This is a genomic window from Sphingomonas sp. 1185, from assembly GCF_040544655.1.
Lineage (GTDB): Bacteria > Pseudomonadota > Alphaproteobacteria > Sphingomonadales > Sphingomonadaceae > Sphingomonas.
Window position 1 is genome coordinate 55,764 of the sequence record NZ_JBEPKL010000012.1, and the last position, 50,314, is coordinate 106,077.

Here is a 50,314-nt window from a genome sequence, read left to right on the forward strand (position 1 = left end):
CGTCGCCCCGGTTGCGGACCCAGCCGGTCAGCCCCAGCGCTTCGGCACGACCGAGGAACCAGTAACGATATCCGACGCCCTGCACGCGTCCGGTGATGCGAAGATGACGGCCGATCATGGCGGCGAGTGTCGCGCGGAAGACGGTGAAAGGGAACCGTAATTCCTCCCCTGCAAGGGGAGGTGGCAGGCCGTCAGGCCTGACGGAGGGGTGTCACCCTCTCGAGAGCGGGACACCCCTCCACCATGCTACGCATGGTCCCCCTCCCCTTACAGGGGAGGAATGATGGTTGGCGCAGAGAGCGGGGGGAAGACGTTTCCCTCTCCGCGTCCTCCGCGCGAACTGTTTTCAGACCTTGTCGGTCAGCTCCGGCACGATGGTGAACAGATCGCCGACCAGGCCGATATCGGCGACCTGGAAGATCGGCGCATCCTCGTCCTTGTTGATCGCGACGATGACCTTGGAGTCCTTCATCCCCGCCAGATGCTGGATCGCACCCGAGATGCCAACCGCGACATAGACTTCCGGTGCCACGATCTTGCCGGTCTGGCCGACCTGATAGTCATTGGGGGCATAGCCCGCATCGACCGCCGCGCGGCTCGCCCCGACGGCCGCGCCCAGCTTGTCGGCGAGCGGATCGATCAGCGCGTGGAATTGCTCCTCCGAGCCCAGCGCGCGGCCGCCCGAGACGATGACCTTGGCGCTGGTGAGTTCCGGCCGGGCATTCTCGGCCTTCTCCGCGCTCACGAAGCGGGACTTGGCCGCATCGCCGGTCGAGCCGACCGCCTCGATGATGCCCGAGCCGCCCTCGGCCGCCGCCTTTTCAAAGGCGGTGGTGCGGACGGTCAGGACCAGCTTGGCGTCGCTGGTCTTGACGGTCGCGATCGCGTTGCCCGCGTAGATCGGCCGGGTGAAGCTGTCCGGACCCTCGACCGACAGGATGTCCGAAATCTGCATCACGTCGATGAGGGCGGCGACGCGGGGCGCGATATTCTTGCCCGTCGTGGTCGAAGGGGCGAGGAAGGCGTCGTGATGGCCCATCAGCTCTGCGATCAGCGGCGCGACATTCTCGGCGAGCGCGTTCGCATAGGCCGCATCGTCGGCGACATGGACCTTGCCGACGCCTGCGATCTTCGCTGCCGCCTGCGCCACGCCGTCCACGCCCTGCCCGGCGACGATCAGATGCACCTCGCCCAGCTTGGCGGCCGCCGTGACGGTCGCCAGCGTGGCATCCTTGACGGTCCCGCCGTCATGCTCGACCCAAACCAGCGTCTTCACTTGGCCACTCCCAGTGCTTTGAGTTTCTCGACCAGTTCGTCGACCGAGCCGACCTTGACGCCCGCCTGGCGCTTGCCGGGTTCGGCGACATGGGTGATCGTCAGCCGGGGCGCGATGTCGACGCCGTAATCGGCCGCCGTCTTGGTCGCCATCGGCTTGGACTTGGCCTTCATGATGTTGGGCAGCGAGGCATAGCGCGGCTCGTTGAGGCGCAGGTCAGTCGTCACGATCGCGGGCAGCGTCAGCGCCACCGTCTCGAGACCACCATCGACCTCGCGGGTGACGTTGGCGGTGTCACCGTCGATCTCGACCTTGGACGCGAAGGTCCCTTGCGCCCAGCCGAGCAACCCGGCCAGCATCTGCCCGGTCTGGTTGTTGTCGCCGTCGATGGCCTGCTTGCCCAGGATCACGAGGCCGGGCTGTTCCTCCTCGACCACCTTGGCGAGCAGCTTGGCGACGCCCAGCGGCTCAGGCGCCTGGTCGGCGGTGATCAGGATCGCCCGGTCCGCGCCCATGGCGAGCGCGGTGCGGAGCGTGTCCGCCGCCTTGGGTTCGCCGATCGAGACGACGACCACTTCCGTGGCCGCCCCCTTCTCCTTCAGCCGGATCGCCTCTTCCACCGCGATCTCGTCGAACGGGTTCATGCTCATCTTCACGTTCGCCAGATCGACGCCCGTCCCGTCCGCCTTCACACGCGGCTTCACGTTATAGTCCAACACCCGCTTCACGGGCACGACGATCTTCATCGCGATTCCTTCCCGGCTGGATAGCCCATCATGCCGCCGTCTTTGGCGGGCTTGCGACCGCATCGCAAGAGTTCAGCCCGACCAACGAGAAAGGGGCCCGGACGTTTCCGCCCGAGCCCCCCTTTATCGGTCCGTCAGGGCCGAAGGTGCGGTTTAGGCGACCTTCTGAACCTCGGCGACGATCTTCTTGGCGGCGTCGCCCAGATCGTTGGCGGGGACGATGGCGAGACCCGAATTGGCGAGGATTTCCTTGCCCTTCTCGACATTCGTACCCTCGAGGCGGACGACCAGCGGGACCTGCAGGTTCACTTCCTTCGCCGCCGCGACGATGCCGTCGGCGATGATGTCGCAGCGCATGATGCCGCCGAAGATGTTGACCAGGATGCCCTTCACGGCGGGATCGCTCAGGATGATCTTGAACGCCGCGGTGACCTTCTCCTTGTTCGCGCCGCCGCCGACGTCGAGGAAGTTGGCCGGGAACATGCCGTTCAGCTTGATGATGTCCATCGTCGCCATGGCGAGGCCGGCGCCGTTGACCATGCAGCCAATGTCACCGTCGAGCTTGATGTAGGCCAGGTCGTACTTCGACGCCTCCAGCTCCATCGCGTCTTCCTCGGTGGTGTCGCGCAGTTCCATCAGGTCCTTGTGACGGAACATGGCGTTGCCGTCGAAGCCGACCTTGGCGTCGAGCACCATCAGCTTGCCGTCCTCGGTGACGGCGAGCGGGTTGATCTCGATCTGCTCGGCATCGGTGCCCAGGAACGCGGCGTACAGCTTCGACGCGACATTGGCGGCCTGCTTGGCGAGGTCGCCGGTCAGCTCCAGCGCGGCGGCGACGGCGCGGCCGTGATGCGGCATGAAGCCGGTCGCGGTGTCGATGTCGATCGAGTGGATCTTCTCGGGCGTGTCATGCGCCACGGTCTCGATGTCCATGCCGCCCTCGGTCGAGGCGACCATCGAGACGCGGCCGGTCGCGCGATTGACGAGCAGCGCGAGGTAGAATTCCTTGGCGATGTCGACGCCGTCGGTCACGTACAGGCGGTTGACCTGCTTGCCCGCTTCGCCGGTCTGGATGGTGACCAGCGTGTTGCCCAGCATGTCGGTGGCGTGCGCACGGACTTCCTCGGCGGTCTTGGCCAGGCGGACACCGCCCTTGGCGTCGGGGCCGAGTTCCTTGAACTTGCCCTTGCCGCGGCCGCCCGCATGGATCTGCGCCTTGACGACGTAGAGCGGTCCGGGGAGCTTGGACGACGCCTCGACGGCCTCCTCGACGGTCATCGCGGCGAAGCCGGCGGGGACGGGCACGCCGAACTTGGCGAGCAATTCCTTGGCCTGATATTCGTGGATGTTCATGCGCTAGCCTTCCGCCTCTCGGGTGGTTCTAGGGAAATTGCTTCGCGCTAAAGCACAGGCCGGGCCACAAATCCACCCCGAAAGCGTTCTATTGCAATTGCATCGCAAGTGCGAAATGCGGTGCGTCATGCCGTTCGATCCGTGCGATGTATGGAAATACGAGCAAATTCCGTGCGGCTGTTCTATATCGGTCCAATGCACTGGGCTCTCGGCATTCTCCTGTTCCTCGGCACCGTGATCTTCATGGAGGGATTCGCCTATGCGGCGCATCGCTGGATCATGCATGGGCCGGGCTGGTTCCTGCACGAGAGCCATCATCGCCCGCGCACCGGCAATTGGGAGCTGAACGACCTGTACGCGGCGATCTTCGCGGTGCCGTCCTTCGTGATGATCCTGGGCGGCGCGCAGCTGGGCTGGTGGAGCGGTTTCACCTGGATCGGGGCGGGGATCGCGGCCTATGGTGCGATCTATTTCGGGTTTCACGACGTGATCGTGCACAAGCGGCTGCCCACCCGCTATCTGCCCAAGTCCGATTACATGAAGCGGATCATCCAGGCGCACCGGCTGCACCATGTCGTGGAAACCAAGCAGGGCACGGTCAGTTTCGGTTTCTTGGTCGCGCCGCGCCCCGAAGCGTTGAAGGCGGAGTTGAAGCGCCGGGCGCATGCCGGGGTGCGGCGACCGGCCGGCGCGGCGGACGCCCGGGATGCCGCGTTGACGGAAAAGTAACCTTGTTTGGCCATAGCGGGAGCGTCATGGAAAAACCGGTCTTCACACCGCCCTTCGAGCCCGTCCAAGGCCAGGAACTTCGCCGCTCGCTTCGGCAGGCGGTGCGGATGCGGGCCCATCTGCGCGACAAGGGGCAGACCCGGTTCGAGATCGACGTGGTCGACCTGTCGCAAGAGGGTTTCCGAGCCGAGACCAGCTTCACCCTGTGGCCGGGCACGATCGTCTGGCTGACCCTGCCCGGGCTCGCCCCGCTGGAGGCGGTGATCGCCTGGCGCGACCGGTTCAACTATGGCTGCGCCTTTTCCAAGCCGCTCCACCCGGCGGTGTTCGATCATATCGTCGCGCTGGGCAATCGCTGACTTTTTCTAGAGCGAGCGCCGTGATCGTCTCGCCTAGACCCGACCCTCCCCCATCCCCTCCCGCCTGCGGGAGGGGCGTGCCTGGTTCGACCGGCTTGCGCGTATTCTAAGCCCCTCCTCCCGGTAGGGGGGAGGGGTTTGGGGTGGGGGCCAGCCGCGCACCAAACGCATGCGACTTGCGCCCGTCAAAGACTCAATCGAACAGGCTCGACACGCTCGTCTCGTCCGCGATGCGCTTGATCGCCTCGCCCAGCAGCGGGGCGATGGGCAGGTGCCGGATCTTGGCGGTGGTGCCGATCGAGTCGTGGTTGCCGATCGAGTCGGTGATGACCAGCTCGCGTAGTTCCGAACCATCGACCCGCGCCACCGCGCCGCCCGACAGCACGCCGTGGGTGACATAGGCGACGACGTCCTGCGCCCCCGCCTGGCGCAAAGCGGCCGCCGCGTTGCACAGCGTGCCCGCCGAGTCGACGATATCGTCGATCAGGATGCAGAAGCGCCCTTCGACGTCGCCGATGATGTTCATCACCTCCGACTCGCCCGCGCGCTCGCGACGCTTGTCGACGATGGCGAGGGGGGCGTTGTTGAGGCGCTTGGCGAGCTGGCGCGCGCGGACCACGCCGCCGACGTCGGGCGACACGACCATGAGGTTGTCGTTCTTGAACCGCGCCAGGATGTCCGCCGACATGACCGGTGCAGCATAGAGATTGTCGGTCGGGATATCGAAGAATCCCTGGATCTGACCGGCGTGCAGGTCGACCGACAGGACGCGGTCGGCGCCCGCTACGGTGATGAGGTTCGCCACCAGCTTGGCCGAGATCGGCGTGCGGGGCCCAGGCTTCCGGTCCTGGCGGGCATAGCCGAAATAGGGGATCACCGCCGTGATGCGGCTGGCCGACGCGCGCTTCAGCGCGTCGATCATGATAAGGAGTTCCATGAGGTTGTCGTTGACCGGATAGCCGGTCGACTGGATCACGAACACGTCCTCGCCGCGCACATTCTCCTGGATCTCGACGAAGATCTCCTCATCGGCGAAGCGGCGCACCAGCGCCTCGGTCAGCGGCACCTCCAGATAGGAGGAGATCGCCTTCGCCAGCGGCAGGTTCGAATTGCCGGTCATCAATTTCATGGTGTCACCCGTCCCCGCAGACAGCCCGTTACTCGCGGCCCCTTTAATCGCGCTGTCACAATAGCGCAAAGGCGATTCCCGGATTATGGCGCGAGGCATGACCGTGACCCGTTTCGCTCCCTCGCCCACCGGGCGGCTGCATGTCGGCAATATCCGCACCGCGCTGCACAACTGGATATATGCGCGAAAGGCCGGCGGGCGTTTCCTGCTGCGCATCGACGACACCGATGCCGAGCGGAGCGAGGAACGCTATGTCGATGCGATCCGGGCGGATTTGCAGTGGCTGGGGCTGAACCCCGATGCGGAGGTCCGCCAGTCGCAACGTTTCGCGCTGTACGAGGCGCGCTTCGCCGAGCTGGTCGCGAGCGGCCATGTGTACCCCGCCTATGAAAGCGCGCAGGAACTCGACCTGAAGCGCAAGATTCAGCTCGGGCGCGGCCTGCCCCCGGTGTACGACCGCGCCGCGCTGGCCCTGACCGACGAGGATCGGGCGAAGCTGGAAGGCGAGGGCGTTCGCCCGCACTGGCGGTTCAAGCTCGATCACGGCGCGGCGATCGAATGGGACGATGCGGTGCGCGGGGCCCAGCGTTTCGACCCCGCGACGATGAGCGATCCGGTGATCCGCCGCGCCGACGGCAGCTGGCTCTACATGCTCCCCTCGGTCATCGACGATATCGACATGGGCGTGACCCAGGTGGTGCGCGGCGAGGATCACGTCTCCAACACCGCGCTCCAGATCCAGATGTTCCAGGCGCTGGGGGCGGAATTGCCGCGCTTCGCCCATGCCGCGCTGCTGACCGGCAACGAGGGCAAGCTGTCCAAGCGACTCGGCTCGCTGGGCGTCGATCATTTCCGGGAGATCGGCATCGAGCCGCAGGCGGTGCGCGCGCTCCTCGCACGGATCGGGACCAGCGATCCGGTCGAGCCGGTCGCCGACATGGCGCCGCTGATCGCCGGGTTCGATTTCACGCGCTTCGGCCGGGCGCCCGCGCGGTTCGACGAGGGTGAACTGGCGCAGCTGAATGCGCGTATCCTGCACCAGACGCCTTACGAAGGGGTCGCCGAGCGGCTGCCTACCGGCATGGGCGAGGCGGAATGGGAGGCTGTGCGCCCGAACCTCGCCACCGTCGCCGAGGCGGCGGACTGGTGGCAGGTGATCGAGGGGCCGGTCGATGCGCCGGAGCCCGCCGGGGACGACCGCGCCTATCTGGCGCAGGCGGCGGAGGTCGCCGCACGGATCGACTGGGCGAACGACCCCTGGCACGCGCTGACCGCCGCGCTGAAGGACGCCACGGGGCGCAAGGGCAAGACGCTGTTCCTGCCGCTGCGCCTCGCGCTGACCGGCCGCGCGCAGGGGCCGGACATGGCCGCGCTCCTGCCGCTGATCGGGCGCGACCGGACGATCGCACGGCTGAACGGCTGATTGCGGCTTCGGCCTTTCATTACCGACCGCCCTCGCCCACATAGGGCGGGCAACACGTAAAGGAGCGTCTTTTGGCCACGTTGGGAATGTCGCCTGCCGAGAAGGAGGCCGTCACCGCCTTCCGCCGCGATGTCGTAGAGCCGTCGATGACCAAGCTGGTCATCCTCGATTTCTGGGCCGAATGGTGCGGGCCGTGCAAGGCGCTGGGCCCGACGTTGGAAAAGGTCGCCGCCGACTATGCAGACAAGGGCGTGGTGCTGGCCAAGATCGACACCGACAAGAACCAGTTCATCGCCAACCAATTCCAGATCCGATCGATCCCCACCGTCTATGCGATGTTCCAGGGCCAGCTGGTCGCCGACCTGACCAGCGCGCGCACCGAAAGCGCGTTGCGCGCGACGCTGGACCAGCTGCTCAAGCAGTTGCCGATCCAGTCGGAGGCGGCGGACGCGGCGGCCGAACTGGAACCGCTGATCGCGATGGGCGAGGAAGTGCTGGAGGCCGGTGACGCCGAGCGCGCGGTGTCGATCTTCCAGCAGCTGCTCGACATGGCGCCCGACCATCCCGCCGTGCTGTCGGGGCATATCCGCGCGCTGCTCGGCGCGGGCCGGGTCGAGGAGGCCGAGGCCGCGACCGAGGCGCTGCCGCAGGAACTCGCCAAAGACCCCGCCATCCACCGCGCGATGGCCGCCGTCGCGCTGGCGCGTTCGGCCCCGCCGGCGGCGGACTATGCCGGTCTGGCGGCCGAGGTCGCCGCTGATCCCGACGATCACGAGAAGCGGTTCGCGCTGGCGAACGCGCAGATGGCGGCGGGCGACCGTGACGGCGCGGCGGACAATCTGCTCCACATCGTCGCCGCCGACCGCAGCTGGAACGAGGATGCCGCGCGCCAGCAGCTGCTCAAGCTGTTCGAGGTGGTCGGCATGACCGACCCCTGGGTGTCACAGCAGCGGCGGCGGCTGTCCGCCATCCTGTTCGGATAACGCCCCATGGCGCGGCTCTCGATCTTTCCGCTGGCGGGTGCGATCCTCTTTCCGGGGATGCCGCTGCCGCTGCACATCTTCGAGCCGCGCTACCGGGCGCTCGTCTCCGACGCGATGGCGCGCGACCGGCGGATCGGCATGGTCCAGCCCTCGGGCGACGGCGACACGCCCAGCCTCTACCAGATGGGCTGTGTCGGCCGCATCGCCGAGGTCGAGGCGATGGAGGATGGCCGCTACAACCTCGTGCTGGAGGGGGTGTCGCTGTTCCGCATCGTCCGCGAGCTGACGGTGACGACGCCCTTCCGCCAGGTCGAGGCGGAGTTGCTGCCGGTGTTGGACGAGGATTTGTTGTCGCTGGGCCGCCGCGCCTCGCTGGAGCAGGAATCGCGCCGCTTTGCCGAGCTTCAGGGCTATGCGGTCGACTGGGACGCGGTCGGGCGGCTGGATGACGAAAGCCTGGTCAACGGCATCGCGCAGATCGCGCCCTTCGACATCGCCGCCAAGCAGGCACTGCTCGAGGCGCCCGACCTGGAGCAGCGCGCCGAGCTGATCATCCAGTTGATGCAATTTTTCGGTCGCCATGACGGCGAGGATCGGGTGACGCTGCAATGAGCCTGGACCCCTGGCTGCTCGAACGGCTGGTCTGCCCGGTGACGCGGACGCCGCTGCGCTATGACGAAGCCGCGCGCGAACTGGTGTCGGAGGCGGCGGGGCTGGCCTATCCGATCCGCGACGGCGTGCCGGTGATGCTGGTCGAGGAAGCGCGGGAAATCTGATCCCCAATCTGCACCGCACCTCCGTTCGCACTGAGCGAAGTCGAAGTGCACGTTCCGCGCTCATTGCGAAGGTTTCCCTTAGCCTTCGACTTCGCTCAGGCTGAACGGAGGGTGGGGGTGGTCAGATCAGCCTGCCCACCAACGCCACCAGCACGATAACCAGCGCCGCCACGCTCGAATAGAAAGTGAGCGCGAACCCGAACGCCCGCGCCGCCGCACCGCGCGCGTAACTCGCCCAGAACAGCGTCCGCCCCACCGAAAACAGCGCCGCCAGCATCGGCACCATCGCGCCCGACCCCTCGACCACCCAGGCGAGCGCTAAATAGGCCGGGATCGCCAGCATCACCTGTTCGAGGGTGTTGCGCAGCACGGCATTGGCGATCGCGACTCGCGGCGAATCCCCGCTCCCGCTGGCTGCCGCATCGATGTCGGCGGGCGATTCGAAGCGGAGCGCCGCGACATGTCCGATCGCCGCCGCCAGCCAGAGCGCCGCCACCGTGGCCGCCGCTACCGCGCGGAGCACCCGGTCCGCGGGCGACAGGACGGGTGCGATACTCCAGCCAATCGCCAGTGTCAGGACCACGACGGCCAGGGCCGCCCCCATGCCGCGCGCCACGCCGGATTGGCGGCGGTCGTGAATCGGAGCCCGAACGGGGCGGGTGGGGCGACCAGGATAATCAGGCCCAGGGATCATAACTGCCGAAACTCCAGACATGGCCTTCCGGGTCCCGCACGACATAGCCGCGCCCGCCATAGGGCTTGTCCTCGGGTTCGGCGATGATCGTCGCACCGGCGGCGCGTGCCCGCTCGGCATGGGTGTCGACATCGGCGACGACCAGATACAGGTCCATCGTCACCCCGCCCGCCTGGGTCGGCGTCTTCGATCCCGCCACGACGGCATGAGGCGTGAACAGCGCGCTCGCCACCATCACCATGCGGTCCTGCCACACCAGTTGGGCATGATGGATAATGGTCGGATCGTCGGGATCGGCAAAGACCGCCTGCCGCACGAAGCCGAAGGCGGTGCAGAGAAATTCGATGGCGCGCGGGGCATCCTCGTACCGGAGGCAGGGAATGATCTCGTGCCGCATCGAATCGCTCCCGATCGGTTACACCATCACGCCTTGCAGCAATCGGGGAAGCTGCCCGGTCTCGCCACGCGCCTCGGCCATGAAGCGGTTCTTGAGCGGCGGGATATGGTTGATCGCGGTGATGCCCAGCCGCCGGACCGCGCTGGCGGTCTTGCCGGGCACGCTGAATATTCGGTTGAAGCTGTCGGTCGCCACCGAGACCATCAGCGTGTCGAGCCCGCGCCACTGCTGATAACGCTGAAGCAGCGCGGCATCGCCCAGGTCCATGCCGGTCCGCTTGCCCTCGACCAGCACCTCGACCAGCGCGGCGACGTCGCGATAGCCCAGATTCACGCCTTGGCCCGCGATCGGGTGGATGCCATGCGCCGAGTCGCCGACCAGCACCAGCCGCTCGCCGGTCATCGTCGCGGCGCGGTGGAAGCCCAGCGGATAGGCCGAACGCGGGGACGCATGGCTGAGCTTGCCGAGGAATCCGCCCATGCTCTTCTCCGCCTCGGCCAGGAAGGCGCGGTCGGACAGTTTCAGCATCGCGTCGCCGTCGCGCCCCGGCACCGACCAGACGATCGCCGAGCGATGCCCGATCTCGTCATCGGGCAGGGGCAGCAGCGCGAACGGGCCGCTGGGATAGAAGATCTCGAACGCGATATTCTCGTGCGCCACCTCGTGGTGGAAGGCGCTGATGATCGCCTTATGGTCATAGGACCAGCGCGCGACCTTGATCCCCGCCGCCTCGCGCGTCGGCGACTGGCGACCCTCGGCGGCGACCAGCAGCGGCGCGCGGACGGTGGTGCCGTCGCTGAGAATCGCGGTGACGCCCGCCGGGCCACGCTCGACCGACACCGCGCGGGTCTGCATCCGCAGGTCGACCCGTTCGGCTTCGTTCGCGGCCTCGTGGATCGCGCGGCGGAGCAGCTTGTTCTCGAACATCGTGCCCAGCGCGCCGTCATCGGCGTCGGGAATGAAGTCGAGCGCGCCCGGCTCCAGCCCGTCGCTGACCCGGATGTGCCGGATCTCGCAACCCTTGCCCGCCAGCTTCGCGCCGATCCCGATCGCATCGAGCATCCGCCAGCTGGCCGAGGCGACCGCCGAGGCGCGCCCGTCGAAACCGGGGGCCAGCACGACCGCCGGATCGGCCGGATCGACGATGATCGAAGACAGGCCATGCGCGGCCAGACCGACACCCAGAGTCGCGCCGACCAGGCCGCCGCCGAGGATGATGACGTCGCTATCCATGCGCATGCTCCTAGACCTTCATGCGGCGGCAAACAATGTGCAGACCGTCCCGCGCCTTGACGTAGGAACCGTCAGGGGCGATGAATTTTCCCGCATTTTCGGACATTCCTGAAGGATTACATCCCATGGCCAGCCGCGCGCAGCCGGTTTTATGGCGCGAGACGGTGAAGGCGGGCGCGGTGCGCAGCGGCGCGCTGGTCGCCGCGATCGCGCTGTTCGCCGTCACGCTGATGCTGGTGCTGGCGCTGGCCAGCTACCGCGCCAGCGATCCCGCGCTCAACACCGCGTCGGGCGCGGCCCCCGCCAACTGGATGGGGCTGCCCGGCGCGTGGATCGCCGATATCGCGCTGACCCTGTTCGGGCCCGCCGTCGCGCTGATCCTGCCGGTCGGCCCGATCGTCGCGACCCGGCTGTGGCGCGACCGCCCGGCGGGGCGCTGGGTGCGGATGCTGCGCCAGGCGGTGATCGGCACCGCGATGATGGCGTGCGCGCTGTCCTTCGTCTCCGACTCGGCGGTGCTGGCGCTGCCCGCCGGATGGGGCGGGGTGATCGGCCTGTCGGTGGCCAGCCTGGTGCGCTGGGCGCTGGCGTTCAGTGGACAGGCGGCGGTCGTCACTTGGGGATCGGCGGCGATCGGGCTGGCGCTGGGCGTCGGCGGCGCGCTGATCTGGGGACGCAGCCTGGAACTCGACATCGCCGAGCGCGGACTGGCGCGCCTGCGCCGCCGTCGCGCCCTGAGCGAGGATGGCGAGGGCGTGGCCTGGGACGATGAGGATGCGGCGCTCTATGACGACGAGGAGGACGAAGAGGAGCCGCTGACCCTGGCGCGCAAGGCGGTGCCGGTGCGCGAGGATCGTCCCGCCCCCGTCATCGCCGACCGGCAGGTCGCCCCTGCGCCCGCGCGACCCAAGGCGGCGGCGGATCGCGACGCGCCCTATCAGCTGCCCGGCCTCGACCTGCTGACCCCCGCGCCGCCCTCTCCGGCGGGGACGATCGACAAGGCGGCGCTGGAGCGCAATGCGCGGCTGCTGGAAAACGTCCTCGACGATTTTCGCGTCCAGGGCTCGATCGTCGAGGTACGCCCCGGCCCGGTCGTCACCATGTACGAGCTGGAGCCCGCGCCCGGCATCAAGGCCAATCGCGTCATCGCGCTGGCCGACGACATCGCGCGCAACATGTCGGCGATCTCGGCGCGCGTCGCGGTGATTCCGGGGCGCAACGTCATCGGTATCGAGCTGCCCAATGCCAAGCGCGAGATGGTGTCGCTGCACGAACTCGTCGCGTCGCAGAGCTTCGCCGACCAGGCCGCGCAGCTTCCTATCATCCTGGGCAAGAATATCGCGGGCGACTCGGTGGTCGCCGACCTCGCGCCGATGCCCCATCTGCTGGTCGCGGGTACGACGGGTTCGGGCAAGTCGGTCGGCCTCAACGGCATGATCCTGTCGCTGCTCTACCGCCTGACGCCCGAGCAGTGCCGGATGATCATGATCGATCCCAAGATGCTCGAACTGTCGATGTATGACGACATTCCGCATCTGCTGTCGCCGGTCGTCACCGATCCGGCCAAGGCGGTCCGCGCGCTGAAATGGGCGGTCGAGACGATGGAGGACCGCTATCGGCAAATGTCCTCGGTCGGCGTGCGCAGCCTGGCCAGCTTCAACGACAAGGTGCGCGCGGCCAAGGCCAAGGGCCAGCCGCTGGGGCGCAAGGTCCAGACCGGCTATCACCCCGAGACCGGCCAGCCGGTCTATGAGGAGGAAAAGCTCGAATACGAACCGCTGCCGCAGATCGTGGTGATCGTCGACGAGCTGGCCGACCTGATGATGACGGCGGGCAAGGAAGTCGAATTCCTGATCCAGCGGCTGGCGCAAAAGGCGCGCGCGGCGGGCATCCACCTGATCATGGCGACGCAGCGGCCGTCGGTGGACGTCATCACCGGCGTCATCAAGGCGAACCTGCCGACCCGGATCAGCTTCCACGTCACCTCCAAGATCGACTCGCGCACCATCCTGGGCGAGCAGGGCGCCGAGCAGCTGCTGGGGCGCGGCGACATGCTCTACATGCCCGGCGGCAAGGGCATCGTGCGCGTCCACGGCCCCTTCGTCTCGGACGACGAGGTGCACCGGGTCGCGGACCATTGGCGCGCGCAGGGCCAGCCCGACTATATCTCCTCGGTCACCGAGGAACCGGCGGAGAGCTTCGCGCTCGACGGCGCACCCACGGGCGAGGATTCGGCCGAGGACCAGCAATATCGCGCGGCGATCCAGCTGGTGTGCGAAAGCCAGAAGGCTTCGACCTCCTGGCTCCAGCGGCAGTTGCGCATCGGCTACAACTCGGCGGCGCGGCTGATCGAGCGGATGGAGACCGACGGCATCGTCGGCCGACCGGACCATGTCGGTCGCCGCGAAGTGCTGCGCGATACCGAGGGGCATCCGATCTAGAGCCCGATCGCCGTTCAGAATTGCTTCTTCCCCTCTCCCCTGGACAGGGGAGAGGGTTAGCGAAGCTTGCCAGCGTGCTGGCTAGCGCAGCTTGGGTGAGGGGTTGAGCGAGCCCAAAGGCTCGCGCGCTCGCGGAGCGAGCGCCCACCCCTCACCCAGCTCCGACTAAGCCTTTGCTCTCGCAAAGGCCAAGTCTGCGCAACCCTCTCCCCTCTGCGAGGGGCGAGGGGAGGAAAGGCAGCGCTGAATGTCGACCGGCCCTAGGGGGGCAATGACGTTGCGTTGAATCCACGCGACCCCTCTCTTTGAGGGGCGGGGCGGGCAATTACCCCCAGCCTCCATTCGCACGGAGCAAAGTCGAAGGGCACGCCCGCCGCTCGCCTTGACGGATTCCCCGGGCCTTCGACGATGCTCTGGCCGAACCCAAGGATTACGGCGCGACCGGCTTCAACGTCGCCGAATCGATATGCCAGCGCAGCTGGTCCGCGCTCGCGCCCGGCACGTCGTTGACCCGTCGCACCACATATTGCCCGGCGAAACGCTGTCGCCGCCCATCGGTCAGCTGCGCATCGACGGTGACGGGAATGGTCGCATAGACCGATCCCGCCGCCCCTTCGCTGGGCGGCACCTGCCCGATCGTCACGCTGGTCGCGCGGGTCCGGGCGAAGCCCTTCTGGAAATCGGCGAAGCGCTGGCCGGGACGGCCATCGGGGCCCCATTGGGTCCAGGCGGTGGCATAGTCGTGCGCATTGATCGCCGCATAATAGCGCCGCACGACCGCCGCCGCCGCCGCGTCGCTCTTGGGGGCGACCGAACAGCCCGGCGTGGCCGCGGCATCGTCGCCCAGCAGCGCGCAGCTGCGGGCGATCTCGTCCTCGATCATCGCGCAGCTATTCGCCACGTTGCACGGCGGATGGGTGGCAGGGCTGACCGAGGTGCAGATCCTCACCAGCCGGTCGGCGGCGGCGCGACCCCGCTCGGCCGAGCAGGCCAGGGTCCGGTCGGGCTCGGCGGCGGTCTTGATCGGGGCGGGCAGGGTGCGGGGCGTGCCCGCCGGGCTGGCGGTCGGCGCGGGGGCCTGGGTCGCGGCGCTGTTGCGCAGGCTCCCCGCCTCACCGCCATCGCCGCACCCCGCCAGCGGCAGGGCGATGCCAAGGGCGATCCAATAGGGGGAGCGGATCATCGCATATCTCCGGAGCGTGGACCCGGACCAACGCGTCGGCCGCGATCGGGCTCCGTTCAGATGGAAGGCGTGGTCGGCGCAGGGGTGGTTGGCGGGGGCGTGTCCTCGGCGGCGGGCGGGGGATTGCCCGTCGCGGCCGCCGGGCCGGGCACCGTCACCGGGCTGGTGATGATCGGCGACGGCGTGGCGATCGAGGCGACCAGCGCGGCATTCTCGATCAGGTCGAGCGCATGGCGGGCCAGCACATAGCGCCGCGCGGCGCGCTGCCAGGTCTGGGCGGTGGCGGCGCCGGGCAGCCGGGTCACTTCGGCCCGCGCCGCCTCGACCTGTCCGCCGTCGAGCAGCCGCTGCGCGCGCGCCAGCCGCTCGGTGGGATTGGTCGAGGGCGCCGTCGCCTCGCGAATCACGATCAGCCGACCCAGCTCCTGCCGCAGCCCTTCCCACCAGCCATTGCTGGTGTTGACGATCAGGTCGGGGCCCAGCGTGTCCAGCCCCTGGCGCAGCGTCTCCAGCGTCACCGGCTGGTGCGAGGCCATGATGAGCGCGGACACGGCGCGCGGCTCGCTGCCCCCGAAGCGGATGCGGAGCTGTTCCTCCAGATAGCCCAGCGGCTGCCCCCGATCGATCGCGCGCCGTGCGGCGGCGGCGACCAGGATCGATTCGGCGCGGGCGGCCTGGGTGCCCGCCGCCGTCGAGTCGGTCGCGATCGCGGCGGCGCGCGCCTCCAGCGTGGCGAGTTGCGCGGCCAGCGCGGCTTCTCGGGTGGCGAGCGCGACCGGATCGGCGGCGGCATGCGCCGCCTCGGTGGCGGCGGTATCGGTCGCGGTGCCGGACTTGGCGGCGGTGGCGTGCGGCGCGGTGGCGGTGGTGCCGCCGAACCAGCTCAGGTTGCGCATCGCATAGGCCATCAGCAGCAACCCGGCGGCAAAGGCGAGCAGGACCAGCGCGATGGTCGCGCCCGTACGGGGCCCGCGCGACGGCGGTCGGTCGGAAGGCGCGAATTCGTTCATGCCCCGCTTATCCCCGTGGTGGCGGTCCGGGTCAACGCCCGCGCGGCGGCGACCATCGCGGCGTCGCGCGGGGCGGCGACGATCCGGCTGGCCGCCCAGCCCTCGCCCGCCGCCGCCGCCGTCTTCGCGCTGATCGCGACGATCGCCACCGCCGCGCGCGAAACCTCCGCGTCGTCGACCAGCATGGCCAGCCGCGCCGCCGCGCGCGCCGAATGGAGCAGCACGATCGTCCCCGCCAGCGCGCGGACCGCGTCCCGGTCGACCGCCACCAGCTCGGCGGCATAGACGGTGCGGACCATCGCCCCGGTTTCCACCCGGTCGCGCCCCGCCAGATGGAGCAGCCGGGCCAGCCCCGCCGCGCGCGCCTGCTCGACCACGGCGGCGGCATCGCGCTCGCCGGTCAGCGCCACCGTCAGGCCCGCCGCACGCGCCGCCTCGGCGGTGGCGGGGCCGACCGCGACGACGGGCTTGTCGCTGAACGCGGCCAGACCCGGCCCGGCCAGCCGCACCGCCTGCGCGCTGGTGAAGAGCAGCGCCCCCACATCGTCCGGCGCGGGCGGCGTCCAGGCGAGTGCCTGCGCCGCGAAGAAGGGGAGCGCGCGCGCCGTCAGCCCCTGGGCGCGCAGTTCGGCGATCGTCGCGGCATTGCCGGGCTCCGGCCGGACCACGACGACCGTCATCGCCTCAGCCGCCCGCGAACAGGCGGCGCACCACGGGCGGCGCGCGGTCGAGCAGATCGGTGGCCAGCCGCGCGCCCAGCGCCTCGTCCAGCCCGCCCTCGACCCAGCCGCTCACCCGCGCCGAGCCGTCCTCAGCCAGCAGTTCGGCGCGCAGGGTCAGCATTTCCCCCGACAGCGAGGCGAGCGCCGCGACCGGGCTGTGGCAATCGGCCTGAAGCGCGGCGAGCAGTGCGCGTTCGGCCATGACGCAGGCATGGGTCTCGGCATGGTCGATCGACCCGATCAACATGGTGGCAGCGGCATCGTCGGCGCGCGTCTCGATCCCGACCGCGCCTTGCGAGGGGGCGGGGAGCATCTGGTCGGTGGGCACGGCGTGGCCGACATCGCGCCCCAGCCGGTCGAGCCCGGCGGCGGCGAGCAGCGTGGCGTCCATCTCGCCGCTGGCCACCTTGGCAAGCCGCGTATCGACATTGCCGCGCAGCAGGGTGATGGTCAGGTCGGGCCGGTGCGACAATAGCTGCGCGCGGCGGCGCGGACTGCTGGTGCCGATGACCGCGCCGGGACGCAGACCCGCGATCGTCTCCGCGCCGATCAGCCGGTCGCGGACGTCCGCGCGCGGCAGCATCGCGGCGATGTGCAGCCAGTCGGGGCGGACCGTCTCGACATCCTTCATCGAATGGACCGAGGCATCGATCTCGCCATCGAACAGCGCGCGGTCCAGTTCCTTGGTCCACAGCGCCTTGCCGCCGATCTCGGCCAGCGCCCGGTCCTGCACCCGGTCGCCGGTGGTCTTGATCGGCACGATCTCGACCGCGTCCTCGTCCCATCCTTGCGCCTCCGCCAGCGCGGCGCGCACCATCTGCGCCTGGGTGAGGGCCAGCGGCGAACCGCGCGTACCGAGCCGAAAACGAACCATGATCCGGCCTTTGCCGCAATACGCCCCCCTTCGACAATAAGGATGCGAGGGGGTATGGGGTGGGCCATGCTGATCCTGGGACTGGAATCCTCGTGCGACGAGACGGCCGCCGCACTCGTCACCGATGACGGGCGCGTGCTGGCGCATCGTCTGCTGGGGCAGGAGGCGGCGCATGCCCCGTTCGGCGGCGTCGTCCCCGAAATCGCCGCGCGCGCACATGTCGAGGCGATGGAGCCGCTGGTCGCCGCCGCCTTTGCCGATGCGGGCGTGACCCTGGCCGATGTCGACGCCATCGCCGCGACCGCCGGACCCGGGCTGATCGGCGGGGTGATGGTCGGCCTCGTCACCGGCAAGGCGCTGGCGCATGCGGCGGGCAAGCCGCTGATCGCGGTCAACCATCTGGAGGGCCACGCCCTGTCGCCGCGCCTGTCCGACCGCGAGCTGGCCTATCCCTATCTGTTGCTGCTGGTCTCGGGCGGGCATTGCCAGCTGCTGCTGGTCGAGGGCGTCGGGCGCTATCGCCGGATGGCGACGACGATCGACGACGCGGCGGGCGAGGCGTTCGACAAGACCGCCAAGCTGCTCGGTCTCGGCTATCCCGGCGGTCCGCGCGTCGAGGTGGCGGCGCGCGAGGGCGATCCTCATGCGGTGCCGCTGCCCCGCCCGCTGAAGGGCGCGGCCGAGCCGCATTTCTCCTTTGCGGGCCTCAAGAGCGCGGTCGCGCGCGCGGTCGGGCATCATCGGCCGGAGGATATCGCCGCATCCTTCCAGCAGGCGGTGGTCGATTGTCTGCTCGACCGTACCCGCCGCGCGCTGGCCGAGGTTCCCCCCGTCACCGCGCTGGTCGTCGCGGGCGGGGTCGCGGCGAACGGGGTGATCCGGGGCGCGCTCGAGTCGCTCGCCGCCGAGCATGGCCTGCGCTTCGTCGCGCCGCCGCTATGGCTGTGCACCGACAATGCCGCGATGATCGCCTGGGCGGGAGTCGAGCGGTTCCGCGAAGGGCTGACCGATCCGCTCGACACGCCGGCGCGGGCGCGCTGGCCGCTCGATCCGGCGGCCGAGGCGGTGCGCGGCGCGGGGGTGAAGGCATGAGGATCGGGGTGATCGGGGCGGGGGCTTGGGGCACCGCGCTGGCGCAGGTCGCCGCCTATGGCGACCGGCCGGTGCGGATCTGGGCGCGCGACCCGGCGGTGGCCGAGGCGATCAACACCACCCATGCCAACCCGCTCTATCTGCCGAATATCGCCTTGGCGCCGGGTATCGAGGCGGTCAGCGATCCGGCGGCCATGGCCGATATGGATGCGCTGCTCGTCGTCACGCCCGCCCAGGCGGTGGGCGCGGTGCTGGCGACGATGCCGGTCGGCGCGACGCCGCTGGTCCTGTGCGCCAAGGGGATCGAGGCGGGGACGCGGCGGCTGGTCGGCGAGGTCGCCCGCGCGCTCCATCCCGACGCGCCGATCGCGGTGCTGTCGGGACCGACCTTCGCGCATGAGGTGGCGGCGGGGCTGCCGACCGCAGTGACGCTGGCCTGCGAAGAGCCTGCGCTGCGCGAACGCCTGTCCGCGCGCATCGCCGCGCCGCATTTCCGCCCCTATGCCACCGACGACGTGACGGGGGCGGAGATTGGCGGCGCGATCAAGAACGTCCTCGCCATCGGCTGCGGCGTGGTGGAGGGCGCGGGGCTGGGCCAGAATGCGCGCGCCGCACTGATCGCGCGCGGCTTTGCCGAGATGACGCGGTTCGGGCTGGCGCGCGGCGGACGTGCCGAGACGCTGGCCGGGCTGTCGGGCCTGGGTGATCTGGTGCTGACCTGTTCGTCGACCGCGTCGCGCAATTTCTCGCTGGGGGTCGGGCTGGGGCAGGGGCGCTCGGCGGCGGAGCTGCTCGCCGACCGGCGGACCGTGGCGGAAGGCGCCTTCACCGCCCCCGTGCTGCGCCAGGCGGCGATGGAGGCGGGAGTCGACATGCCGGTCTGCGCGGCGGTGTGCCGGTTGCTGGAGGGGGCGGCGGTGAAGGACATCATCGGCATGCTGCTGGCCCGGCCGCTCAAGGCCGAGGGGCACTGATCCCAAGTTCCGTTCGGCCTGAGCGAAGTCGAAGGCCAAGGGGCTCCGCCGCCAGGAAACCCCTTGTCTGGCATGATGGCGTGGCCTTCGACTGCGCTCAGGCCGAACGGAGTGCGGGAGGAGCGGGCAGGCGAAATTACCGCAACACCTGCCGCGCCAGCGCTCCGCATGCCGCATTCTGTGCCTTGGGCCCCGAATCGCCGGTGATCGCGCGGCCGATCGACTTGAAGATATTGCCGACCGACTTCACCTCCTTCGGGATGACGAGGTCGGGTTTCTCCAGCGTGCCCGTCACCGTCGCGGCCCCCGCCAGGCGCAGCACCCCGCCCTGTTTGGGCGCGCCAGTCAGCCGCAGCGCCAGCCGCTCGTCGGGGAAGGTGACGGTGCCCGTTCCGTCCAGCCGGCTGCGCGAGGTGTCGACGATCAGCGGATCGGCGCGGCCGGTGCCGTTCCGCATGTCCACCCCGACGATCAGGCAGCGCAGATTGGCCCGTTCCGACGATCCCGCCATCAGCGCCGCCCCGGCATCGAACCCCAGCGCCGCCGCATAGCGATCGGGCAGCGAGCCGTTCGCCACCACCAGCCCGATCCGCCCGTTCGACCGGCCGATGGCGTCCCGCACCGTCTCGCCCGCACCCGCCAGTTTCGCCCGCGCCGCGACCTGTCCGGTGATCTCGGTCTGGCCCGACAGCGACAGGACGCTCGCCCCGCTCAGCCGCAGGTCGAGCGTCAGTTGCGGCACCTTGCGCCCGCCGCGCTGGTCGATCACCGCGCGGCCGGTCACTACCCCTTGGCGCAGGGTCATGCGAATCCGGTCGATCGTCAGCTGCTGGTGGTCCATCGCCATCCGCCCGGTGAATTCGGTGATCGGCGAGGCGCCCTTGGCGCTGACCACCCGGCCGACGCGGAAGGCGATGGTGCCGTCGGTCGTGTCGATCTTGCCGATGTCGATCCGGGTGTTGGGCACCAGGCGCGGCCCGATCCGCCGTTCGAGCGCGGCGGCCTCGGCCAGCCCCTCGGGCGAGGACAGGTCGTCGAAATCCAACTGCCGCGCGGTGACGTCGCCGTCCAGGATGGTGCGCCCCTGCCGCTTGTCGACGGTCAGCCGGCCGCTCAGGTCGGAGCGTCCGATCCGTCCCTTCAGGTCGGTGATCGTCCAGCGCGGGCGTTGATGCTCGACATGCGCGGCCAGTTCGACGGTACCGGTCTGGAACAGCCCCGCCTCGATCACCGCGTCGATCCGCTTCAGATCGTCGGCCCTGGCCGTCAGGTCGAGCGTCATCGCATCGGTGTCGAGCGGCCGCGCCATCGTGCCGGTCGCCTTCATCGACAATTGCGTGCCGCTGATCGTCGCCTGGAAGGGCCAGCGCCCCGGCTTCACCGCCGCGCCGGTAAAGGCGATGCGGATCGGCGCGCCGCGCACCGTGCCATCGCCCTCGGCCCGCACGCCCTTGTCGGGATTGGCAGCGATGCGCAGCGTGGCGGTCCGGTCCTGCTTGGCGTCGCGATATCCGATCACGCCGTCGGTGATGGTCAGCCCCTGGAGATCGGTGGATCTGCCCCCTTCCTCGGGCTCGCCGGGGCGCGACCAGTTGGTCCGGCCCTGCTTGTCGCGGACCAGCGCCAGCCGCAGTCCCGAGACGCGGATATCCTCGGGTACGAAACGGCCCGTCAGCAGCGGCCAGACCGAGAAACGGATTTCGGCGCGCGACAGGCGGACGAAATCGCCGCGGCCCGCCCAGTCGGCCTGCGGGATACGCAGATCCTCGACCGCGATGACGGGGTGAAAGCCGATCGCGTCGACCCGGTGGACCGAACCGATCGTCACCGGCCGCCCGAATCGCTCGGTCGCCTCGCGCGTCACCGCCCCGCGCAGCACGCCCCAGGGAAAGACCGCCAAGACCAGCACCAGCACCAGCACCAGCGGCAGCGCGACCAGCACCCCCACCGCGATCCTCACCCAGCGCCGCCGCCCCTCCGGGCGATTCTTCACCTGAATCATGACGACGGGACGCGCAGACCGGCGGTTCGTTCCACCTGCGTCAGGACCGGACGGCGCGATGATTGCCCCGACGCCCCGCCCGCCCTAGATATGGGGCCATTGTAATCGGGAGCTCCCTCCGTTGGTCCTCATCCTTCAGATCTTGCAGATTCTCCTCAACGTCGTCTGGTGGGTGATCATCGTTCAGGCGATCCTGTCCTGGCTGATCGCCTTCAACGTCATCAACACCTCGAACGATTTCATCCGTTCGGTCTGGTATGCGCTCCAGAAGATGACCGATCCGCTCTATCGCCCGATCCGGCGCATCCTGCCCGATTTCGGCGCGCTCGACCTGTCGCCGATGGTCGTGCTGCTCGCGGTGGTCATCCTCGACAAGATCCTGAACGCCGCGATCGCGCAACAGATGTACGGGGGCGCGGTCGTCGTCGGCTGATGCCCGCCTGGTCGCCCTGCGAGGACGGCATCCGCATCGCGGTGCGCGTCACCCCGCGCGGCGGGCGTGACGCGCTGACCAGCGGCACCGATGCGCATTTCGCCGCGCGGCTGTCCGCCCCCCCGGTCGACGGCGCGGCCAATGCGGCGCTGGTCCCGCTGGTCGCGAAGCATTTCGGCGTGCCCAAGCGCGCGGTGACGATCGTGGCGGGCGAGACGGCGCGATTGAAGCGCCTTCACATCGCCGGGGACCCGGACGCACTGGCGCGTCTGGCCGAGGCGCTTTATGGCGGTGCGCCATGACCCCAATTACCCCAATGACTGGCGCCACGATCATCGACGGCAAGGCGTTCGCCGCCGGCCTCCGCACCCGTATTGCCACCCAGGTCGCGACCTTCCGCGACGCCACCGGCCGCGCGCCGGGGCTGGCCGTCGTCCTTGTCGGCGAGGACCCGGCCTCCAGCGTCTATGTCCGGTCCAAGGGCAAGGCGACGCGCGAGGCGGGGATGGAGAGCTTCGAGCATCGCCTGCCCGCCGATACCGATCAGGCGACCCTGCTGACGCTGGTCGAACAGCTCAATCAGGACCCGACCGTCGACGGCATCCTCGTCCAGCTGCCGCTGCCCGGCCAGATCGACGCGCAGGCGGTGATCCAGGCGATCGACCCCGACAAGGATGTCGACGGCTTCCACCCGGTCAATGCCGGGCGGCTGGCGACGGGCGTCGAGGGCTTCGTGCCCTGCACCCCGCTCGGCTGCCTGATGCTGCTCAAGAGCATTCACCCCAGCCTGTCGGGGATGGACGCGGTGGTCGTCGGCCGCTCGAACATCGTCGGCAAGCCGATGGCGCAGCTGCTGCTGGGCGAAAGCTGCACCGTGACCGTCGCGCACAGCCGTACCCGCAATCTGCCCGAGGTGGTCGGCCGCGCCGATATCGTCGTGGCGGCGGTGGGCGTGCCGGGGCTGGTCAAGGGCGAATGGATCAAGCCCGGCGCCAGCGTCATCGACGTCGGCATCAACCGGACCGAGACGGGCCTGGTCGGCGATGTCGAATATGACGCCGCCGCCGCGCGCGCGGGCGCGATCACCCCGGTGCCGGGCGGCGTCGGGCCGATGACGATCGCGGTCCTGCTGCGCAACACGCTGGTCTCGGCGGGTCGGCGCGAGGGCGTCGCGATCGACCAGACGGCGCTCTGAGCCGGTGCTCGAACTCTTCATCTCGTCGCTGATCACCTTCTTCGTGGTGATCGATCCGCCGGGCTGCGCGCCGATCTATGCAGGGCTTTCGGCGGGGGCGACGCCGCAGCACCGCCGCGCGATGGCGATCCGCGCGGTCATGGTCGCCTCGGTCATCCTGTTCGTCTTCGCGCTGTTCGGCGAGGCGCTGCTCCACGGGCTCGGCATCGAGATGCCCGCCTTCCGCATCGCGGGCGGCATCATGCTGTTCCTGATCGCGCTGGAGATGGTGTTCGAGAAGCGCACCCAGCGGCGCGAGGACCGTGCGGCCAAGGTCGCCGACGATCCGCACGAGGCGGAGGATGTGTCGATCTTCCCCATGGCGATGCCGATGATCGCAGGTCCCGGTTCGATCGCGACCGTCATGCTGCTGATGAGCCGCAACCAGGGGCTGGAGGCGTCGCTGGTCGTGCTGGGCGCGATGGTGACGATCCTGCTCCTGACGCTGGTCGCTTTGCTGGCGGCGGGTCCGCTGATGCGGCTGCTGGGCGCCAAGATCGAGGCGGTCATCACCCGCGTGCTGGGCGTGCTGCTCGCCGCGCTGGCGGTGCAGTTCGTGATCGACGGGGTCACCGCCAGCCTGAAGTGATGGCATTCCTCCCCGGTCAGGGGAGGGGAACCGTGGAGGGGGCGAGCCGCGCATGAGGCAGCCCCCCTTTCGTCAGGCCCGACGGCCTGCCACCGCCCCGCAAGCGGATCAGTCGATCCGGTACAGCCGCAGCGGCGATCCCTTGGGCAGCGGCAGCGGGGTCAGCCAGTCCGGCACCCAGCCATGCGCCATCCGGTCGTAAAAGCCCCCCGGCGCCCGCGCGCGGTAGTTGGTCGACTCGGACATGTCGGGGCATAGCAGCAACAGCGTCGCGCCGTGCCGCTTCATGATCGCGTGCGCCTGCGCCTCGCCGCCCTGAAAGGCGTGCTGCACGTCCAGGATCGCGTCGCCATTGCGGTGATAGGGCCCCGCGATCGCGTCATGATGGGTGGTCACGATCAGCCGCGGCCCCAGATCGACGAAGGTGAACACCGTCGCCGCCGGATAGGCGTTGAGCCGCGCCAGTACCGAGGTGCGCACGCACTGCCCCGTCGCGCGGTTGACCCGCGCGGCATAGGCATTGGCCTGTCCGACCGGAAAATGGTTGAAGATCAGCGCGGTGGCGATGCCGCTCGGCACCAGGATCGCCGCGACCATCACCGGCACGCGCAGCAGCGGCGAGGGCAGGCGGTTGATCCAGGGCAGGATGATCCAGAGCAGCGCCGCGACGCCGGGCACCGCCAGCATCTGTGCCGCCGGGGCCGCGCGCGCCTGCCACAACAGCATGGCGCAGGCGAAGGTGGTGAACAGCGCGATCGCGGTCCACCCGATCGTGCGCCGCCGCACCGCCGCGACGATCGCCCCGATCATCCCGATGATCGGCATGATGACCATGGGCAGCGCGATGCGCAGCGGATGCTTGTAGATCGGCTTGGCCTCACGGACATTGTTCAGCCAGTTGCGCTGCAATTCGGGGCTGACCTGTTCGGGCCGGGTCAGGCATTGCGGAAAGCGCCAGGCGAAGCCGCCCGCGATCACCGCGCCCGCCAGCACGGCAAGGCCCAGCCGCGCGGCGCGCGACTCGGGATTGATCCGCGCCAGCAGGAACAGCAGCGCCCCCGCCACCACCGTCACCGACAGCCAGACCGGAGTCAGCGCGTCGCAGCGCATCGCGTAATTGGCGTTGGAGGCAAAGGCGGCGAACCCCGCCGCGCTCCCCCCGCCCAGCGTCAGCGCATAGACCGCCAGCCGCGACGCCTCGTCCCGGTCCCAGACCCAGCGCAGCGTCAGGATCGCCCCTGCCATCGCGGCATAGGGCAGCATCTCCAGCCCGATCGACAGCGACACCGCGCTGGCCAGGCCGACCAGCGCGCCGCCGCGCCGCGCCTGCGGATCGCACAGCCCGGCGACCGTGACCGCCAGCATCGCCAGCTGCCATCCGTGATGGTCGATGCGCATCGGCATGAACATCAGCTGGGTCGAACCCGCGCAATAGAGCAGCGCGATCCCCAGCGGCCAGGCATAGGGCGCGATCAGGCGGCGCATCGTCGCCGCGATTCCCAGCATCGCGATCGACAGGGGGATGGTCGGCGCGATCCCGCAGGCCAGCCGCTCGGCCCAGGCGGGGGTGGTGAACAGGCGGAAGAACAGGATCAGCCCCGCGATCGGCAGGTCGACGATGCGGCTCCAATGGATGTCGAACCCGACCGGCGGGTTCATCCGGTACTGGCGCAGGTCATACCAGCCCTGGCCCGCCATCCAGGCGCGCACCTGCATCAGCCGCATATTGTCGTCGGTGTCGCCCAGCGACCACCAGCGGATCTGGCCCCAGCGGTCATAGACGTACCAGGCGGCGATCGCGACCCAGGCGACCATGACCCATTGCCGCCAGTTGCGGTCGATCTCGCCCTTCAGACGTTCCAAAGACGCTTCCCTCATAACCGCCTGCGGCCTAAGGCGCAGGACTTCGGGCTCCGCTCTATCGCGGGCGACGTAAAGGGCAAGACGGCGGCGTGGCGACTCTTCAGCAGCGGATCGGGCAGTGGCGGGACAGCGGGATGCTGGGCCAGCTGATCCGCTTCGGCATTGCGGGCGGACTGTCGACGGTCGTCTATTCGGCGGTCTATCTGCCGCTGACGTCCTGGGTCCTGCCGCATGACAAGGCGGTGCTGGCGGTGCCGCCCGCCTTTCTGGTCGCGGTGATCTTCGGCTTCTTCCTGCACAGCGCGTGGAGCTTTCGCGGGCACGGCACCCGCGACTCCAGCGGGCGGCAGCATCTGAAATTCCTGGTGGTGCAAGGCTTTGGACTTGTGCTGAATGCGGTCTTCACGTGGATCGCCACCGGGCTCCTGCATCAACAACCCTGGGTCGCGCTGATCCCGGTGGTCACGATCACACCGATCGCGACCTTCGCGCTCAATCGCCAATGGGTCTTCGGATAAGTTCATGGACCGTATCGTTTACGACCGCATGGCCGCGCATGATTCCACCCATTGGTGGTATCGCGCGCGCCGCGACATCCTGGCCGATTATCTGACCCGCTATGGCAAGCTGCCGGGCGAGGCGCGCATCCTGGAGATCGGCTGCGGCACCGGGCACAATCTGCCGATGCTGGCCGGTTTCGGTAACGTCGACGCGATCGAGATCGATCCCGCCGCGCGTGAGATCGCGTCGGAGCGACTCGGCAAGCCGGTGGGCGCGGCCCCCCTGCCCGAACTGCCGGGGATCGAGCGGGGCGCGTACGACCTGATCGCGGTGCTCGACGTGGTCGAACATATCGAGGACGATGTCGCCGCGCTTGCCGCGATGAAGTCCTGCCTGAAGCCGGGCGGCAAGATCCTGATCGCGGTGCCCGCGCATCAATGGATGTGGTCGGCGCATGACGTGGTGAACCACCACCATCGCCGCTATTCCAAGGGGACTTTGGTCTCGGCGATCGAGAAGGCGGGTCTGCGTCCCCGCAAGCTGACCTATTTCAACTCGCTGCTCTTCCCGCTCGCCGCCGCCGCACGCATCGCCGGGCGGCTGACGGGCCGCGACGACAGCGACGACTCGCCCCCGCCCGCGCCGCTCAACAAGGCGTTCGAGGCGATCTTCCGGCTGGAGCGGCATCTGGTCGGCCGCGCGCCGATGACGCCGGGGGTTTCGATCGTGACGTTGGCGGAGCCGGTTTGACGGCTGGTTGGGGCGTAGCCTTCGACTTCGCTCAGGCTGAACGGGGTTCAGTACCCAGGCAGTTACCCAACATCCGTTCAGCCTGAGCGAAGTCGAAGGCCAAGGGAATCCCTCGCAAATTCCGGTTCCGCTCTCCGGCATCCCGCTCTAGGGAAGCCCCCATGCTGGACTTTCATCGCGCCGATCTGGCCCGGTTGGCCGCGCGGGACCGATTGCGGGTGCTGGCCCCGATGGCGGGCAAGGACTTCGCCTCCAACGATTATCTGGGCCTCGCGAACAGCCCCCGCCTCGCCGCCGCGATGGCGCGGGCGATCGAGCAGGGCGTGCCCGTCGGCTCGGGCGGCTCGCGGCTGCTGCGCGGCAACCACCCCGAGCATGAGGCGCTGGAGGCGGAGGCCGCCGCCTTTTTCGGCGCGGAGGCGAGTCTTTACTTCTCCTCGGGCTATACCGCCAATGTCGCGATCATGGCGACGCTGCCGCAGCGCGGCGACCTGATCGTTCACGACGCGCTGGTCCATGCCAGCATGCATGAGGGGATGACGCTGTCGCGCGCGACCTCGGTGGCGGCGGCGCATAATGACGCGGGCGCGTTCGAGCAGGCGATCCGGACCTGGCGCGACGGCGGCGGCAAGGGCACGCCTTGGATCGCGGTCGAAAGCCTCTACAGCATGGACGGCGACACCGCCCCGCTCGCCGACCTGATGGCCGTCGCCGAGCGGCACGACGCGATGCTGGTGGTGGACGAGGCGCATGCCACCGGCGTCTTCGGCGACCGGGGGCAGGGGCTTTCGTCGCCGGGCGAGCGGGTGGTGACGCTGCATACCTGTGGCAAGGCGATGGGGTGCGAGGGCGCGCTGGTCGCCGGGCCCGCCATCCTGCGCGACTATCTGGTCAATCGCGGGCGGGGGTTCATCTTCTCCACCGCGCCCTCGCCGCTGATGGCGCGCGGGGTGCGCGAGGCGCTCCGCATCCTGGCCGACGAGCCCGAGCGGCGGGCGGCGCTCCACGCGCGGATCGCGCTGGCGGGCGAGCATCTGGCAAGGCACGGCGCATCCGCACGCGGCACGCCGATCATGCCGCTGATCCTGCGCGACAATGGCCGGACGATGCGCGCGGCGCACGCGTTGCAGGCGCGCGGCTTCGACATTCGCGGCATCCGCCCGCCGACCGTGCCGGTGGGCGCGGCGCGGTTGCGGCTGTCGATCACCCTCAATGTCGAGGCGGCGGACATCCTCGCCCTCGACCAGGCATTGCAGGAGGTTCTGGCATGAGCACCGTCATCGTCACCGGCACCGATACCGAGATCGGCAAGACCGTCTTCTCCGCCGCGCTGACGGCTGCGCTGGGGGCGAGCTATTGGAAACCCGTCCAGGCGGGCACCGATGACGAGGGGCATGGCGATGCCGAGACGGTGGCACGGCTCAGCGGCCGTCCGGTCCTGCCGTCCGCCTATCGGCTGAAGACCCCCTGCTCGCCGCACCGCGCCGCCGAGATCGATGGGGTGGAGATCGACCGCGCGCGCCTCGCGCTGCCGCAGGTCGACGGGCCGCTGGTCGCCGAGGGGGCGGGCGGGGTGCTGGTGCCCGTCACCCGGCAACTGCTGTTCGCCGACCTGTTCGCGCATTGGGGCCGCCCCGTGGTGCTGGTCGCGCGGACGGGGCTGGGGACGATCAACCACAGCCTGTTGTCGATCGAGGCGTTGCGCGCGCGCGGCGTGCCGATCCTGGGCGTCGCCTTTGTCGGTGAAGCGGTCGAGGACAGCGAGGCGACCATCGCCGCGATCGGCGGGGTGAAGCGGCTCGGTCGTCTGCCGCGCCTTGCCGACCTGACCCGCGAGACGCTGGCAGAGGCTTTCGCCGCCCAGTTCGATGTGGGGGATTTCCGATGACCTCGCCGGTCTGGCACCCCTTCACCCAGCACGGTCTGGGCGAGCCGATCCCGCGTGTCGCCACCGCCTCCGGCGCGGTGCTGACCACGGCCGATGGGCGGCAGGTGATCGACGCCATTTCCAGCTGGTGGGTGACGACCCATGGCCACAACCATCCGCGCATCAGCGCCGCCATCGCCGAGCAGGCGGGCAAGCTGGACCAGATCATCTTCGCGGGCTGGACCCATGAACCCGCCGAGACGGTCGCCGCCGAGCTGGTGCGGATCACCCCGCCGGAGCTGACGCGGGTGTTCTTCTCCGACTCGGGCTCCACGGCGGTCGAGGTCGCGCTGAAGATGGCGCTGGGTTACTGGCTCAACCGGGGCGAGCCGCGCCATCGTATCCTGGTCCTCGAACACAGCTATCATGGCGACACGATCGGCGCGATGTCGGTCGGCGCGCGCGGCGTGTACAACCGCGCCTATGCGCCGCTGCTCTTCGATGTCGGCACCATTCCCTTTCCCCATGACGTGCAGGCGACGCTCGACGCGCTGGAGGCGGAGTGCCGGGCGGGCGCGGCGGCGTTCATCGTCGAGCCGCTGGTGCTGGGGGCGGGCGGCATGTTGTTCTACACACCCCAGACGCTGGCCGCGATGCGCGAGATATGCGCGGCCCATGGCGTGCTGTTCATCGCCGACGAGGTGATGACCGGATGGGGCCGCACCGGCACGCTGTTCGCCTGCGACCAGGCGGGGGTGGCCCCCGACATTCTCTGCCTGTCCAAGGGGCTGACCGGCGGTGCGGTGCCGCTGGCGGTGACGCTGGCGACCGAGCCGATCTTCCAGGCGCACTGGTCGGAGAGTGATCGATCGAAGCAGTTCTTCCATTCGTCCAGCTACACCGCCAACCCCATCGCCTGCGCGGCGGCGGCGGCCAATCTGGCGATCTGGCGCGAGGAGCCGGTGCAGGACCGCATCGACGCACTGGCGGCGGCGCAAGGCCTCCATCTGGCGGGGATCGCGGACCGGGTGGCGGTCCATAGCCCCCGCCAGCTCGGCACCATCGCCGCGTTCGAGCTGGGCGCGGGGCAGGACTATCTCTCCGATCTGGCCCCCCGTCTGCTCGCGCATTTCCGCGAGGCCGATCTGCTCGTCCGGCCGATGGGCAACACCATCTATGTCATGCCGCCTTATTCGATCACTCCGGCGCAGCTTGCGCAGGTTTGGAACGGCATCGATGCGGCGATTGCGCGCTTCGGGGGTTGAGCAACGCCGGAGCCTTTGACTTTACGGCTTTTCATTTGCTTTATCCGGCGGCAATTCAAAAGGGAGCAGGCATGAGCGTGGCGGCGGCAAGGGCGATAGGGGCTCTGGCATCGATGACGGCGCTATGCTGGAGCCTGGGCGTATCCGCGCAGACCGCCCCCGCGTCTCCCCCCGCCCAGCCATTGGGCCCGATCAATGCGGACCTGCCGCCGGGGGGGGATTCCTACGCCCGCGCGATCGAGACGACGCCGGTGGCCGCCGCCACCTGGACGCTGTCCGCCTGGGTCCAGCCGCGCAGCGTCGCGGGCAAGGGCACGACGATGCTGATCGGCGGCTTCGGCGATCCGACCCGGGGGCCCCGCCGCTATCTGGCGCTGGTCGACGGCCAGCCCGCGCTCGTCACCGAGGCGGGGGTGGTGCAGGGCGGCGGCGATGCCGACCGCAACAAATGGACGCATATCGCCGCAAGCTATGACGGCAAGGTCGTCCGGCTGTTCGTGAACGGGCGGCAGGTGGTGCAGCGCGGCCTGTCGCTCGAACCCGTTACGGGCGTCGCGACCCTGGCCCCGCGCAGCTATCAGCCGATCTTCGCGGGCCGGATCATCGACTTCCGCATGGTGCGCGAGGCGGTCGATCCGCTGGCCATCCGCGTCGCCGCGCGGCGTGCGCCCGACCCGGCGAAGCTGGCGCTCCAGACCGGCAGCCCGAGCTGGCCCTTTCAGACCCGCCAGATGCAGGGCCAGACCGTACCGCAGGATGCCTGGACCCTGCCCCAGTCCAGGGCGCCGATCCCGACCGGCGGCACGGCGAAGCCCGAGCCGAAGGACCCCGCCCTCGTCTCCACCGCGACCGGGCAATGGGCGGTCAATGGCTGGCGGCTGATCGAGGCGGCGAAGGTCGGCCCCGGCGGCGCGGACCTGTCGCAGGGCAATTTCGACGCCGACAAATGGTATGTCGCGACCGTGCCGGGCACGGTCCTGACCACGCTGGTCGATCGCGGCGTCTATCCCGATCCGGCGGTGGGGCTGAACAATCTGGCGATCCCCGAGACGCTGGCGCGCCAGGATTACTGGTATCGCACCGAGTTCGACACGCCGCCAGAGGCCGCCGGGCGGCAGATGTGGCTGACCTTCAACGGCGTAAACTATTCGGCCGAGGTCTGGGTCAACGGCCGGATGGCGGGCACGATGAAGGGCGCGTTCATCCGGGGCCGCTTTCCCGTGACGCTGGCCGCCGGGCGCAACGCCATTGCGGTGCGCGTCTCGCCGCCGCCGCACCCCGGCCTGGCGCATGAGGAATCGATGACGGCGGGCGTGGGCGAGAATGGCGGCGTCCAGATGATGGACGGCCCGACCTTCGTCGCGACCGAGGGCTGGGACTGGATCCCGAGCGTCCGCGACCGCAATACCGGGCTGTGGCAGGGGGTGACGCTGGCCGCGACCGGTCCGGCGGTGATCGGCGACCCGCAGGTCGTTACGACCTTGCCCAAGCCCGACAATTCGGTCGCCGATGTCGAGATCGCGGTGCCCGTCACCAATAACGGCCAGACCCCGGTGACGGCGACCGTCCGCGCGGTGTTCGATGACGTGGTGGTCGAAAAGCCGGTGACGGTCGCGCCGGGCCAGACGATCCGCGCCGTCCTGTCGCCGTCCGAATTCCCGCAACTGTCGGTCAAGAATCCGCGCCTGTGGTGGCCCAATGGTTATGGCGACCCCGCGCTGCACGATCTGGCGCTGACCGCGGCGGTCGACGGCGCGCTGTCGGACAGCAAGGGCCTGCGCTTCGGGATGCGGCAGGTGACCTATGACCTGTCGCTGTTCGACGATGACGGCGATCTGGAGCGGGTGACGCTGGACCTCAACCGGGTGCGGGGCGGCCAGCGGGTGGTCGACACCAGCCATGCGGGCATCCGCAAGACCGCCAATGGCTGGGCGATGAGCTTCACCCCCGGCGCGTCCCAGTCGGCGGCGGTCGCCAAGGTGCAGGACGATCCGCGCCTCGCCCCCTATCTCGTCCTGCGGGTCAATGGCGTGCGGATCGCGGCGCGCGGCGGCAATATCGGCATGGACGACTTTATGAAGCGCATCGACCGTGCGCATCTGGAGCCCTTCTTCCGCCTCCACCGCGACGCGCACCTGAACATCATCCGCAACTGGGTGGGGCAGAATACCGAGGACAGCTTCTTCGACCTGGCCGACGAATATGGCCTGATGGTCCTGTCCGATTTCTGGGAGTCGACCCAGGATTACAATATGGAGGCCGAGGACCCGCAGCTGTTCCTCGCCAATGCGGCGGACGTGGTGCGCCGCTATCGCAACCATCCCTCGATCGTCGCCTGGTTCGGCCGGAACGAGGGGGTGCCGCAGCCGATCCTGAATACCGGGCTGGACACGCTGCTGCGCGCCGAGGACGGGACGCGGCTCTACATGCCCTCGTCCAACGCGGTGAACCTGCAAGGGTCGGGCCCCTATGACTGGCGGCCGCCCGCCGACTATTTCACCACGCTCGCCAAGGGCTTTTCGGTCGAGGTCGGCACCCCCTCGCTACCGACGCTGGAGGCATGGAAGCGCGCCATCCCGGCCGAGGCGGATCGCTGGCCGATCGGCGATGTCTGGGCCTATCACGACTGGCACCAGACCGGGAACGGCGCGGTCAAGAGCTTCACCGCCGCGCTCGAACGCCGCTTCGGCCCCGCCACCGGGCTCGAGGATTTCGAGCGCAAGGCGCAGATGATGGAGTATGAATCCTATCGCGCCATCTTCGAGGGGATGAATGCGGGGCTCTGGACCGAGAATTCGGGCCGGATGCTGTGGATGACGCAACCCGCCTGGCCGTCCTCGGCCTGGCAGATCTTCTCGTCCGACTATGACACCCATGCCGCCTTCTACGGCGTGAAGAAGGCCGCCGAGCCGATCCATGTCCAGATGAACCTGCCCGACCACCGCGTCGTGCTGGTCAACAACACCCGCGACGCGCTGAAGGGTGTGCAGGTGCGCGCGCGGGTCGTCGGGCTCGATGGCCGGGTCGAATCAGACCAGGAGACGAAGATCGCCGCCAATGCCGAGGGGGTGACGCCGGTGCTGACCCTCGACCTGGCCTCGGCGATGAAGCGCGGGCCGGTGCTCGTCCGGCTGGAGGCGAGCGATGCGGGCGGACAGTTGCTGTCGACCAACAGCTATTGGCAGGCGCAGGACGATGCGGGCTATCGCGCGCTGACGACGATGGGCGCGGCGACGGTCACGGCCAGCACGGCGTTGCAGGGGCAGGGCGAGGAAACGATCGCCAACGTCACCCTGACCAACAGCGGCACGGTCCCCGCGATCGAGACCAAGCTGACCGTGATGAATGCCGACGGGACGCAGGTCCTGCCCGCCTATTTCAGCGACAATTACGTCACCCTGTTGCCGGGAGAAAGCCGCGTGATCGAAGTCCGCTACCCCACCGCCAAGGCGGACAGGCCCAGCGTCACGCTGCGCGGCTGGAACGTCACCGCGACCAGCGCGGACCTGCGCCCGTGAACCGCCTCACCCTGGCCGCGCTGCTCGCGCTGACCCTGGCCGCGCCCGCCATCGCACAGGTGAAGGAGACCGACGGCCAGCGCTGGGCGCGCGAATGGGAGGAGCGGCTGCACAACGATTTCGGCTATCTCGCGCGCTACCGCGACGACAATGCGAAGCTCGCGGCGCCGGTGCCGGGTCGTCCGCGCATCGTCTTCATGGGCGATTCGATCACCCAGAACTGGGTCGATCGCGCGCCCGGTTTCTTCACGCCCGGCCGGATCGGGCGCGGGATCAGCGGGCAGACCACCTCGCAGATGCTGCTGCGCTTTCGGCAGGACGTGATCGACCTGAAGCCTGCGGTCGTGCAGATCATGGCGGGCACCAACGACATTGCGGGCAATACCGGCCCGACGACCGATGCGCAGGTGCAGGGCAATATCATGTCGATGGTCGAACTGGCGCAGGCGCATGGCATCCGGGTGATCCTGGCCTCGATCCCGCCCGCCGATCATTTCGAGTGGAAGCCGGGGGTGAACCCGGCCCCGCGCATAGCCGCGATGAACGGCTGGCTGAAGGATTATGCGGCGCGCATCGGCGCGACCTATGCCGATTACTGGTCGGTCCTGCATGTCGGCGACGCGCTGAACCCCGCTTATGGCACCGACGGGGTGCATCCCAATGCGGCGGGCTATGCCGCGATGGCGCCGGTCGCCGATGCCGCGATCCGGCGGGCGCTGGCCAAGCCTCAGTCGCGCAGGATGCGGTAGTTCAGCCGCGCGGTCGCGATCGGCCGGTCGCGATCCTCCTGCCAGGCGGTCGCCTCGACATTGGCGATCCGCTGGCCCAGGCGCAGGATGGTGCCGACCGCGCGGGTCGGGTGGTCGCGGCCCGTGCGCAGATAGTCGGTCGTCACCGTCACCGGCTTGATCCGCGCCGCCCCCTCCAGGGACAGCCGATGGGTCAGCGCGGCGATCCCCGCCACCTCCAGCAGCCCTGCGATCGCGCCGCCCTGAAGCAGCCCCGGCCAGCCCATCACATGGTCGCCGAACGGCATCACCAGTTCCGGCACCTCTTCGACCCATTCGATCGAACAGCCCAGCCACTCGGCATAGGGCGGCAGCACCATCTGCGTGCCGATCGCGGTGCGCGGCGGGGTCATGCCTCGACCCCCGCGTTCAGCCGCATGAAGGTGCCCGCGACATGCGCCACCGGATCGCCGGGATCGCCGTCATGCGCGATGCCCCGGACGAAGGCGATGCTGTGGGTGATGCGATAGCATTCGCCGCGCCCGATCACCGTCCGCTCCGGCACGGCGGGGCGCAGATAGTCGACGCGCAGGTCGACCGTCACATGCGCCTCGAACGCGCCGCGCTTCAGCCAGACCGACAGGCTGGTCGCCATGTCCATCATTGCGACGATCGGGCCCGAGGCGATGACCCCGCTGGCCGGATCGCCGATCAGCCGCGCGCCATAGGGCAAAGCCAGCTCCGCCCAGTCGTCCCCATGCGTCCGGTACTGCATCCCCAGATGCCGTCCATGGCCGCCAAAGCCGCCCATCGCCGTGAAGCGTTCAATATCGAACCCCATGGGCCGATGCTCTACATCAACGATGCGCAAAAGGAGAGTGGGATGAACGACCGGGTGACGATCGCGGTGGCGGAGGGCGTCGCCGATGTCCGGCTGGCGCGCGGCGAAAAGCTGAACGCGATCGACCGCGCGATGTTCGACGCGCTGGCCGGGGCGATCGACACGCTGGCGGTGCGGGCGGATGTGCGCGCGGTCGTGCTGTCGGGCGAGGGGGAGGGTTTCTGCTCGGGGCTCGACATGGCGGCGATGGCGGGGGGCGATCTGGCCGGGCTGGACCTGTCGGCGCGGAGCCATGGCCCGGCCAATCGGGTGCAGCAGGTGGCGTGGGGCTGGCGGACGCTGGCGGTGCCGGTGATCGCGGCGGTGCACGGTGTGGCGTTCGGCGGGGGGACGCAAATCATGGCGGGCGCCGACATCCGACTGGCGCATCCCGCGACGCGCTTTGCGATTCGCGAGGTGCATTGGGGGATCGTCCCCGACATGGGCGGCTTCGCGCTGTGGCGCGGCGTGCGCGAGGATGTGCTGCGCGAATGGGTCTATACCGCGCGCGAGTTCGACGCGGCCGAGGCGCAGGCGGCGGGGTTCGTCACGCGGCTGGTCGAGGACCCGCAGGGGGAGGCCTTGGCGCTCGCCCGCACGATCGCGGGGCGGAGTCCCGATGCGGTGCGGAGCGCGAAACGGCTGTTCGGGGCGATGGGCTGCGCGCCGGAGGCGATGCTGGCGATGGAGAGCGCCGAGCAGGTGGCCTTGATGCGGGGGAAGAACCACCGCGAGGCGGTTGCGGCGAACATGGCGCGGCGGTGGCCGGTGTTTCGGGACGGTTGAGAGGGGCAGCTCCCTCTCCCGCAACGATAGCCCCTCTCCCGGCAGGGGGAGGGGTTGGGGAGGGGCAAGGGCCGCAAGAGCTCTTCTCTGCGAGACCCCATGCCCTCCCCCATCCCCTCCCGCTTGCGGGAGGGGCGTGCTCTTTGGCAGGTGGCAGGACCCTACAAAAAAGGGGGGCAGCCCCTTTCGAGACTCCCCCCTTCCCGGCGTTTCGCGAAAATTACTCCGCGGTCGCCTTGATGATCTTGCCCGGATTGCGCGGCGGCTCGCCCTTGGGGAGCGCGTCGACATGCTCCATGCCGCTCTCGACCTGGCCCCACACCGTGTACTGGCGGTCGAGGAAGCGCGCATCGTCGAAGCAGATGAAGAACTGCGAATTGGCCGAGTTCGGGTCGTTGGTCCGCGCCATCGAGCAGGTGCCACGGACGTGCGGCTCGGCGTTGAATTCCTGCTTCAAATTGGGCTTGTCCGAACCCGACATGCCGGTGCCGGTGGGGTCGCCGCCCTGCGCCATGAAGCCGGGGATCACGCGGTGGAACACGACGCCGTCGTAGAAACCTTCATTGGCGAGCCCGCCGATGCGCGCGACATGCTCGGGCGCCAGGTCGGGGCGCAGCGTGATCACGACATCGCCGCTCTCGAGCGTCAGGGTCAGCTTGGAAAAAGTCTCGGCCATAAGGGTCTTCCTTGGTTGATGTGCCGCAGGTAGGCATTCCTGTGCCCGCTGGCAAATGCGGGCACCGCGCGATAGAGGCATGACGCCGCGTTCATGTTCCATCGAGGGAGGCCGAGATCAGCGACACCGAACTCCCCGACCTCGAAACCGAGACCCCGTTGCCGGAAACCCAGCTGGACGAGGACGACCGGCTGAAGCCCGAATATGTCACCGCCGTGCTCGATGCGCTGAAGGCGGGCGACGACGAGGGCGCGCGGGCGCTGGTCGAGCCGCTCCACCCCGCCGACATCGCCGACCTGTTCGAGCTGGTCGACGACGAGGAGCGGGTCAGCCTGGCGCGCGCGGTCGCGGACCTGCTGAACGGCGACGTCTTCGCCGAGATGAACGACTATGTGCGCGAGCAGCTGATCCAGGCGCTCGAACCGCATGAAGTCGCCGACATCGCCTCCGAGCTCGACACCGACGACGCGGTCGCGATCATCGAGGACATGGACGAGGACGAGCAGCGCGCGGTGCTGCGCGCGCTCGACCCCGACGACCGCGCCGCGATCGAGGAGGCTTTGTCCTTCCCCGAGGAGTCCGCCGGCCGCCTGATGCAGCGCGAGCTGATCGCGGTGCCCGAACATTGGACGGTGGCCGAGACGATCGAGTTCCTGCGCGGCGATGAGGAACTGACCACCGATTTCTGGGAAATCTTCGTGGTCGATCCCGGCCATCGCCCGATCGGGACGTGCCAGCTGTCCTGGATCCTGCGCGCGCCGGGCGGGATCGCGATCGGCGACGTGATGAAGCGCGAACAGACGCTGATCCCGGTCGACATGGACCAGGAAGAGGTCGCGCTGCGCTTCCAGAAATATGCGCTGATCTCGGCCGCCGTGGTCGATGGCAGCGGGCGGCTGGTCGGCATGATCACCGTCGACGACATCGTCCACATCATCCAGCAGGAGGCGGGCGAGGACGTGCTGCGCCTGTCGGGGGCGGGCGAGGGCGACATCAACGAGCCGATCCTCGACAGCTACAAGAGCCGCGTTCGCTGGCTGATCGCCAACCTCGTCACCGCGATGGTCGCCTCCTCGGTGATCGCCGCGTTCGAGGGGACGATCGCGCGGATGGTGGCGCTGGCGACGCTGATGCCGATCGTCGCGGGGGTCGGCGGCAACGCCGGGACGCAGACGCTGGCGGTGACGGTGCGCGCGCTGGCGACCAACCAGTTGACCCGGTCCAACACGACCCGCGCGATCCTGCGCGAGATTCGCGTGGCGATGATGAACGGCGTGACGGTCGCGGCGGTGATCGGGGTGGGGGTCAGCCTGGTCTTCGCCAATCCGGCACTGGGCATGGTGATCGCGGCGGCGATGATGACCAATATCCTGGTCGCGGGGCTGGCGGGCGTGCTGGTGCCGGTGACGCTCGACCGGTTCGACGCCGACCCGGCGGTGGCGTCGTCGGTGTTCGTAACGATGACCACCGATTCGATCGGCTTCCTGGCCTTTCTGGGGCTGGCGACCGCAGCCGGGCTGACGGGATGACATTCCTCCCCTGCAAGGGGAGGTGGCGCGCGCAGCGCGTCGGAGGGGTGTCCCGCTATCGATAGGCCGACACCCCTCCGTCAGGGCTTCGCCCTGCCACCTCCCCTTATAGGGGAGGAATTACCTCCTCCGATCAAAACTATGGCGGTCGCCCCGGACCATGCTTATGATGCACCCCCGCGCAGCCGGGGGGCCGCGTCGTGTCACCACCCGTCAACGCGGATAGTTAAGCAGCGCGCATGAATCGTTTTGCCATCGGTATCGCCGGTATCCTTGTCATCCTGGCGATCGCGGTCGCCCTGTCCACCGATCGTCGCGCCATCCGCCTGCGCGTGGTCGGTGCGGCCTTTGCGCTGCAGGCGGGGATCGCGGTGCTCGTCCTCTATGTCCCCTGGGGCAAGAAGGTGCTGCAGACGCTGTCCGCCGGGGTCGCCGGGCTGCTCGGCTATGCCAATGAGGGGACCAGCTTCCTGTTCGGGGCGCTGGCGTCCGACCCGCTGGGGCGCAATTTCGCGATCCAGGCGCTGCCGGTCATCATCTTCTTCGCCGCGCTGGTGTCGATCCTCTATTATCTGGGGATCATGCAGCTGGTCGTGCGCTGGCTGGGCGGCGCGATCGAGAAGGTGATCGGCGTGTCCAAGGTGGAATCGCTCTGCGCGGCCGCCAATGTGTTCGTCGGCCAGTCCGAATCGCCGCTCGTCATCCGGCCCTATCTGGCCAGCCTCACCCCCGCACAGCTGTTCACCGTGATGACCAGCGGCATGGCGGGCGTGGCGGGCACGATCCTGGCGGCCTATGCCTCGATGGGCATCTCGATCGAATATCTGCTCGCGGCCAGCTTCATGGCGGCGCCCGGCGGTATCCTGATGGCCAAGATCATCATGCCCGATCGGCCCGAACCGCCCGCCGGCCAGCTGCCGCTGGGCGACGTGATCGAGGATGAGAGGATTTCCCTCGCCGAGGCGACGCATGACGAGGAAAAGCCCGCCAACATCATCATGGCGGCCGCGCAAGGCGCGCAGACCGGCGTGAAGCTGGCCGTGGCGGTCGGTGCGATGGTGCTGGCCTTCGTCGCGCTGGTCGCGCTGGCGAACGGGTTGCTGGGCGGGCTGGGCAATCTGGTCGGGATTCCGGGGCTCAGCTTCCAGGCGCTGCTCGGCTATGTGTTCCAGCCGATCATGGTGCTGCTCAACGTGCCGTGGAAGGAAGCGGGGATCGCGGGCGGCCTGTTCGGCGAGAAGATCGTGCTCAACGAGTTCGTCGCCTATATCGATCTGGGCAAGCAGGCCGCGCAGCTGTCGCCGCGCACCGTCGCGGTCGTCACCTTCGCGCTGTGCGGCTTCGCCAATTTCTCCTCGATCGCGATCCAGATGGCGGTGACGGGCAGCCTGGCGCCGAACCAACGCCCGACCATCGCGCGCCTCGGCATCCGCGCGCTGATCGCGGGGAGCCTCGCCAACCTGATGTCGGCCGCGCTGGCGGGCCTGCTGATCGGGTAGGGCGCTTTCGGGGTTGATCCTGCAGATGGGCGCGCTATGGGCGCCCGGTCGGTCGCGCTCGTGGCCGATTCACTGCACAGGATCACAATGCCCCGATCTAGTCCCTTGTCCGGCGACGAGGACAGTAGACGCTTCGGCGTCCACGTTCTTGCCGACCGTCTGACGGGCCTGACGGGGTCGACGATGTCGGCCCGCTAACGCCGTTCCTCGCCGACCTTCCGCCGGGCTCGACCACACGAACCCGAAGGAGGTCTGTCATGACCCGCATGATGTTCCGCGCGCATGTCCGCGCCCAGTCGCTCGCCACCGTCATGGCCAGCGTTCCCCTTGAGCGCGCGCGGTTGCTCCGCGCCGTGGCGTCCAGCCGTCCCCAGGCGATCCGCCGGACCCGCCCCTCGGCCTGACCGCCCCGCTTTCAAGGACGACCCCGATGACCCGTATCGTTTCGCGGGCCGCGCTGTGCGGCCTGTTGCTGTTCGCGCGCGCCGCCGCCGCGCAGGACCTTGCCCCGCCGACCGACACGCCGCAGGATTTCGCCATCCACGGCCAGGCGACCCTCGTTGCGCAGGGCGTGGGCGGTTTCGCCTCGCCCTATGCCGGGACGAACAGCCTGACCCCGCACCAGCTGAAGGAAACCGCCGACGTCACCGCCTATCTCGGCGCGCGGCCCTGGGGCGGCGGCGAGGTCTGGGTGAATCCCGAGATCGATCAGGGCTTCGGCCTGTCCAATACGCTGGGCGTCGCGGGCTTTCCCAGTGCGGAGGCTTATAAGGTCGGCAAGGCCGAGCCCTATTTCCGGCTGCAACGCGCCTTTTTCCGCCAGACCCTGGGGCTGGGCGGCGGGCGTGAGGCGGTGGCGGGGATCGCCAACCAGCTCGGCGGATCGCGGAGCGTCGACCGGGTCGTGCTGACCATCGGCAAGTTCGGCGTCGGCGACGTGTTCGACACCAACCCCTATGCGCACGACCCGCGCGGCGATTTCCTCAACTGGTCGGTCGTCGATACCGGCAGCTTCGATTACGCCGCCGATGCCTGGGGCTATACCACCGGCATCGCCGCGGAACTCTATCGCGGCGACTGGACGTTGCGGACCGGGCTGTTCAACCTGTCGACCATCCCCAATGGCGAGCGGCTGGAACATGGCTTCGGCCAGTATCAGCTGGATGCCGAGGTCGAGCATCGCCACCGGCTGGCCGGGCGGCCGGGATCGGTGCGCTTCGGCCTCTTCCGCAACCGGGGCAATTTCAGCCGCTTCGACGAGGCGCTGGCCTATGCCGCCGCGACCGGCAAGGCGGTCGATCCGTCCTTCACCCGGCGGCGGCTGACGCGGATCGGCGGCTATATGAACATGGACCAGGCGCTGACCGACACGCTGGGCCTGTTCGCGCGAATCGGGGTCAGCGACGGGTCGATCGAGCCCTATGACTTCACCGATATCGACCGGACGGCGCAGATCGGCGCGGCGCTGAACGGCAAGGGCTGGGGCCGGGCGCAGGACCGGGTCGGGCTGGCGCTGGTCGCCAACGGCATTTCGGCCGAGCATCGCCGCTATCTGGCGGCAGGCGGCCTGGGCGTGCTGGTCGGCGACGGGCGACTGCCCAATGCGGGCGCCGAGGAGATTGCCGAGGCCTATTGCGACGTGGCGCTGACCCGTGCGCTCGCGGTGACGCTGGATGCGCAATATGTCGGCAACCCCGGCTATAACCGCGATCGCGGGCCTGCGGAGGTCTTCGCGCTGCGCGTCCACGGCGCATTCTGAATCCTCCTCAAGCTCCGCTTGGGGAGGGGGACCGCGCCCGAAGGGCGTGGTGGAGGGGCATCCTCGCCCACGGCGAGGCCCCTCCGTCAGGCCTTCGGCCTGCCACCTCCCCATCGGAGCTAGGGAGGATGGGGGGATTAGCGCGTCGGCACCGGCTCCGCGCCCGAATAGTCGTAGAAGCCCCGCCTGGTCTTGCGGCCATACCAGCCCGCCTCGACATATTTGATCAGCAGCGGGGCGGGGCGGAATTTGGGGTCGCCCGTCCCTTCGAACAGCACGCGGGTGATCTCCAGGCAGGTGTCGAGCCCGATGAAATCCGCCAGCGTCAGCGGCCCCATCGGGTGGTTGAGCCCCAGCTGGCACGCCGCGTCGATGTCCGGGATCGTCGCCACGCCCTCGCCCAATGCGAAGATCGCCTCGTTGATCATCGGCATCAGCACGCGGTTCACGATGAAGCCCGGCGCGTCATTGGCATGGACGACGCGCTTGCCCAGCGCCTGGGCGAAGGCCTCGACCCGGGCGACCGTCTCGTCCGAGGTGGCGAGGCCGCGGATCAGCTCGATCAGCCCCATGACGGGCACGGGATTGAAGAAATGGACGCCGACGAACCGGCCCGCATCGGGCGCGGCCTGCGCCAGCCGGGTGATCGGGATGGAGGAGGTGTTGGTCGCCAGGATCGCGGTGTCGGACATCACCTTGCCGACCTCCTCGAAGATCGCGCGCTTGATAGCCTCGCGCTCGGTCGCCGCCTCGATCACCAGCTCACATTCCGCCATGGCGGACAGGTCGCCGACCGGCGCGATGCGGGAGAGCAGCGCATCGGCATCGGCGCGGGTGATCTTTTCCTTCGTCACCAGCCGGTCGAGCGCCCTGGCGATTCCCGCCTTGCCCGCCTCGGCGCGTTCCGCCGACACATCGGCCAGCTTGACCGCATGGCCCGCCGCCGCCGACACTTGCGCGATGCCCGCACCCATCTGACCGGCACCGATCACGCCCACTGACTTCATCGCTCTGCTCTCCTTGTTCTTTGATCGTTGCCCTATCCGTTTCGGAACGTCACCGCCAGCAAAGGGGTTGATACGCCCATGATTCGCACCGCTGTCTTCACGGCTTTCTTGGCGTTTGCCTTGCCTGTGGCCGCCGCCGCGCCGGACACGCCGGTCCCGGCCAAGCCGAAGCTGTTTCGCGACTGGATCGTCGCCTGCGACAATGGCGGCGGGTGCGAGGCGGCGTCGTTGTCGCCGCAGGACGGCATGTTGCAGGATGCCGGATTGCTGATCCGGCGCGCGGCCGACGGCATGGTCGCGGTCGAGATAGCGGACATGACGGGCAAGGCGCGGGTCGCCACGATCCGGGTCGATGGCCGCCCCGTCGCCACCGTTCCGCTGGCCCGCGAAGCGCGGGGTCGGGTCAGCGGGGCGGCGGCCGACAGGCTGGTCGCGGCGCTGGTCCGGGGACGGCGGGCCGCGATCCTGACGCCCGATGCCAAGCCCGTCTCGCTGAACGGCGTCGCCGCCACGCTGCGCTATATGGACGATCGGCAGCGACGGGCGGGCACCACTGCCGCCTTCGTTGCGAGGGGCGCGGCGCGCTATCGCGGCAAGCCGCCCGAACTGCCCCTGGTGCGGGTGGTGACGCCGCCGCCGGGCGACGCGCCCGCTATCCCCTCGGCGGCGATCAACGACATGCGGCGGCGGCTCGACTGCCTGAACAGCCTGGGCAGCCCGGTCAGCGCCGAATCCTATCGGCTGGACGGACGCGCGACTTTGGTCCTGCTGTCCTGCGGGGCGGGGGCGTATAATTATCTGGTCAAGCCGCTGATCTGGCGCGACGGGCGGCTGGCGCCCGCGCGGTTCGACTATGCCTTTCCCTTTGCCGACGAACCGCAGCCGGGCGGCGCGGTGACGCTGGTCAACACCCAGTGGTCGCCCGCGGGTCGCCTGTCGAGCTGGGGCAAGGGCCGGGGGCTGGGCGATTGCGGCGATCGCCAGAGCTTCGGTTGGGACGGCACCCGATTCCGGCTGATCGAGGCGGCGAGCATGACCGAATGTCGCGGCGCGATCGACACGCTGCACGTCTGGCGGGCGCGTCCTGTGTCCGCGCGATAGGCCGAGGGAGACAGGATCATGCTGGAACATCTGCCCGCCTGGCTGGGCAAGGCGATGAGCGGGTGGCGCGCCGGAGTCGAATCGGTCGCGCTCGTCCGCCCCGAACTGGCCCCACCCGCCAGCCTGGCGTTGAGCAGCCCGGCCTTTGCCGACCAGGCGCGGCTGCCCGAGCGTTTCACCGCCGATGGCGCGGGCGTGTCGCCGCCCTTGGTCTGGGGCGATCCGCCCGAAGGAACCGCGCTGCTGGCGCTGCTGGTCGAGGATGCCGACGCACCGACGCCGCAGCCGCTGGTCCATGCGATCGTCTGGAACCTGCCGCCGCGGGCGGGCGATCTGGCCGAGGGCGCGATCGTCGCGGATGGCGCCGGCTCACCCGGACAGGGCGATGTCGGGCGCAATTCCTATCTGGGCGAAGGCTGGCTGCCGCCCGACCCGCCGCGCGGTCATGGCGAGCATCGCTATGTCTTTCAGCTGTTCGCGCTCGACTCGGCGGTCGATATCGGCGGGCAACGTCCGGGACGCAGCGCGATGATCGAGGCGATGGCGGGGCATGTGCTGGCCGCCGGGGTGCTGACCGGCACCTATTCGCGCGAGGAGGAGGCGCCGGTGGGGCCGGTCGGGGCGGTCGCGCCCGCCTGATTGGGGAAGAGTGGGCGGCCGGGCGTCGACAGGCGACGGTCCGGCCGCAGGACGAGGATGACAGGAGCGGCGGCGTCGATCCCGACGCGATCGCGCGTCACGCCTCAGGCGATCGGCAGGATCGGCGTCGCCGAGGTGATGGCCAGTCCGGCGAACAGCAGCGCGCCGATGCAGGAGACGAGGAACTGGCGGGCCTGGATGGTCTGGAACATGGTGGAACTCCCTTTTCGATCGGGTCGCCAACCCTTTGGCGACCGATGCCGGGAGCTTTGCAGAGAGCGTGCCAGTTTTATAAAGCTTTGATATTCCACGGATAATTATTCATCCTGAGAAAATCTGGCAAATTGCGCCAAGCCGATACCGGAAAATCCGCCACGGGATGGCGCAATCCATCAATCCGCATAGGCCAGATCGCGGCCATCATTCTTGGCCCGGTACAAAAGCTCGTCGGCGCGCGCGAACAGCGTCTCCTGCGTATCCTCCGGACGGAAGCTCGTGATCCCCGCCGAGATGGTGATCTGGCCGACCGACTGGTCGGTTTCGCGGACGCGCAGCCGCCGCTCGCGCACCGCCTGCCGGGCGCGTTCGACCAGGGCGGTGGCGTCCCGCTTGGAAATGCCCGACATCAGGATGGCGAATTCCTCACCGCCATGGCGGCACACCAGATGGCCCTGCCCTTCCTCGGCCAGGATCTGGCCGATCGCGGTCAGCACCCGGTCGCCGACCGCATGGCCATGTTCGTCGTTGATCCGCTTGAACCGGTCGATGTCGCACAGCGCCAGATGGCAGGGATCGACCGCCTCGAAACACTGGCCGAGCGACTCGTTGAACGCCAGCCGGTTCGCCAGCCCGGTCAGCGGATCGCGCCGGGCGGTCGCCCGCGCCTCCGCCAGCTTTTCACGCAGCGCGTCCGCCTCGGCGGTGGCCTGTTGCAGCCGCCGTTCGCTGGCGTGGATCCGCTCCAGCATCTCGCCGGTCAGCGCGGCCAGCGCCGACAGCCCGATCGCTTCGGCACGGTCCATCTTCGCGGCGCTGCGGGCCAAGTCGGCGCCGAAGGCCGTGGCGTCGGCCTGGACCGAGCGGAGGATGGCCAGGAACGTCTCGACATGGCCCTGAGTCTGCGCGGCCAGCGAGTCGGACTGGCTGTCGGCCGTGGGCACCGCATGATCGCGCACGGGCGGGGCCTCGACCTTCGGCTCGACCGGTTCCGGACGGGTCGCCGGAGTGCCTCCCCCCAGCCGGACGATATCGTCCTGGTGCAGTCGCACGCCACCATCGATCAGCGACGCGGCGGCGCGCGCCAGGCCGCCGTTCGGATCGGTCAGGATGGCGTGGACGAACGCATAATGCGAGGGATCGGGGGACAGGCGATGATCGTCGAGAAACCGGCCGATCCGTCGATAGAGGTCGGTGCTCATTGACATCCGCCCCCTCCCGACCTGTCGCATGTCCGTTCCGCGTATGACCCGTTCCCCGTCATCGCGAGACGGCGATCGACGGCGCACCCCTGTGCCGTCATCGCCCTGCACCTTGCTGGCATGCCCCCTGTCATGTCCGGTGCCTTAGCGCTTGGCCGCCAGACCGCGGACCGCCGCCAGCGTCGTGGCGACATGTTCGGCGGGGTTCATGTCGTCATGGACGAACAGGATGCGCCCGTCGCGACCGATCACATAGCTGGTGCGCGAGGTGATATCGCGGCCTTCCATCTGGCGACCCAGCGCCACGTCATAGCCCTTGACGATCGCGGGCCCCGCGCTGGCGACCGGGAACTTGCCCGCGCATTCGGCCTTGGAAAAGGCGGCGAGCTTGTCCACCGGATCGGCCGACATGCCGATCACCCGCGCACCCGCCGCGCGGAAGGCGTCGATCTTCTCGGCAAAGGCGCGCGCCTCGGCGCTGCATCCGCTGGTGAAGGCGGCAGGGAAGAAATACAAAACGACCGGGCCGTGGCGAAGCTGATCCTTCAGCTTGAGCGTGAAGACCTTGCCCGCGACCGCGCCGCGCGTCGTGAAATCCGGGGCGGTGGCGCCGGGACGCAAGGCCGCGGCGGCGGGAAACGCCGCCATTGCAAGAAGAACGCCCAAGACTGCCTTCATCACCCCAATCCTTCCGGTAATATGGTTAACGCCTATCCTGTCGCCGGGATGCCGTCCATTGCTGATCGTGCGTCGCTATCCTATCGGTTGCATCATGTCCGTTCATACAGCCGATATCGACCTGGCGTTGAAGCTGGCCGACGCCGCCGGCGCCGCCATCCGACCCTATTTTCGCCGCGAGATGGGGCTGGAGATCAAGGAGGATCGCTCCCCCGTCACGCTCGCCGACCGCGAGGCCGAGGCGGCGATGCGCCGCATCCTGGAGGCGGAGCGCTCGGGCGACGGGATTCACGGCGAGGAATATGGCGTCAAGGACGGCGTCACCGGGCGGCAATGGGTGCTCGACCCGATCGACGGCACGCGCAGCTTCACCGTGGGGCGGCCGATCTTTGGCACGCTGATCGCGCTGGTCGACAATGGCTGGCCGGTGCTGGGCATCATCGACCAGCCGATCGCGAAGGAACGCTGGCTGGGCGTGATGGGCCGCCCGACGCTGTTCAACGGCCAGCCCGCGCGGACGCGCCGCTGTCCGGCGCTGGAGGGCGCGACGATCGCGACGACCAGTCCGCATCTGTTCGAGGACGACGACGTGCCGCATTTCATGGCGCTGGTGGCGGCGATCAGCGGCGACAGCCCGCGCCAGGGGCCGGTCTATGGCGGGGACTGCTATAATTACGGTCTGCTCGCCAGCGGCCATGTCGACATCGTGTGCGAATCGGGCCTGAAGCTCCACGACTTCGCGGCGCTGGTGCCGGTGGTCGAGGGGGCCGGTGGCCGGATGTGCGACTGGAACGGCGATCCGCTGACCGCCGACAGCGCCGGACATGTGCTGGCGATCGGCGATCCGGCGCGGACCGAAGAGGTGCTGGAGGCGCTGCGCAACGTGCCGCACGAGCATGACCATCACGATCACTGATCGCAGGTCAGTCATCGAAGCGCGCTGGGTCGGCACGGTTTAGAAGATCCCCAGGAACTTCTTGCGCTGACTCTTGGCCTCGCCTTCGCTCTGACGGCCGTCCTTCGACTTGGCGGTGGTGCCGTTGCCGACATCCTGGCGCGGCTGTCCTTTGGTGGTCCGCTGCGCGCTGGCACGGGCGCCCGACAGGACCGGGCCGCAGGCCGCCGCCTTGGCATCGCCGACATCGACAAAGGCCAGCACCCCTGCCAGCGGCGTCGCCACCACCGCCAGGCCCAGCCCGGCCCCGGCGCGCGCCAGCAGGTCGCCGCTGATCGGATCGATACCGGGGCTGGCGAAGCTGCCGGTCAGGCCGACCGGGGACTGGCCCGAAAACAGGCTGAACTTCTTGGCATCGGCGCGGATCGCCATGTCGATGGCCTCGTTGCGGAAGCTGAAGCCGCCGCGCCCGACGATGACGTTCTTGGACGTGTCGATCAGGATCGGGTCCGCCGCCGCGATCCCGCCGCGCACGGTGAAGGCGATCAGCCCGCAATTGATCCGCACCGGCTCCTTCAGGCGATCCTCGAACATCTTCTGGACGAAGGTGCCGAGGTCCAGCTCGGCCAGCTGCGCGTTGCGGGTCCATAGCGAGCCGGCGGGCAGGATGAAGGCCATCCGCCCGTTCGCGCTGGCCAGCGAATCATGGATGGTGTCGCCGCGCCCCTGGAGCTGGATGCGGCCCTTGACTGTGCCGGTCGTCCCCGCCTCCGCCACGCCCCATCCCGCCAGCAGCCGCCCGAGCGGCGTCGGCGACAGGCGGATGTCGTAACGGACCAGGCTGGGCCGCTGGCGCGTGTCGAACAGCAGGTCGGACGCGACGTCGCCGCGCGCCATCGCGAAGCGGAGCGGCGACAGGGTCAGCTTGCCGCGATCCAGCGCCAGCGTCAGGTCGACGTCGGAGATGGGCACGCGGCGCGAGCGGACGGTGCGGATAGTCCATTTCAGGTCCGCGTCGAACCGCTGCATCGTCGCCACCGGCAGCGCGGCATCGGGCAACAGCCTTTGCGCCCCCGCCCCGGTCGCGGCGGCGGCGGCCTGCGCGCCCCTGGTCGCGACGATGTCGGGGTTATAGCCGATAAAGGGCGCGGCATCGACGATATCGAGCTTGCCGGTGGTCAGCTGCGAATCGAGATGCAGCCGCTCGCCATGGGTGACGGTCAGCGTCCCCGCCAGGTCGCTGTCGCCGAACGTCCCCTTCATGCGGGTGAAGCGATAGACGTCGCCGTCCTTCACCAGCTGCGCGCGCAGGTCATAGGTGCGGGTGCGCGGGATGACGACGCCGATGACCTCGAGCAGCGTCGACAGGTCCTTGCCCCGCGCGCGGGTGCGCAGCGGCACATCCTCGATATCGGCGATCGAGGGCAGGGTGCCTGCGACATCGACCACATTGCCCGCCGCACGCATCCGCGCGATCAGTTCGTTCCTGCCCCGATTGGCGGTGGCGTCGGGCGACAGCAACTGCGCGGTCAGGGTGAAGGGCGTCGCGCGGATCACACCCTTGCCGCGCAGCCCGACCGCCTTGCCGATCCGGGCATCCTGCGACCGGAAATCCTCCAGCGCCAGGTCGGCGGTCACGCGCATCCGGGGATCGCGATAGCGCACCGTCGTGCCGTTGATCTCGGCCGTGTCGATACGCGGAAACTCCAGCGGCTTGCCGCCCTTCTTCTCGCTGAAGGTCCAGCTGTTCGTGCGGTGGTCGGGCGTCCATTCCAGATCGACCGCGCCGTTGGTCAGCGCCAGCCAGGTAAAGCGCCGCTTGCCGAACAAGAGCGATAGCGGCGCGATCCGCGAATCGATCCGGTCGGCGGTGAACAGATAGGGGCGGCTGGCCCAGTCGGGGTTGGAGATGGCGATCCGCTCGGCGACGAACTTGATCCGCCACGGCGCGAAATAGAGCTGGAAATCGCCGCCCACCGTCACCGTCCGGTGGGTCAGCCTGCCCGCGATCGATTCGAAGGGGTGGCGCAGGAACCGCCCCTTGGTGACGAACAGCACCAGCCAGATCGCGGCGATGGCGAGCAGCAGCCCGATCGCGACGCGCAACGCCCATCGCCGCCAGCCCGCACGGGCGACGGTCGGGCTGGCGGAGGTGTCGGCCGCTGGCGCCTGATCCATGGCATCCCCAATCGCCCGAGCGAGGCGCTTGTTCCTTTGCGGTGGCCCGCCCTCTTCGGTTGCAATCCGCGCCCGGTTCGTCTAAGCGGCCCGCTTCCCGAGCGAGGTGTCACGAACGGCCCGGCCATCAGGGCTGCCGCGGCCGTTTCTGCCTTGCTCACAGCGAAAGGACCAAAATGCCCAAGCTCAAGACCAAGAGCGGCGTCAAGAAGCGCTTCAAGCTCACCGCGACCGGCAAGCTCAAGCACGGCGTCGCCGGCAAGCGCCACCGCCTGATCAGCCATAACGGCAAGTATATCCGCCAGAACCGCGGCACCTCGGTCCTGTCCGATGCCGACACCAAGACCGTGAAGGCCTGGGCGCCTTACGGCCTGAACTGATTTCTGGAAGGATAGAGAGATATGGCACGCGTCAAGCGGGGCACGACCACCAAGGCGAAGCATAAGCGGATTTTGGATCAGGCGAAGGGCTATTATGGCCGTCGCAAGAATACCATCCGCATCGCACGCCAGGCCGTCGAAAAGGCCGGTCAATATGCGTATCGCGACCGCAAGGTTAAGAAGCGGACCTTCCGTGGTCTGTGGATCCAGCGCATCAACGCGGGTGTCCGGGCCGAGGGCCTGACCTATTCGCAGTTCATGCACGGCCTGAAGCTGGCGGGCGTCGAACTGGACCGGAAGGTCCTGGCCGACATCGCGATGCACGAGGGCGAAGCCTTTGCGGCGATCGTCGCGCAGGCGAAGGCCGCTCTGCCGCAGGCCGCGTAATTCGCGACTGACGGACTAGCGCCGGAAATCAGGAAAGGGCGTCGGTGGGTTCCACCGGCGCCCTTTTCCTTGTGCGGTTGTTCCATTCCTCCCCTGCAAGGGGAGGGGGACCGCCGCGAAGCGGTGGTGGAGGGGTGTCACCCGTGGTGAGGACGCTGATCCTCGCCGACCGGGACACCCCTCCGTCAGGCCTTCGGCCTGCCACCTCCCCTTGCAGGGGGACTGTTTACACCGGCCGCATTGTGGATTCTTGTCTGTTCCTTTGATTTGAGACGGGGGGATGGAATGCGTTGCCCAAGGTGTGATGGGACTGACCTGATCAAGCGGGGCCGGAAGGCGGGGCATCAACGCTATGTGT

Annotated in this window: 51 protein-coding genes (1 of these 51 running past the window's edge); 30 read left to right on the forward strand and 21 right to left on the reverse strand. The window is 69.0% G+C overall.

Annotation, left to right across the window (positions count from 1 at the left end):
• The 4 genes from ABIC44_RS10225 to sucC all read right to left on the reverse strand — a co-directional run.
• A protein-coding gene (locus tag ABIC44_RS10225; protein WP_354295241.1) for an acylphosphatase crosses the window boundary here: on the reverse strand, positions 1-118 show its 5' portion. It extends 161 nt beyond the left edge of the window; only the first 118 of its 279 coding nucleotides appear in the window; the start codon lies at positions 116-118; the stop codon falls past the left edge of the window.
• 228 nt (positions 119-346) lie between these two features.
• On the reverse strand, positions 347-1,276 hold the full coding sequence (locus ABIC44_RS10230; protein ID WP_354295243.1) for an electron transfer flavoprotein subunit alpha/FixB family protein: 930 nt from the start codon (positions 1,274-1,276) through the stop codon (positions 347-349).
• Positions 1,273-2,022 carry an electron transfer flavoprotein subunit beta/FixA family protein gene (locus ABIC44_RS10235; RefSeq protein WP_354295244.1) on the reverse strand — a complete coding sequence of 250 codons (750 nt, stop codon included), beginning with the start codon at positions 2,020-2,022 and terminating at the stop codon, positions 1,273-1,275. The genes ABIC44_RS10230 and ABIC44_RS10235 overlap by 4 nt, the downstream gene beginning before the upstream one ends.
• Positions 2,023-2,175: 153 nt before the next feature.
• Entirely contained in the window at positions 2,176-3,375 is a 1,200-nt protein-coding gene (gene sucC, locus ABIC44_RS10240) for an ADP-forming succinate--CoA ligase subunit beta (protein ID WP_007405207.1), read from the reverse strand.
• A 195-nt stretch (positions 3,376-3,570) separates the two neighbouring features.
• Between sucC and ABIC44_RS10245 the strand changes: the two genes are divergently transcribed.
• Both ABIC44_RS10245 and ABIC44_RS10250 read left to right on the forward strand, forming a co-directional pair.
• A complete protein-coding gene (locus ABIC44_RS10245) occupies positions 3,571-4,104 on the forward strand; it encodes a sterol desaturase family protein (RefSeq protein ID WP_354295290.1) in 534 nt (177 codons plus the stop codon).
• A 26-nt stretch (positions 4,105-4,130) separates the two neighbouring features.
• Positions 4,131-4,463, forward strand: coding sequence for a pilus assembly protein PilZ (locus ABIC44_RS10250; protein ID WP_309700079.1), 333 nt, complete (start codon positions 4,131-4,133; stop codon positions 4,461-4,463).
• 193 nt (positions 4,464-4,656) lie between these two features.
• Here ABIC44_RS10250 and ABIC44_RS10255 read toward each other — a convergent pair whose 3' ends face one another.
• Complete coding sequence (locus tag ABIC44_RS10255) at positions 4,657-5,592, reverse strand: ribose-phosphate pyrophosphokinase (protein WP_309691267.1); 936 nt, start codon at positions 5,590-5,592, stop codon at positions 4,657-4,659.
• Positions 5,593-5,689: 97 nt separating this feature from the next.
• Between ABIC44_RS10255 and gltX the strand changes: the two genes are divergently transcribed.
• The 4 genes from gltX (at position 5,690) to ABIC44_RS10275 (ending at position 8,774) form a co-directional block, all read left to right on the forward strand.
• Complete coding sequence (gene gltX, locus ABIC44_RS10260; RefSeq protein ID WP_354295247.1) at positions 5,690-7,015, forward strand: glutamate--tRNA ligase; 1,326 nt, start codon at positions 5,690-5,692, stop codon at positions 7,013-7,015.
• 86 nt (positions 7,016-7,101) lie between these two features.
• Positions 7,102-7,998, forward strand: coding sequence for a tetratricopeptide repeat protein (locus tag ABIC44_RS10265; protein WP_307104684.1), 897 nt, complete (start codon positions 7,102-7,104; stop codon positions 7,996-7,998).
• A 6-nt stretch (positions 7,999-8,004) separates the two neighbouring features.
• Positions 8,005-8,610 carry an LON peptidase substrate-binding domain-containing protein gene (locus ABIC44_RS10270; RefSeq protein ID WP_354295248.1) on the forward strand — a complete coding sequence of 202 codons (606 nt, stop codon included), beginning with the start codon at positions 8,005-8,007 and terminating at the stop codon, positions 8,608-8,610.
• Entirely contained in the window at positions 8,607-8,774 is a 168-nt protein-coding gene (locus ABIC44_RS10275) for a Trm112 family protein (RefSeq protein WP_354295250.1), read from the forward strand. Before ABIC44_RS10270 ends, ABIC44_RS10275 begins: the two co-directional genes overlap by 4 nt.
• Positions 8,775-8,895: 121 nt before the next feature.
• On the opposite strand, the gene ABIC44_RS10280 is transcribed toward ABIC44_RS10275, so the two are convergent.
• The 3 genes from ABIC44_RS10280 to ABIC44_RS10290 all read right to left on the reverse strand — a co-directional run bounded on the left by ABIC44_RS10280 (position 8,896) and on the right by ABIC44_RS10290 (position 11,098).
• On the reverse strand, positions 8,896-9,378 hold the full coding sequence (locus tag ABIC44_RS10280) for an MAPEG family protein (RefSeq protein WP_354295252.1): 483 nt from the start codon (positions 9,376-9,378) through the stop codon (positions 8,896-8,898).
• 73 nt (positions 9,379-9,451) lie between these two features.
• On the reverse strand, positions 9,452-9,865 hold the full coding sequence (locus ABIC44_RS10285; RefSeq protein ID WP_354295253.1) for a VOC family protein: 414 nt from the start codon (positions 9,863-9,865) through the stop codon (positions 9,452-9,454).
• 18 nt (positions 9,866-9,883) lie between these two features.
• Entirely contained in the window at positions 9,884-11,098 is a 1,215-nt protein-coding gene (locus ABIC44_RS10290) for a UbiH/UbiF/VisC/COQ6 family ubiquinone biosynthesis hydroxylase (RefSeq protein ID WP_354295254.1), read from the reverse strand.
• 125 nt (positions 11,099-11,223) lie between these two features.
• Here ABIC44_RS10290 and ABIC44_RS10295 point away from each other — a divergent pair, with 125 nt between their 5' ends.
• Entirely contained in the window at positions 11,224-13,539 is a 2,316-nt protein-coding gene (locus ABIC44_RS10295) for a DNA translocase FtsK (RefSeq protein WP_354295255.1), read from the forward strand.
• A gap of 430 nt (positions 13,540-13,969) precedes the next feature.
• On the opposite strand, the gene ABIC44_RS10300 is transcribed toward ABIC44_RS10295, so the two are convergent.
• Genes ABIC44_RS10300 through hemC form a run of 4 tightly spaced genes read right to left on the reverse strand, consistent with a single transcriptional unit; the run spans position 13,970 to position 17,328 of the window.
• Positions 13,970-14,722, reverse strand: coding sequence for a hypothetical protein (locus ABIC44_RS10300; RefSeq protein WP_354295256.1), 753 nt, complete (start codon positions 14,720-14,722; stop codon positions 13,970-13,972).
• A gap of 56 nt (positions 14,723-14,778) precedes the next feature.
• Positions 14,779-15,732, reverse strand: a complete 954-nt coding sequence (locus ABIC44_RS10305; protein ID WP_354295258.1) for a hypothetical protein — start codon at positions 15,730-15,732, stop codon at positions 14,779-14,781.
• Complete coding sequence (locus ABIC44_RS10310; protein WP_354295259.1) at positions 15,729-16,412, reverse strand: uroporphyrinogen-III synthase; 684 nt, start codon at positions 16,410-16,412, stop codon at positions 15,729-15,731. The genes ABIC44_RS10305 and ABIC44_RS10310 overlap by 4 nt, the downstream gene beginning before the upstream one ends.
• Positions 16,413-16,416: 4 nt before the next feature.
• Positions 16,417-17,328 (reverse strand): hydroxymethylbilane synthase, encoded by a 912-nt coding sequence (gene hemC / locus ABIC44_RS10315; protein WP_307101708.1) that lies wholly within the window; start codon positions 17,326-17,328, stop codon positions 16,417-16,419.
• Positions 17,329-17,394: 66 nt separating this feature from the next.
• On the opposite strand from hemC, the gene tsaD reads away from it, so the two are divergent.
• Both tsaD and ABIC44_RS10325 read left to right on the forward strand, forming a co-directional pair.
• Positions 17,395-18,420: a tRNA (adenosine(37)-N6)-threonylcarbamoyltransferase complex transferase subunit TsaD gene (gene tsaD, locus ABIC44_RS10320; RefSeq protein ID WP_354295260.1), complete on the forward strand. Its 1,026-nt coding sequence runs from the start codon at positions 17,395-17,397 to the stop codon at positions 18,418-18,420.
• Positions 18,417-19,394 (forward strand): NAD(P)H-dependent glycerol-3-phosphate dehydrogenase, encoded by a 978-nt coding sequence (locus ABIC44_RS10325; RefSeq protein ID WP_354295261.1) that lies wholly within the window; start codon positions 18,417-18,419, stop codon positions 19,392-19,394. The genes tsaD and ABIC44_RS10325 overlap by 4 nt, the downstream gene beginning before the upstream one ends.
• A 136-nt stretch (positions 19,395-19,530) precedes the next feature.
• On the opposite strand, the gene ABIC44_RS10330 is transcribed toward ABIC44_RS10325, so the two are convergent.
• Positions 19,531-21,396: an AsmA family protein gene (locus ABIC44_RS10330; protein ID WP_354295262.1), complete on the reverse strand. Its 1,866-nt coding sequence runs from the start codon at positions 21,394-21,396 to the stop codon at positions 19,531-19,533.
• A 121-nt stretch (positions 21,397-21,517) separates the two neighbouring features.
• Between ABIC44_RS10330 and ABIC44_RS10335 the strand changes: the two genes are divergently transcribed.
• Genes ABIC44_RS10335 through ABIC44_RS10350 form a run of 4 tightly spaced genes read left to right on the forward strand, consistent with a single transcriptional unit; the run spans position 21,518 to position 23,652 of the window.
• Positions 21,518-21,829 (forward strand): YggT family protein, encoded by a 312-nt coding sequence (locus ABIC44_RS10335; protein WP_307101698.1) that lies wholly within the window; start codon positions 21,518-21,520, stop codon positions 21,827-21,829.
• Positions 21,829-22,131, forward strand: a complete 303-nt coding sequence (locus tag ABIC44_RS10340; protein WP_354295263.1) for a DUF167 domain-containing protein — start codon at positions 21,829-21,831, stop codon at positions 22,129-22,131. The genes ABIC44_RS10335 and ABIC44_RS10340 overlap by 1 nt, the downstream gene beginning before the upstream one ends.
• Positions 22,128-23,024, forward strand: coding sequence for a bifunctional methylenetetrahydrofolate dehydrogenase/methenyltetrahydrofolate cyclohydrolase FolD (gene folD, locus ABIC44_RS10345; RefSeq protein ID WP_502959838.1), 897 nt, complete (start codon positions 22,128-22,130; stop codon positions 23,022-23,024). The genes ABIC44_RS10340 and folD overlap by 4 nt, the downstream gene beginning before the upstream one ends.
• Before the next feature lie 4 nt (positions 23,025-23,028).
• Complete coding sequence (locus ABIC44_RS10350; RefSeq protein WP_307101691.1) at positions 23,029-23,652, forward strand: MarC family protein; 624 nt, start codon at positions 23,029-23,031, stop codon at positions 23,650-23,652.
• A 108-nt stretch (positions 23,653-23,760) separates the two neighbouring features.
• On the opposite strand, the gene ABIC44_RS10355 is transcribed toward ABIC44_RS10350, so the two are convergent.
• Positions 23,761-25,530 (reverse strand): AcrB/AcrD/AcrF family protein, encoded by a 1,770-nt coding sequence (locus tag ABIC44_RS10355; RefSeq protein ID WP_354295264.1) that lies wholly within the window; start codon positions 25,528-25,530, stop codon positions 23,761-23,763.
• Between the two features lie 119 nt (positions 25,531-25,649).
• On the opposite strand from ABIC44_RS10355, the gene ABIC44_RS10360 reads away from it, so the two are divergent.
• The 7 genes from ABIC44_RS10360 to ABIC44_RS10390 all read left to right on the forward strand — a co-directional run bounded on the left by ABIC44_RS10360 (position 25,650) and on the right by ABIC44_RS10390 (position 34,165).
• On the forward strand, positions 25,650-26,033 hold the full coding sequence (locus ABIC44_RS10360; protein WP_307104683.1) for a GtrA family protein: 384 nt from the start codon (positions 25,650-25,652) through the stop codon (positions 26,031-26,033).
• 4 nt (positions 26,034-26,037) lie between these two features.
• Entirely contained in the window at positions 26,038-26,766 is a 729-nt protein-coding gene (locus ABIC44_RS10365; RefSeq protein ID WP_354295265.1) for a class I SAM-dependent methyltransferase, read from the forward strand.
• Positions 26,767-26,927: 161 nt separating this feature from the next.
• The gene (locus ABIC44_RS10370) at positions 26,928-28,037 is read left to right on the forward strand and encodes an 8-amino-7-oxononanoate synthase (protein ID WP_354295266.1); all 1,110 of its coding nucleotides are present in this window, start codon (positions 26,928-26,930) and stop codon (positions 28,035-28,037) included.
• On the forward strand, positions 28,034-28,654 hold the full coding sequence (bioD, locus tag ABIC44_RS10375) for a dethiobiotin synthase (RefSeq protein ID WP_354295267.1): 621 nt from the start codon (positions 28,034-28,036) through the stop codon (positions 28,652-28,654). Before ABIC44_RS10370 ends, bioD begins: the two co-directional genes overlap by 4 nt.
• Positions 28,651-29,898 (forward strand): adenosylmethionine--8-amino-7-oxononanoate transaminase, encoded by a 1,248-nt coding sequence (locus ABIC44_RS10380; protein WP_354295268.1) that lies wholly within the window; start codon positions 28,651-28,653, stop codon positions 29,896-29,898. Before bioD ends, ABIC44_RS10380 begins: the two co-directional genes overlap by 4 nt.
• 71 nt (positions 29,899-29,969) lie before the next feature.
• Positions 29,970-33,416 (forward strand): glycosyl hydrolase 2 galactose-binding domain-containing protein, encoded by a 3,447-nt coding sequence (locus tag ABIC44_RS10385; protein WP_354295269.1) that lies wholly within the window; start codon positions 29,970-29,972, stop codon positions 33,414-33,416.
• Complete coding sequence (locus ABIC44_RS10390) at positions 33,413-34,165, forward strand: GDSL-type esterase/lipase family protein (RefSeq protein WP_354295271.1); 753 nt, start codon at positions 33,413-33,415, stop codon at positions 34,163-34,165. Before ABIC44_RS10385 ends, ABIC44_RS10390 begins: the two co-directional genes overlap by 4 nt.
• Here ABIC44_RS10390 and ABIC44_RS10395 read toward each other — a convergent pair.
• Positions 34,144-34,557: a PaaI family thioesterase gene (locus ABIC44_RS10395; protein ID WP_307101677.1), complete on the reverse strand. Its 414-nt coding sequence runs from the start codon at positions 34,555-34,557 to the stop codon at positions 34,144-34,146. The genes ABIC44_RS10390 and ABIC44_RS10395 overlap by 22 nt on opposite strands.
• The gene (locus ABIC44_RS10400; RefSeq protein ID WP_307101674.1) at positions 34,554-34,985 is read right to left on the reverse strand and encodes a PaaI family thioesterase; all 432 of its coding nucleotides are present in this window, start codon (positions 34,983-34,985) and stop codon (positions 34,554-34,556) included. Before ABIC44_RS10400 ends, ABIC44_RS10395 begins: the two co-directional genes overlap by 4 nt.
• Positions 34,986-35,027: 42 nt before the next feature.
• Between ABIC44_RS10400 and ABIC44_RS10405 the strand changes: the two genes are divergently transcribed.
• Entirely contained in the window at positions 35,028-35,810 is a 783-nt protein-coding gene (locus tag ABIC44_RS10405) for a crotonase/enoyl-CoA hydratase family protein (protein ID WP_354295293.1), read from the forward strand.
• Between the two features lie 220 nt (positions 35,811-36,030).
• On the opposite strand, the gene ABIC44_RS10410 is transcribed toward ABIC44_RS10405, so the two are convergent.
• Positions 36,031-36,486 (reverse strand): peptidylprolyl isomerase, encoded by a 456-nt coding sequence (locus tag ABIC44_RS10410; protein WP_042488118.1) that lies wholly within the window; start codon positions 36,484-36,486, stop codon positions 36,031-36,033.
• Between the two features lie 116 nt (positions 36,487-36,602).
• Here ABIC44_RS10410 and mgtE point away from each other — a divergent pair, with 116 nt between their 5' ends.
• The 4 genes from mgtE (at position 36,603) to ABIC44_RS10430 (ending at position 41,273) form a co-directional block, all read left to right on the forward strand.
• A complete protein-coding gene (mgtE, locus tag ABIC44_RS10415; RefSeq protein ID WP_307104678.1) occupies positions 36,603-38,015 on the forward strand; it encodes a magnesium transporter in 1,413 nt (470 codons plus the stop codon).
• A 239-nt stretch (positions 38,016-38,254) separates the two neighbouring features.
• Positions 38,255-39,514 (forward strand): NupC/NupG family nucleoside CNT transporter, encoded by a 1,260-nt coding sequence (locus ABIC44_RS10420; protein WP_354295273.1) that lies wholly within the window; start codon positions 38,255-38,257, stop codon positions 39,512-39,514.
• 257 nt (positions 39,515-39,771) lie between these two features.
• Entirely contained in the window at positions 39,772-39,918 is a 147-nt protein-coding gene (locus ABIC44_RS10425) for a hypothetical protein (RefSeq protein WP_307101670.1), read from the forward strand.
• Positions 39,919-39,944: 26 nt separating this feature from the next.
• Positions 39,945-41,273 carry a carbohydrate porin gene (locus tag ABIC44_RS10430; protein WP_354295275.1) on the forward strand — a complete coding sequence of 443 codons (1,329 nt, stop codon included), beginning with the start codon at positions 39,945-39,947 and terminating at the stop codon, positions 41,271-41,273.
• A 137-nt stretch (positions 41,274-41,410) separates the two neighbouring features.
• Here the strand turns inward: ABIC44_RS10430 and ABIC44_RS10435 are convergent, their stop codons facing one another.
• Entirely contained in the window at positions 41,411-42,280 is an 870-nt protein-coding gene (locus tag ABIC44_RS10435) for a 3-hydroxybutyryl-CoA dehydrogenase (RefSeq protein ID WP_354295277.1), read from the reverse strand.
• A gap of 126 nt (positions 42,281-42,406) precedes the next feature.
• On the opposite strand from ABIC44_RS10435, the gene ABIC44_RS10440 reads away from it, so the two are divergent.
• Together ABIC44_RS10440 and ABIC44_RS10445 are read left to right on the forward strand one after the other, a co-directional pair.
• Positions 42,407-43,381 (forward strand): DUF1176 domain-containing protein, encoded by a 975-nt coding sequence (locus tag ABIC44_RS10440; protein ID WP_354295295.1) that lies wholly within the window; start codon positions 42,407-42,409, stop codon positions 43,379-43,381.
• Between the two features lie 18 nt (positions 43,382-43,399).
• The gene (locus tag ABIC44_RS10445; protein WP_354295279.1) at positions 43,400-44,020 is read left to right on the forward strand and encodes a YbhB/YbcL family Raf kinase inhibitor-like protein; all 621 of its coding nucleotides are present in this window, start codon (positions 43,400-43,402) and stop codon (positions 44,018-44,020) included.
• Between the two features lie 392 nt (positions 44,021-44,412).
• Here the strand turns inward: ABIC44_RS10445 and ABIC44_RS10450 are convergent, their stop codons facing one another.
• Positions 44,413-45,438: a GGDEF domain-containing protein gene (locus ABIC44_RS10450; RefSeq protein WP_354295280.1), complete on the reverse strand. Its 1,026-nt coding sequence runs from the start codon at positions 45,436-45,438 to the stop codon at positions 44,413-44,415.
• Positions 45,439-45,582: 144 nt separating this feature from the next.
• Complete coding sequence (locus ABIC44_RS10455) at positions 45,583-46,116, reverse strand: peroxiredoxin (protein WP_307101657.1); 534 nt, start codon at positions 46,114-46,116, stop codon at positions 45,583-45,585.
• A gap of 94 nt (positions 46,117-46,210) precedes the next feature.
• Between ABIC44_RS10455 and ABIC44_RS10460 the strand changes: the two genes are divergently transcribed.
• A complete protein-coding gene (locus ABIC44_RS10460; RefSeq protein WP_354295282.1) occupies positions 46,211-47,032 on the forward strand; it encodes an inositol monophosphatase family protein in 822 nt (273 codons plus the stop codon).
• Positions 47,033-47,071: 39 nt separating this feature from the next.
• On the opposite strand, the gene ABIC44_RS10465 is transcribed toward ABIC44_RS10460, so the two are convergent.
• Positions 47,072-49,189, reverse strand: a complete 2,118-nt coding sequence (locus ABIC44_RS10465) for an AsmA family protein (protein ID WP_354295284.1) — start codon at positions 49,187-49,189, stop codon at positions 47,072-47,074.
• Between the two features lie 176 nt (positions 49,190-49,365).
• Here ABIC44_RS10465 and rpmI point away from each other — a divergent pair, with 176 nt between their 5' ends.
• Both rpmI and rplT read left to right on the forward strand, forming a co-directional pair.
• Positions 49,366-49,569 carry a 50S ribosomal protein L35 gene (gene rpmI, locus ABIC44_RS10470; RefSeq protein ID WP_007406658.1) on the forward strand — a complete coding sequence of 68 codons (204 nt, stop codon included), beginning with the start codon at positions 49,366-49,368 and terminating at the stop codon, positions 49,567-49,569.
• Between the two features lie 21 nt (positions 49,570-49,590).
• The gene (gene rplT / locus ABIC44_RS10475; RefSeq protein ID WP_307101652.1) at positions 49,591-49,956 is read left to right on the forward strand and encodes a 50S ribosomal protein L20; all 366 of its coding nucleotides are present in this window, start codon (positions 49,591-49,593) and stop codon (positions 49,954-49,956) included.
• Positions 49,957-50,314: the final 358 nt, after the last annotated feature.

Bases quoted from the DNA above. Each gene is read 5' to 3' on its own strand.
- ABIC44_RS10235 (WP_354295244.1), bottom strand. From the start codon at position 2,022: ATGAAGATCGTCGTGCCCGTGAAGCGGGTGTTGGACTATAACGTGAAG.
- sucC (WP_007405207.1), bottom strand. From the start codon at position 3,375: ATGAACATCCACGAATATCAGGCCAAGGAATTGCTCGCCAAGTTCGGC.
- ABIC44_RS10245 (WP_354295290.1), top strand. From the start codon at position 3,571: ATGCACTGGGCTCTCGGCATTCTCCTGTTCCTCGGCACCGTGATCTTC.
- ABIC44_RS10250 (WP_309700079.1), top strand. From the start codon at position 4,131: ATGGAAAAACCGGTCTTCACACCGCCCTTCGAGCCCGTCCAAGGCCAG.
- ABIC44_RS10255 (WP_309691267.1), bottom strand. From the start codon at position 5,592: ATGAAATTGATGACCGGCAATTCGAACCTGCCGCTGGCGAAGGCGATC.
- gltX (WP_354295247.1), top strand. From the start codon at position 5,690: ATGACCGTGACCCGTTTCGCTCCCTCGCCCACCGGGCGGCTGCATGTC.
- ABIC44_RS10265 (WP_307104684.1), top strand. From the start codon at position 7,102: ATGTCGCCTGCCGAGAAGGAGGCCGTCACCGCCTTCCGCCGCGATGTC.
- ABIC44_RS10270 (WP_354295248.1), top strand. From the start codon at position 8,005: ATGGCGCGGCTCTCGATCTTTCCGCTGGCGGGTGCGATCCTCTTTCCG.
- ABIC44_RS10275 (WP_354295250.1), top strand. From the start codon at position 8,607: ATGAGCCTGGACCCCTGGCTGCTCGAACGGCTGGTCTGCCCGGTGACG.
- ABIC44_RS10280 (WP_354295252.1), bottom strand. From the start codon at position 9,378: ATGGGGGCGGCCCTGGCCGTCGTGGTCCTGACACTGGCGATTGGCTGG.
- ABIC44_RS10285 (WP_354295253.1), bottom strand. From the start codon at position 9,865: ATGCGGCACGAGATCATTCCCTGCCTCCGGTACGAGGATGCCCCGCGC.
- ABIC44_RS10290 (WP_354295254.1), bottom strand. From the start codon at position 11,098: ATGGATAGCGACGTCATCATCCTCGGCGGCGGCCTGGTCGGCGCGACT.
- ABIC44_RS10295 (WP_354295255.1), top strand. From the start codon at position 11,224: ATGGCCAGCCGCGCGCAGCCGGTTTTATGGCGCGAGACGGTGAAGGCG.
- ABIC44_RS10300 (WP_354295256.1), bottom strand. From the start codon at position 14,722: ATGATCCGCTCCCCCTATTGGATCGCCCTTGGCATCGCCCTGCCGCTG.
- ABIC44_RS10305 (WP_354295258.1), bottom strand. From the start codon at position 15,732: ATGAACGAATTCGCGCCTTCCGACCGACCGCCGTCGCGCGGGCCCCGT.
- ABIC44_RS10310 (WP_354295259.1), bottom strand. From the start codon at position 16,412: ATGACGGTCGTCGTGGTCCGGCCGGAGCCCGGCAATGCCGCGACGATC.
- hemC (WP_307101708.1), bottom strand. From the start codon at position 17,328: ATGGTTCGTTTTCGGCTCGGTACGCGCGGTTCGCCGCTGGCCCTCACC.
- tsaD (WP_354295260.1), top strand. From the start codon at position 17,395: ATGCTGATCCTGGGACTGGAATCCTCGTGCGACGAGACGGCCGCCGCA.
- ABIC44_RS10325 (WP_354295261.1), top strand. From the start codon at position 18,417: ATGAGGATCGGGGTGATCGGGGCGGGGGCTTGGGGCACCGCGCTGGCG.
- ABIC44_RS10330 (WP_354295262.1), bottom strand. From the start codon at position 21,396: ATGATTCAGGTGAAGAATCGCCCGGAGGGGCGGCGGCGCTGGGTGAGG.
- ABIC44_RS10340 (WP_354295263.1), top strand. From the start codon at position 21,829: ATGCCCGCCTGGTCGCCCTGCGAGGACGGCATCCGCATCGCGGTGCGC.
- folD (WP_502959838.1), top strand. From the start codon at position 22,128: ATGACCCCAATTACCCCAATGACTGGCGCCACGATCATCGACGGCAAG.
- ABIC44_RS10355 (WP_354295264.1), bottom strand. From the start codon at position 25,530: ATGAGGGAAGCGTCTTTGGAACGTCTGAAGGGCGAGATCGACCGCAAC.
- ABIC44_RS10360 (WP_307104683.1), top strand. From the start codon at position 25,650: ATGCTGGGCCAGCTGATCCGCTTCGGCATTGCGGGCGGACTGTCGACG.
- ABIC44_RS10365 (WP_354295265.1), top strand. From the start codon at position 26,038: ATGGACCGTATCGTTTACGACCGCATGGCCGCGCATGATTCCACCCAT.
- ABIC44_RS10370 (WP_354295266.1), top strand. From the start codon at position 26,928: ATGCTGGACTTTCATCGCGCCGATCTGGCCCGGTTGGCCGCGCGGGAC.
- bioD (WP_354295267.1), top strand. From the start codon at position 28,034: ATGAGCACCGTCATCGTCACCGGCACCGATACCGAGATCGGCAAGACC.
- ABIC44_RS10380 (WP_354295268.1), top strand. From the start codon at position 28,651: ATGACCTCGCCGGTCTGGCACCCCTTCACCCAGCACGGTCTGGGCGAG.
- ABIC44_RS10385 (WP_354295269.1), top strand. From the start codon at position 29,970: ATGAGCGTGGCGGCGGCAAGGGCGATAGGGGCTCTGGCATCGATGACG.
- ABIC44_RS10395 (WP_307101677.1), bottom strand. From the start codon at position 34,557: ATGACCCCGCCGCGCACCGCGATCGGCACGCAGATGGTGCTGCCGCCC.
- ABIC44_RS10400 (WP_307101674.1), bottom strand. From the start codon at position 34,985: ATGGGGTTCGATATTGAACGCTTCACGGCGATGGGCGGCTTTGGCGGC.
- ABIC44_RS10405 (WP_354295293.1), top strand. From the start codon at position 35,028: ATGAACGACCGGGTGACGATCGCGGTGGCGGAGGGCGTCGCCGATGTC.
- ABIC44_RS10410 (WP_042488118.1), bottom strand. From the start codon at position 36,486: ATGGCCGAGACTTTTTCCAAGCTGACCCTGACGCTCGAGAGCGGCGAT.
- ABIC44_RS10420 (WP_354295273.1), top strand. From the start codon at position 38,255: ATGAATCGTTTTGCCATCGGTATCGCCGGTATCCTTGTCATCCTGGCG.
- ABIC44_RS10425 (WP_307101670.1), top strand. From the start codon at position 39,772: ATGACCCGCATGATGTTCCGCGCGCATGTCCGCGCCCAGTCGCTCGCC.
- ABIC44_RS10430 (WP_354295275.1), top strand. From the start codon at position 39,945: ATGACCCGTATCGTTTCGCGGGCCGCGCTGTGCGGCCTGTTGCTGTTC.
- ABIC44_RS10435 (WP_354295277.1), bottom strand. From the start codon at position 42,280: ATGAAGTCAGTGGGCGTGATCGGTGCCGGTCAGATGGGTGCGGGCATC.
- ABIC44_RS10445 (WP_354295279.1), top strand. From the start codon at position 43,400: ATGCTGGAACATCTGCCCGCCTGGCTGGGCAAGGCGATGAGCGGGTGG.
- ABIC44_RS10450 (WP_354295280.1), bottom strand. From the start codon at position 45,438: ATGAGCACCGACCTCTATCGACGGATCGGCCGGTTTCTCGACGATCAT.
- ABIC44_RS10455 (WP_307101657.1), bottom strand. From the start codon at position 46,116: ATGAAGGCAGTCTTGGGCGTTCTTCTTGCAATGGCGGCGTTTCCCGCC.
- ABIC44_RS10460 (WP_354295282.1), top strand. From the start codon at position 46,211: ATGTCCGTTCATACAGCCGATATCGACCTGGCGTTGAAGCTGGCCGAC.
- ABIC44_RS10465 (WP_354295284.1), bottom strand. From the start codon at position 49,189: ATGGATCAGGCGCCAGCGGCCGACACCTCCGCCAGCCCGACCGTCGCC.
- rpmI (WP_007406658.1), top strand. From the start codon at position 49,366: ATGCCCAAGCTCAAGACCAAGAGCGGCGTCAAGAAGCGCTTCAAGCTC.
- rplT (WP_307101652.1), top strand. From the start codon at position 49,591: ATGGCACGCGTCAAGCGGGGCACGACCACCAAGGCGAAGCATAAGCGG.